59 protein-coding genes and 4 tRNA genes (2 of these 63 running past the window's edge) are annotated in these 54,802 nt (G+C 72.0%); 43 read left to right on the top strand and 20 right to left on the bottom strand.

The window, feature by feature from the left end; genetic code table 11:
- Nucleotide 1, bottom strand: partial view of a TetR/AcrR family transcriptional regulator gene (locus DEI99_RS12205; RefSeq protein WP_111041077.1) — a 1-nt sliver only. It extends 548 nt beyond the left edge of the window; just 1 of its 549 coding nucleotides falls inside the window; its start codon straddles the left edge of the window (only 1 of its three bases is visible, at nt 1); its stop codon lies off the left edge, out of view.
- Nucleotides 2-202: 201 nt separating this feature from the next.
- On the opposite strand from DEI99_RS12205, the gene DEI99_RS12200 reads away from it, so the two are divergent.
- From DEI99_RS12200 to DEI99_RS12180, 5 genes are all read left to right on the top strand, one after another.
- Nucleotides 203-2,260, top strand: coding sequence for an aldo/keto reductase (locus DEI99_RS12200; protein ID WP_111041062.1), 2,058 nt, complete (start codon nt 203-205; stop codon nt 2,258-2,260).
- Entirely contained in the window at nt 2,239-3,258 is a 1,020-nt protein-coding gene (locus DEI99_RS12195) for a LacI family DNA-binding transcriptional regulator (protein WP_111041061.1), read from the top strand. The genes DEI99_RS12200 and DEI99_RS12195 overlap by 22 nt, the downstream gene beginning before the upstream one ends.
- Nucleotides 3,259-3,508: 250 nt before the next feature.
- The gene (locus DEI99_RS12190; RefSeq protein ID WP_284180804.1) at nt 3,509-5,032 is read left to right on the top strand and encodes an MFS transporter; all 1,524 of its coding nucleotides are present in this window, start codon (nt 3,509-3,511) and stop codon (nt 5,030-5,032) included.
- Between the two features lie 317 nt (nt 5,033-5,349).
- Entirely contained in the window at nt 5,350-5,859 is a 510-nt protein-coding gene (locus DEI99_RS12185; protein ID WP_111041059.1) for a flavin reductase family protein, read from the top strand.
- A 44-nt stretch (nt 5,860-5,903) separates the two neighbouring features.
- A complete protein-coding gene (locus DEI99_RS12180; protein WP_071261102.1) occupies nt 5,904-6,518 on the top strand; it encodes a superoxide dismutase in 615 nt (204 codons plus the stop codon).
- A 141-nt stretch (nt 6,519-6,659) separates the two neighbouring features.
- On the opposite strand, the gene DEI99_RS12175 is transcribed toward DEI99_RS12180, so the two are convergent.
- The 6 genes from DEI99_RS12175 to upp form a co-directional block, all read right to left on the bottom strand.
- Nucleotides 6,660-7,235, bottom strand: coding sequence for a TetR/AcrR family transcriptional regulator (locus DEI99_RS12175; RefSeq protein ID WP_111041058.1), 576 nt, complete (start codon nt 7,233-7,235; stop codon nt 6,660-6,662).
- 115 nt (nt 7,236-7,350) lie between these two features.
- The gene (locus DEI99_RS12170; RefSeq protein ID WP_181434371.1) at nt 7,351-8,814 is read right to left on the bottom strand and encodes a serine hydrolase domain-containing protein; all 1,464 of its coding nucleotides are present in this window, start codon (nt 8,812-8,814) and stop codon (nt 7,351-7,353) included.
- On the bottom strand, nt 8,811-10,160 hold the full coding sequence (locus DEI99_RS12165; protein WP_111041056.1) for a cryptochrome/photolyase family protein: 1,350 nt from the start codon (nt 10,158-10,160) through the stop codon (nt 8,811-8,813). Before DEI99_RS12165 ends, DEI99_RS12170 begins: the two co-directional genes overlap by 4 nt.
- Entirely contained in the window at nt 10,157-10,666 is a 510-nt protein-coding gene (locus DEI99_RS12160) for a MarR family winged helix-turn-helix transcriptional regulator (RefSeq protein ID WP_181434370.1), read from the bottom strand. The genes DEI99_RS12165 and DEI99_RS12160 overlap by 4 nt, the downstream gene beginning before the upstream one ends.
- 485 nt (nt 10,667-11,151) lie before the next feature.
- Nucleotides 11,152-11,919 (bottom strand): winged helix-turn-helix domain-containing protein, encoded by a 768-nt coding sequence (locus tag DEI99_RS12155; protein WP_111041055.1) that lies wholly within the window; start codon nt 11,917-11,919, stop codon nt 11,152-11,154.
- Between the two features lie 493 nt (nt 11,920-12,412).
- A complete protein-coding gene (upp, locus tag DEI99_RS12150; protein WP_111041054.1) occupies nt 12,413-13,048 on the bottom strand; it encodes a uracil phosphoribosyltransferase in 636 nt (211 codons plus the stop codon).
- Between the two features lie 76 nt (nt 13,049-13,124).
- Between upp and DEI99_RS12145 the strand changes: the two genes are divergently transcribed.
- Nucleotides 13,125-13,556, top strand: coding sequence for a nucleoside deaminase (locus tag DEI99_RS12145; protein WP_111041053.1), 432 nt, complete (start codon nt 13,125-13,127; stop codon nt 13,554-13,556).
- Nucleotides 13,557-13,605: 49 nt separating this feature from the next.
- On the opposite strand, the gene DEI99_RS12140 is transcribed toward DEI99_RS12145, so the two are convergent.
- Nucleotides 13,606-14,562: a cation diffusion facilitator family transporter gene (locus tag DEI99_RS12140; protein WP_071261119.1), complete on the bottom strand. Its 957-nt coding sequence runs from the start codon at nt 14,560-14,562 to the stop codon at nt 13,606-13,608.
- 65 nt (nt 14,563-14,627) lie between these two features.
- Between DEI99_RS12140 and proC the strand changes: the two genes are divergently transcribed.
- Entirely contained in the window at nt 14,628-15,458 is an 831-nt protein-coding gene (proC, locus tag DEI99_RS12135; RefSeq protein ID WP_111041052.1) for a pyrroline-5-carboxylate reductase, read from the top strand.
- Between the two features lie 24 nt (nt 15,459-15,482).
- On the opposite strand, the gene DEI99_RS12130 is transcribed toward proC, so the two are convergent.
- Together DEI99_RS12130 and DEI99_RS12125 are read right to left on the bottom strand one after the other, a co-directional pair.
- Nucleotides 15,483-16,178, bottom strand: a complete 696-nt coding sequence (locus DEI99_RS12130; RefSeq protein WP_175472224.1) for a potassium channel family protein — start codon at nt 16,176-16,178, stop codon at nt 15,483-15,485.
- Nucleotides 16,171-17,604, bottom strand: coding sequence for a TrkH family potassium uptake protein (locus DEI99_RS12125; protein WP_071298035.1), 1,434 nt, complete (start codon nt 17,602-17,604; stop codon nt 16,171-16,173). Before DEI99_RS12125 ends, DEI99_RS12130 begins: the two co-directional genes overlap by 8 nt.
- A 74-nt stretch (nt 17,605-17,678) precedes the next feature.
- Here DEI99_RS12125 and DEI99_RS12120 point away from each other — a divergent pair, with 74 nt between their 5' ends.
- The 5 genes from DEI99_RS12120 (at nt 17,679) to DEI99_RS12100 (ending at nt 19,367) form a co-directional block, all read left to right on the top strand.
- Nucleotides 17,679-18,200: an ArsR/SmtB family transcription factor gene (locus tag DEI99_RS12120; RefSeq protein ID WP_111041051.1), complete on the top strand. Its 522-nt coding sequence runs from the start codon at nt 17,679-17,681 to the stop codon at nt 18,198-18,200.
- Nucleotides 18,201-18,312: 112 nt separating this feature from the next.
- Nucleotides 18,313-18,507: a helix-turn-helix domain-containing protein gene (locus DEI99_RS12115; RefSeq protein ID WP_071261129.1), complete on the top strand. Its 195-nt coding sequence runs from the start codon at nt 18,313-18,315 to the stop codon at nt 18,505-18,507.
- A 109-nt stretch (nt 18,508-18,616) separates the two neighbouring features.
- A complete protein-coding gene (locus DEI99_RS12110) occupies nt 18,617-18,715 on the top strand; it encodes a 30S ribosomal protein bS22 (protein WP_003792170.1) in 99 nt (32 codons plus the stop codon).
- 107 nt (nt 18,716-18,822) lie between these two features.
- A complete protein-coding gene (locus DEI99_RS12105; RefSeq protein WP_111041050.1) occupies nt 18,823-19,077 on the top strand; it encodes a glutaredoxin family protein in 255 nt (84 codons plus the stop codon).
- A complete protein-coding gene (locus DEI99_RS12100; protein ID WP_181434369.1) occupies nt 19,074-19,367 on the top strand; it encodes a Dabb family protein in 294 nt (97 codons plus the stop codon). The genes DEI99_RS12105 and DEI99_RS12100 overlap by 4 nt, the downstream gene beginning before the upstream one ends.
- Before the next feature lie 131 nt (nt 19,368-19,498).
- Here DEI99_RS12100 and aspS read toward each other — a convergent pair whose 3' ends face one another.
- Entirely contained in the window at nt 19,499-20,839 is a 1,341-nt protein-coding gene (aspS, locus tag DEI99_RS12095) for an aspartate--tRNA(Asn) ligase (RefSeq protein ID WP_111041049.1), read from the bottom strand.
- 170 nt (nt 20,840-21,009) lie between these two features.
- Between aspS and DEI99_RS12090 the strand changes: the two genes are divergently transcribed.
- Nucleotides 21,010-21,348 (top strand): hypothetical protein, encoded by a 339-nt coding sequence (locus DEI99_RS12090; protein WP_111041048.1) that lies wholly within the window; start codon nt 21,010-21,012, stop codon nt 21,346-21,348.
- Nucleotides 21,349-21,572: 224 nt separating this feature from the next.
- On the opposite strand, the gene DEI99_RS12085 is transcribed toward DEI99_RS12090, so the two are convergent.
- Nucleotides 21,573-21,974 (bottom strand): MerR family transcriptional regulator, encoded by a 402-nt coding sequence (locus tag DEI99_RS12085; RefSeq protein WP_111041047.1) that lies wholly within the window; start codon nt 21,972-21,974, stop codon nt 21,573-21,575.
- Nucleotides 21,975-22,014: 40 nt separating this feature from the next.
- On the opposite strand from DEI99_RS12085, the gene DEI99_RS12080 reads away from it, so the two are divergent.
- From DEI99_RS12080 to ccsB, 6 genes are all read left to right on the top strand, one after another.
- Nucleotides 22,015-23,505 (top strand): SulP family inorganic anion transporter, encoded by a 1,491-nt coding sequence (locus tag DEI99_RS12080; protein ID WP_111041046.1) that lies wholly within the window; start codon nt 22,015-22,017, stop codon nt 23,503-23,505.
- Nucleotides 23,506-23,572: 67 nt separating this feature from the next.
- Nucleotides 23,573-24,229 carry a histidine phosphatase family protein gene (locus DEI99_RS12075; protein ID WP_111041045.1) on the top strand — a complete coding sequence of 219 codons (657 nt, stop codon included), beginning with the start codon at nt 23,573-23,575 and terminating at the stop codon, nt 24,227-24,229.
- The gene (locus DEI99_RS12070; RefSeq protein ID WP_258369263.1) at nt 24,226-24,882 is read left to right on the top strand and encodes a TlpA family protein disulfide reductase; all 657 of its coding nucleotides are present in this window, start codon (nt 24,226-24,228) and stop codon (nt 24,880-24,882) included. Before DEI99_RS12075 ends, DEI99_RS12070 begins: the two co-directional genes overlap by 4 nt.
- 45 nt (nt 24,883-24,927) lie before the next feature.
- Nucleotides 24,928-25,626 (top strand): cytochrome c biogenesis CcdA family protein, encoded by a 699-nt coding sequence (locus DEI99_RS12065; protein ID WP_111041073.1) that lies wholly within the window; start codon nt 24,928-24,930, stop codon nt 25,624-25,626.
- Entirely contained in the window at nt 25,610-27,304 is a 1,695-nt protein-coding gene (gene resB, locus DEI99_RS12060; RefSeq protein ID WP_111041044.1) for a cytochrome c biogenesis protein ResB, read from the top strand. The genes DEI99_RS12065 and resB overlap by 17 nt, the downstream gene beginning before the upstream one ends.
- Nucleotides 27,301-28,332 carry a c-type cytochrome biogenesis protein CcsB gene (ccsB, locus tag DEI99_RS12055; RefSeq protein WP_258369262.1) on the top strand — a complete coding sequence of 344 codons (1,032 nt, stop codon included), beginning with the start codon at nt 27,301-27,303 and terminating at the stop codon, nt 28,330-28,332. Before resB ends, ccsB begins: the two co-directional genes overlap by 4 nt.
- Nucleotides 28,333-28,611: 279 nt before the next feature.
- Here ccsB and DEI99_RS12050 read toward each other — a convergent pair whose 3' ends face one another.
- Nucleotides 28,612-29,592 carry an o-succinylbenzoate synthase gene (locus DEI99_RS12050; RefSeq protein WP_258369261.1) on the bottom strand — a complete coding sequence of 327 codons (981 nt, stop codon included), beginning with the start codon at nt 29,590-29,592 and terminating at the stop codon, nt 28,612-28,614.
- 133 nt (nt 29,593-29,725) lie between these two features.
- Between DEI99_RS12050 and DEI99_RS12045 the strand changes: the two genes are divergently transcribed.
- From DEI99_RS12045 to DEI99_RS12030, 4 genes are read left to right on the top strand one after another with little or no spacing between them, the layout of a single operon-like run.
- Nucleotides 29,726-30,244 carry a hypothetical protein gene (locus DEI99_RS12045; RefSeq protein WP_146247069.1) on the top strand — a complete coding sequence of 173 codons (519 nt, stop codon included), beginning with the start codon at nt 29,726-29,728 and terminating at the stop codon, nt 30,242-30,244.
- A 49-nt stretch (nt 30,245-30,293) separates the two neighbouring features.
- Nucleotides 30,294-31,223 (top strand): 1,4-dihydroxy-2-naphthoyl-CoA synthase, encoded by a 930-nt coding sequence (locus DEI99_RS12040; protein ID WP_111041041.1) that lies wholly within the window; start codon nt 30,294-30,296, stop codon nt 31,221-31,223.
- The gene (locus DEI99_RS12035; protein ID WP_111041040.1) at nt 31,223-32,353 is read left to right on the top strand and encodes an AMP-binding protein; all 1,131 of its coding nucleotides are present in this window, start codon (nt 31,223-31,225) and stop codon (nt 32,351-32,353) included. The genes DEI99_RS12040 and DEI99_RS12035 overlap by 1 nt, the downstream gene beginning before the upstream one ends.
- 37 nt (nt 32,354-32,390) lie before the next feature.
- Nucleotides 32,391-33,392, top strand: coding sequence for a 1,4-dihydroxy-2-naphthoate polyprenyltransferase (locus DEI99_RS12030; protein ID WP_111041039.1), 1,002 nt, complete (start codon nt 32,391-32,393; stop codon nt 33,390-33,392).
- Nucleotides 33,393-33,419: 27 nt separating this feature from the next.
- On the opposite strand, the gene DEI99_RS12025 is transcribed toward DEI99_RS12030, so the two are convergent.
- Complete coding sequence (locus tag DEI99_RS12025; protein ID WP_111041038.1) at nt 33,420-33,749, bottom strand: DUF4229 domain-containing protein; 330 nt, start codon at nt 33,747-33,749, stop codon at nt 33,420-33,422.
- Between the two features lie 64 nt (nt 33,750-33,813).
- On the opposite strand from DEI99_RS12025, the gene DEI99_RS12020 reads away from it, so the two are divergent.
- Both DEI99_RS12020 and menD read left to right on the top strand, forming a co-directional pair.
- Nucleotides 33,814-34,173, top strand: a complete 360-nt coding sequence (locus tag DEI99_RS12020; protein ID WP_181434368.1) for a PLDc N-terminal domain-containing protein — start codon at nt 33,814-33,816, stop codon at nt 34,171-34,173.
- Complete coding sequence (gene menD, locus DEI99_RS12015) at nt 34,166-35,974, top strand: 2-succinyl-5-enolpyruvyl-6-hydroxy-3-cyclohexene-1-carboxylic-acid synthase (protein ID WP_111041071.1); 1,809 nt, start codon at nt 34,166-34,168, stop codon at nt 35,972-35,974. The genes DEI99_RS12020 and menD overlap by 8 nt, the downstream gene beginning before the upstream one ends.
- 310 nt (nt 35,975-36,284) lie before the next feature.
- On the opposite strand, the gene DEI99_RS12010 is transcribed toward menD, so the two are convergent.
- On the bottom strand, nt 36,285-37,544 hold the full coding sequence (locus tag DEI99_RS12010) for an isochorismate synthase (protein WP_111041036.1): 1,260 nt from the start codon (nt 37,542-37,544) through the stop codon (nt 36,285-36,287).
- Between the two features lie 251 nt (nt 37,545-37,795).
- Between DEI99_RS12010 and DEI99_RS12005 the strand changes: the two genes are divergently transcribed.
- The 4 genes from DEI99_RS12005 (at nt 37,796) to DEI99_RS11990 (ending at nt 42,263) form a co-directional block, all read left to right on the top strand.
- Nucleotides 37,796-38,584 (top strand): demethylmenaquinone methyltransferase, encoded by a 789-nt coding sequence (locus DEI99_RS12005; protein ID WP_071261161.1) that lies wholly within the window; start codon nt 37,796-37,798, stop codon nt 38,582-38,584.
- Nucleotides 38,585-38,615: 31 nt separating this feature from the next.
- The gene (locus tag DEI99_RS12000; RefSeq protein ID WP_111041034.1) at nt 38,616-39,692 is read left to right on the top strand and encodes a polyprenyl synthetase family protein; all 1,077 of its coding nucleotides are present in this window, start codon (nt 38,616-38,618) and stop codon (nt 39,690-39,692) included.
- 79 nt (nt 39,693-39,771) lie between these two features.
- Nucleotides 39,772-41,142, top strand: coding sequence for an FAD-dependent oxidoreductase (locus DEI99_RS11995; RefSeq protein WP_111041033.1), 1,371 nt, complete (start codon nt 39,772-39,774; stop codon nt 41,140-41,142).
- A gap of 5 nt (nt 41,143-41,147) precedes the next feature.
- A complete protein-coding gene (locus tag DEI99_RS11990) occupies nt 41,148-42,263 on the top strand; it encodes a heparan-alpha-glucosaminide N-acetyltransferase domain-containing protein (RefSeq protein WP_111041032.1) in 1,116 nt (371 codons plus the stop codon).
- Nucleotides 42,264-42,520: 257 nt separating this feature from the next.
- Here the strand turns inward: DEI99_RS11990 and cls are convergent, their stop codons facing one another.
- Together cls and DEI99_RS11980 are read right to left on the bottom strand one after the other, a co-directional pair.
- Nucleotides 42,521-43,981: a cardiolipin synthase gene (gene cls / locus DEI99_RS11985; protein WP_071261169.1), complete on the bottom strand. Its 1,461-nt coding sequence runs from the start codon at nt 43,979-43,981 to the stop codon at nt 42,521-42,523.
- Between the two features lie 37 nt (nt 43,982-44,018).
- Nucleotides 44,019-44,507, bottom strand: a complete 489-nt coding sequence (locus DEI99_RS11980; RefSeq protein WP_071261171.1) for a YajQ family cyclic di-GMP-binding protein — start codon at nt 44,505-44,507, stop codon at nt 44,019-44,021.
- 136 nt (nt 44,508-44,643) lie between these two features.
- Here DEI99_RS11980 and DEI99_RS11975 point away from each other — a divergent pair.
- The 5 genes from DEI99_RS11975 (at nt 44,644) to DEI99_RS11955 (ending at nt 47,173) form a co-directional block, all read left to right on the top strand.
- Nucleotides 44,644-44,728: transfer RNA gene (locus tag DEI99_RS11975), tRNA-Tyr, on the top strand.
- A 57-nt stretch (nt 44,729-44,785) separates the two neighbouring features.
- Nucleotides 44,786-45,607, top strand: a complete 822-nt coding sequence (locus DEI99_RS11970; protein ID WP_111041031.1) for an inositol monophosphatase family protein — start codon at nt 44,786-44,788, stop codon at nt 45,605-45,607.
- 143 nt (nt 45,608-45,750) lie between these two features.
- Nucleotides 45,751-46,902 carry a M23 family metallopeptidase gene (locus DEI99_RS11965; RefSeq protein WP_111041030.1) on the top strand — a complete coding sequence of 384 codons (1,152 nt, stop codon included), beginning with the start codon at nt 45,751-45,753 and terminating at the stop codon, nt 46,900-46,902.
- Nucleotides 46,903-46,995: 93 nt separating this feature from the next.
- Nucleotides 46,996-47,067 (top strand) — tRNA-Thr (locus DEI99_RS11960).
- A 32-nt stretch (nt 47,068-47,099) separates the two neighbouring features.
- Nucleotides 47,100-47,173 (top strand) — tRNA-Met (locus tag DEI99_RS11955).
- Nucleotides 47,174-47,299: 126 nt separating this feature from the next.
- Here the strand turns inward: DEI99_RS11955 and DEI99_RS11950 are convergent.
- A complete protein-coding gene (locus DEI99_RS11950) occupies nt 47,300-47,686 on the bottom strand; it encodes a hypothetical protein (protein WP_111041029.1) in 387 nt (128 codons plus the stop codon).
- Between the two features lie 110 nt (nt 47,687-47,796).
- Here DEI99_RS11950 and DEI99_RS11945 point away from each other — a divergent pair, with 110 nt between their 5' ends.
- The 3 genes from DEI99_RS11945 to DEI99_RS11935 are packed head-to-tail and all read left to right on the top strand — an operon-like array spanning nt 47,797 to nt 49,699.
- Nucleotides 47,797-48,246: a MaoC family dehydratase N-terminal domain-containing protein gene (locus DEI99_RS11945; protein WP_083404835.1), complete on the top strand. Its 450-nt coding sequence runs from the start codon at nt 47,797-47,799 to the stop codon at nt 48,244-48,246.
- Nucleotides 48,243-48,668 carry a MaoC/PaaZ C-terminal domain-containing protein gene (locus DEI99_RS11940; protein WP_071262101.1) on the top strand — a complete coding sequence of 142 codons (426 nt, stop codon included), beginning with the start codon at nt 48,243-48,245 and terminating at the stop codon, nt 48,666-48,668. The genes DEI99_RS11945 and DEI99_RS11940 overlap by 4 nt, the downstream gene beginning before the upstream one ends.
- 2 nt (nt 48,669-48,670) lie before the next feature.
- Complete coding sequence (locus DEI99_RS11935) at nt 48,671-49,699, top strand: UDP-N-acetylmuramate dehydrogenase (protein WP_111041028.1); 1,029 nt, start codon at nt 48,671-48,673, stop codon at nt 49,697-49,699.
- Nucleotides 49,700-49,801: 102 nt separating this feature from the next.
- Here DEI99_RS11935 and DEI99_RS11930 read toward each other — a convergent pair whose 3' ends face one another.
- The gene (locus tag DEI99_RS11930; protein WP_181434367.1) at nt 49,802-51,052 is read right to left on the bottom strand and encodes a pyridoxal phosphate-dependent aminotransferase; all 1,251 of its coding nucleotides are present in this window, start codon (nt 51,050-51,052) and stop codon (nt 49,802-49,804) included.
- Nucleotides 51,053-51,166: 114 nt separating this feature from the next.
- Between DEI99_RS11930 and DEI99_RS11925 the strand changes: the two genes are divergently transcribed.
- The 6 genes from DEI99_RS11925 to DEI99_RS11900 all read left to right on the top strand — a co-directional run bounded on the left by DEI99_RS11925 (nt 51,167) and on the right by DEI99_RS11900 (nt 54,763).
- Nucleotides 51,167-51,239 (top strand) — tRNA-Trp (locus DEI99_RS11925).
- 36 nt (nt 51,240-51,275) lie between these two features.
- Nucleotides 51,276-51,539: a preprotein translocase subunit SecE gene (secE, locus tag DEI99_RS11920; protein ID WP_502867028.1), complete on the top strand. Its 264-nt coding sequence runs from the start codon at nt 51,276-51,278 to the stop codon at nt 51,537-51,539.
- A 119-nt stretch (nt 51,540-51,658) separates the two neighbouring features.
- Nucleotides 51,659-52,732: a transcription termination/antitermination protein NusG gene (nusG, locus tag DEI99_RS11915; protein ID WP_111041025.1), complete on the top strand. Its 1,074-nt coding sequence runs from the start codon at nt 51,659-51,661 to the stop codon at nt 52,730-52,732.
- Between the two features lie 124 nt (nt 52,733-52,856).
- Entirely contained in the window at nt 52,857-53,288 is a 432-nt protein-coding gene (gene rplK / locus DEI99_RS11910) for a 50S ribosomal protein L11 (RefSeq protein ID WP_017888638.1), read from the top strand.
- Between the two features lie 90 nt (nt 53,289-53,378).
- Complete coding sequence (gene rplA, locus DEI99_RS11905; protein WP_071261187.1) at nt 53,379-54,068, top strand: 50S ribosomal protein L1; 690 nt, start codon at nt 53,379-53,381, stop codon at nt 54,066-54,068.
- 86 nt (nt 54,069-54,154) lie between these two features.
- Nucleotides 54,155-54,763: a Pr6Pr family membrane protein gene (locus DEI99_RS11900; RefSeq protein ID WP_146247067.1), complete on the top strand. Its 609-nt coding sequence runs from the start codon at nt 54,155-54,157 to the stop codon at nt 54,761-54,763.
- Nucleotides 54,764-54,776: 13 nt separating this feature from the next.
- Here the strand turns inward: DEI99_RS11900 and DEI99_RS11895 are convergent, their stop codons facing one another.
- Nucleotides 54,777-54,802: the end of a YqaJ viral recombinase family protein gene (locus DEI99_RS11895; RefSeq protein WP_111041070.1), read on the bottom strand. Its footprint extends 661 nt past the window's final position; the window shows 26 of its 687 coding nt (coding positions 662-687); its start codon lies off the right edge, out of view; it ends in the stop codon at nt 54,777-54,779.

Genomic DNA, 54,802 nt, shown 5'->3' with positions numbered 1-54,802 from the left:
TGCCGAGAGTCTGCCATGCGGGAGCGGCCCCCAGCGCGCGTCCGTCCACGGCTTCGGGTACCGGTTCTCGTGAACGTTCACGAAACCGTGACCGCACACCAGCTGGTGACACGCCGTCGGTGGTCGTGCACCGTTGATCCGACGCGCTCCGGGCGCTACGGTCGACGCGACCGTGAAGGTTCACGACACGACAAGGATCCGCATGTCAGCGCAGACCGCGACCACCTCCAGCACCAGCCCGACCGGCGAGCAGGCCCCCGGGTGGGCCGTCCTCGGCCCCGGCCAGATCGCACGCCGCTTCCTGTCCCAGCTGCCGGCCAGCGACTCCGGTGCCGTGCTCGCAGCCGCCGGCAGCACGTCGGCCGAGCGGGCACGGGCCTTCGCCGACGAGGCCGTCGGGCACGGCTTCGCCGACGTCGCGGCCGGGACCCACACCGACGCCCTCGCCGATCCCCGCGTCGACGCCGTCTACGTCTCGACCGTGCACACGGGCCACGCCGCACTCGTGCTCGCCGCGCTCGAGGCGGGCAAGGCCGTGCTCTGCGAGAAGCCGCTCGCGCCGAACCACGGCACCGCGATGGCGCTGGCGGACGCCGCACGGCAGGCCGGACTGCCCCTCGTCGAGGCCTACATGTACCGGTTCCACCCGCAGACCGCCGCGCTGCTCGACCTCGTGCGCGAGGGCGCGGTCGGCGAGGTCACGCACGTCGACGCGGCGTTCGCCTTCCGGGCGGGCGAGCGCACCGGTCGGCTGTTCGACGTCGACACCGCCGGCGGCGGCATCCTCGACGTCGGCGGGTACCCGGTGACGATGGCGGCGGCGGTCGTGCAGGCCGCCACCGGCGTCGCCGTCGCCGAGCCCACCGAGCTCAGCGCGCACGGCACCCTCGGCCCGACCGGGGTCGACGAGTGGACCGTCGCGCAGCTGACCTACCGGGGCGGCATCACCGCGTCCGTCCGCACCGGTGTCCGCGTGCAGGACGACAACGCCGTCACCGTGCACGGCAGCCGGGGGCGCATCGTGCTCACCGACCCGTGGACCCTCGGCGACGCCCCCACGATCCAGGTCCACACCGTCGACGAGGACCCCCGCACCCTGACCTTCCCCGGGGCGCACCCCTACGCGCTCGAGGCCGACGCCACCACCGACGCCCTGCGCACGGGGTCGGTCGACGCGGCGCAGATGACGCTCGACGAGTCCCTGGCGACGGCCCGCACGCTCGACCGGTGGCGTGCCGCGATCGGTCTCCGCTACCCGTTCGAGGCCGAGACCGCGGACATCCCGACCGTGTCCGGCCGACCGCTCACGGTCGCCGCGCACGAGCCGGACCGCGCCGGCAACCCGATGCGCTACGGCGAGGTCCCGGGCGTCGGCAAGCAGATGTCCCGCCTGGTGATGGGCGTCGACAACCAGCCCGACCTGGCGCACGCCAGCGCGATCTTCGACCTGTTCGTCGAGCAGGGCGGCAACGTCTTCGACACCGGCTACGTCTACGGCGGCGGCGTGCTCGAGGGACGGCTCGGCCGGTGGATCCAGAACCGCGGGGTCCGCGAGGACGTCGTCGTCATCACGAAGGGCGCGCACACGCCCTTCTGCGACCCGGAGTCGCTGACGAGGCAGCTGCTCGAGAGCCTGGACCGCCAGGGCACCGACTACGCGGACGTCTACATGATGCACCGGGACAACCCCGACATCCCGGTCGGGGAGTTCGTCGACGTCCTCGACGAGCACCGCCGCGCCGGCCGCATCCGGGTCTACGGCGGCTCGAACTGGACGACCGCGCGCTTCGACGAGGCGAACGCGTGGGCGCGCGCGAACGGCAAGCACGGGTTCGAGGTGCTCAGCAACCACTTCGGGCTGGCCGAGGCGTACGACGTGCCGTGGGACGGCTGCGTGCACGCGACCGACGCCGCGTCGAAGGCCTGGCTCGAGGAGCGCCAGGTCCCACTGCTGCCCTGGTCGTCGCAGGCGCGCGGGTTCTTCACCGGGCGGGCGACGCCGGAGGACACCAGCGACGCCGAGCTCGTGCGCTGCTACTACAGCGACGCGAACTTCGAGCGGCTCCGCCGCGCGACCGAGCTCGGCGAGCGGTTCAGCGTGCCGGCCACCGCGATCGCCCTGGCGTACGTGCTCCACCAGCCGTTCCCGACGTTCCCGCTCTTCGGTCCGCGTACGATCGCGGAGGCCCGGTCCTCGATGACCGGCCTCTCCGTCGACCTCACCCCGGAACAGGTGGCATGGCTGGACCTCCGCGACTGACCGAAGGCGCCGCACCCGGCGGCCGCGCGACGATCCTCGACGTCGCCGCGGCCGCAGGGGTGTCGCGGCAGACGGTCACGCGCGCGGTGAACGGCCTGAGCGGCATCAGTGCCGCGACGAAGGAGCGCGTGCTCGCGGCGGCCGAGCGGCTCGACTACCGCCCGTCGCGGTTCGGCCGGGGCCTCGTCACCGGCGGCGACCACCAGCTCGGTCTCGTCGTCAACGACCTGCGGAACCCCTACACGCCGCAGCTCGCGTCGGCGGTCTTCCGCCTCGCCGCCGAGCAGGGCTGGAACGTCATGCTCGCCGACGTCGACCTGGCGAGCGACGCCGACCGGATGGTGCAGGCGCTCGGTGCCCAGACCGACGTCGTCATCGGGTACCTCGGCACCCGCCGGGAGCGCTGGAACGCGTTGCTCGGCACCGTCCCGATGGTGGAGCTCGACCCGCACACCGAACCGTCGACGGCAGCGGTGCGGCTCGACCCCGCCGATGCCGTCGAGGCCCTCGCCGACCACCTGGTCGCCGCCGGCGTGCGGCACCCGGTGGTGCTCGACCACTCCGAGGCCGGCCGGCCGAGCGTCCGCGGTGCGCTCGTGACCGACGCCCTGCGCCGCCGCGGGTACCTGCCGGAGCTCGTGCACGCCGCCCAGGCGACGGCGGAGTGCGGTGCGGCCGAGGCGACACGGGCACTCGCGCGGTTCCGTCGGCTCGACGCGTTCGTGGCGTTCAACGACGTCACGGCGCTCGGCGTCCTGCAGGCCTGCCGACGTGCGGGGGTGGACGTGCCGGGTGCGGTGCGGGTGGTCGGTGTGGACGGCCTGTCGCTCGGGGAGCTCGTGGCGCCGACGCTCACGACGCTCGCGGTCGACCTCGACGAGGTCGCGCGCGTAGCCGTCGACCTCGCGCTCGGCATGCTCGCGGGGGAGCTGCCGCGTTCCGGTCCGGAGGTCCAGCGGACGGTCCGGCACCGGCTGCTCCTGCGGGAGTCGGCCTAGCGCGACGCCCGCCGCAGCGCGCGCTGCGGACGGCGGCGCACTGGTACCGGGCACCTGACGGACTGGAGGCGCGGGGCGGCCTGGTGACGGGCCTCCCGACCGGCGCTTTGTTGCGGTTGCAACCAAAACCGTCCAGACGGTACACTATCGGAGTCCTGACGGGGCGCGTGTCCATCCCGCGTCCCGTCTCGTCTGCCCCACGTACCACCCGCCGTCGACCTGGTCCGGCTCGAAGTCCCAGGAGTCCGCCGTGTCCGCACTGCTCACCAGCCCCGTCGCCACCCGTGTCCGGGGGAGCCGCGCCCGACGCTTCCTCGCGCTCGCCGTCCTCATGCTGCCGGTGCTGCTCATCTCGGTGGACAACACCGTGCTGAGCTTCGCGCTGCCGTCCATCAGCCGGGCGGTCGAGCCCGACGCCGCCACCCAGCTCTGGATCGTCGACTCCTACCCGCTCGTGCTCGCGGGCCTGCTCGTGGTGATGGGCAGCATCGGCGACCGCATCGGCCGGCGCCGCATCCTGGTGATCGGGGCCACCGGCTTCGCCCTGTTCTCGGTCGCCGCGGCGTTCGCCACCGACGCCTGGATGCTCGTCGCCGCCCGGGTCGCGATGGGGGTCTTCGGCGCGATGCTCATGCCGGCGACGCTCTCCATCATCCGGAACGTCTTCGTCGACGCGGGGGAGCGGCGGATGGCGCTCGCCGTGTGGTCGACGATGTTCGCCGCCGGCAACGCGCTCGGTCCGCTCGTCGGCGGGACCCTGCTCGCACACTTCCACTGGGGCAGCGTCTTCATGGTCGCGGTGCCGATCCTCGTGCTCATGCTCGTCGGCGTGCCGTTCTGCGTGCCGGAGTCGCGGGACCCGCTGCCCGGCCCCGTCGACGTGCCGAGCATGGTGCTGTCGCTCGGTGCCCTCGCGCCGACCGTGTGGGCGATCAAGTCCGTCGTGCACCCGGAGGAGCGCGGGCTCGCCGTCGCCCTGCTCGCCGTCGGCGTGGTCTGCGGCATCGCGTTCGTCCGGCGGCAGCTGCGCTCCCGGACGCCCATGCTCGACCTCCGGCTCTTCCGCAGCACCGCCTTCACCGGCAGCGTCCTCATGAACCTCGCGGCGATGTTCTCGCTGACCGGGTTCCTGTTCTTCATCGCGCAGCACCTGCAGCTCGTCGCCGGCCTCGACCCGTTTGCCTCCGGACTCGTGCTCATCCCGGGGTCCGTGCTCACGATCATCGCCGGGCTCGCGGTGGTGCCGGTCGTCGCCCGGGTCGCGCCGCGCTGGGTCGTGTCGGTCTCGCTGCTGTTCTCGGCGGCGGCCTACGCGCTCGTCGCCGTGCTCGGGCACCACGCGTCGATCGCCGCGCTGGCGTTCGCGTTCGTCCTGCTCGGCATCGGCATCGGGGCGTCGGAGACGGTGACGAACGACCTCATCATCTCGACCGCGCCGGCGGACAAGGCCGGGGCCGCCTCGGCGATGTCCGAGACGGCGTACGAGATCGGCGCGGTCCTCGGCACGGCGGTGCTCGGCACGATCCTGGCGACGACCTACCGCGCCAACGTCCTGGTGCCCGACGGGCTGTCCGCCGGGGCGCACGTCGCCGCGCAGGAGACCCTCGGCGGCGCGGTGTCGGCGGCCTCGACGCTCGGCGGCTCCGCGGGGCAGGCGCTCCTGGAGTCGGCACGTGCGGCCTTCGACTCCGGCGTGACGATCACCGCCGGCGTCGCCGCCGTGCTCATGGTGGTCGCCGCCGCCGGCGCGGTCGTCATGCTCAAGCGCCGCTGAGGCCGGACCGTGCGCGCTCGCGCTGGGGCCGTGCGCGCTCGGGCGGGGGCCGGGCCGTGCGCGCTCGGGCGTTGCCGGGCCGTGCGCGCTCGGTGAGCAGAAGAGGTCGGGTCGCCGCGAGCGACCCGACCGTTCCTGCTCACGAAGTCCCTCCGCGGAGTCCGGCGACGCGCTGCGGGGGCGCTGCGAGGGCGGGGCGGCACGCCCGGGAGCGGCCGAACCTGTGAATCGTTGACCTCAACCATGGTTCAGGTCATACGTTGGGACCTGGCCACCGCGTGGTGACCACCCCCACCGGAGGAACGACCACGAACACCATGCCCGACGAAGCCCCCGCGACGATCGCCGACGCGTACAAGTCCGCCTTCCGCGGCCACCCGGCCGGAGTCGCCGTCATCACGGCAGAGGGCCCCGACGGCCCCACCGGACTGACCGCCTCGAGCGTCGCGAGCGTCGCCGTCGACCCGCCGGTCCTGGTGTTCTCGCTCTCGACGAACTCCGGCTCCGCCGGCGTCGTGCTCGGAGCCCCCGTGTTCGTCGTGCACCTCGTCGACTCCCGCGGCGTCGACCTCGCCCGTCGCTTCGCCTCGACCGGCAGCCCGGCCGCCGACGACCCGATCTGGGGGACGCTGCCCTCCGGCGACCGCTACCTGCCGGACACGGCGAGTGCACTGCGCTGCCGTCCGCTGTCCACGACCCCCATCGGCAGCTCGACCGTCGTCGTCGCCGAGGTCCTGGACATCATCGTCGGGCTCGACCGCGGCGAGCCGCTGGTCTACCACAACCGGGAATTCCACTCCCTCACCGATCGTTCCCGGCTCTCGTGAGCCGCGGGATCCCATCCGCAACCCACTGATCGAAAGGAACTCACATGGCTGAGTACACCCTGCCGGAGCTGCCGTACGACTACGCCGCACTCGAGCCGCACATCAGCGGCAAGATCATGCAGCTGCACCACGACAAGCACCACCAGGCCTACGTCACCGGCGCGAACACCGCCCTGCAGCAGCTCGGCGAAGCTCGCGAGTCGGGCAACTTCGGGGCGATCAACAAGCTCGAGAAGGACCTGGCGTTCCACCTCGGTGGCCACGTCAACCACTCGATCTTCTGGACCAACCTCGGCCCGGACACCAAGGTCCCGGAGGGCGAGCTCGCCGCGGCGATCGACGAGTTCTTCGGTTCGTTCGAGAAGTTCCAGGCGCAGTTCGCCGCCGTCGCGAACGGCATCCAGGGCTCCGGTTGGGCCGTCCTGGCCTGGGACACCGTCGGCCAGAAGCTGACCACCTTCCAGCTGTTCGACCAGCAGGCCAACGTGCCGTTCGGTCTGGTGCCGATCTTCCTGCTCGACATGTGGGAGCACGCCTTCTACCTCGACTACCTCAACGTCAAGGCCGACTACGTGAAGGCCGTCTGGAACATCGTCGACTGGGAGAACGTCGCGGCGCGCTTCGCCAACGCGAAGTCGCAGTCCTTCGTCACGGTCTGAGACACGTGCGACGGGTCACACGCTGACCCGACCCTGACGACGGGGCACGGTGCCGACGGCACCGTGCCCCGTCGTCGTCCCGGCGGCGGGTGGTCGTGGTCGGACCGCTCCGTCGTCGTCCCGGCATCGCGGCGGTCGTCGTCAGGCCCGGACGGCTCCGGTGCTCGCGGCCAGGTCGTCCGCGACCGCCCGCAGGGCCGCGTCGACGTCGGTGTGCTCGGGATCGACGAGGAACCCCCACTGTGCGCCGCGTGCGGCGAGGACGGCGTCCTGCGCGAGGAGCTCGGCGTCGTCCGGTGGAGTGCCGTGGGCGACGACCCACGCGGTGATCGTCTCGACCCGGCCCCGGTGTGCCGCGTGCTGGTGGCGGTGGCCGTCGAGCGCCTCGACCGAGCCGAGCTCGAAGGTGAGCCGGGCGGCGAGTGCGCGCTCCGGGTGGTCGAGACCGCCGAACGTCGTGACGAGCCAGTCGGCCAGTGCTGCGTGGTCCGACGCCGGGTCGAGGTCGGCGGCGGTGACGGTCTCGGCGAGGTGGTCGACGACCGCCTGGATCAGGGCCTCTCGTGTGCCGAAGTGGTACACGATCGGGTAGGCGCTCGTACCGAGGACCCGGCCGAGGCTCCGGACGGAGACGTCCTCGAGCTTGGTGTCGAGCAGGTGCTCGGTGACCTTCTCGAGGATCGCCGGCTTGAGCGTGGGGTCGGGCTTCCGGGGCATCGCTTCTCCGTCGGTGGGCGGCGGTCGCTCGACCGGTCACATGTTGACGGCAAGTATATCAGTGGGCCGGAAGGCGCGCTAGGGCTGCGGACCCACCTCCGGGCGACGACGGCGGTCAGCGCTCGGCGGACTCGGCGACGACGGTCAGGGTCTGGACCCGCCCGGCGGCGAGGGGCGCGAGGCGGATCTCGATCCGCAGTCGGCCGCAGCTGCCCGGCAGCCACCAGCGCAGGTGCGACGGCGCGTATGACTGCTCCTGCACCGGCGCGGCGGTCAGGTCCGCCCCGACCTCGGCGATCGCGGCCGCGACGGCACGCCGTCGTCGGTCGTACGGCACGTCCATCGCCACGTTGGGCGTGCAGATCGCGTCCGCCACGTCGTCGCGCCAGTCGGCCAGGAGGCCCGTCACGGCGACCTGCGCCGCCCGCGTCGCACGGGCGGTCGCCTGCACCCCGGCGGCTGCGGTGGTCGCACCGCCGCCAGCGTGCACCTCGTCGCCGGTCGCAGCCGCCGCCAGGACGAGGTCGTGCGCCTGCTGTGCGGCGACGGACACCTTGGCCTGCGTGGCGTTCTCGAACGCGACGACGCCGAGGCCGTCGCGCACGGACCACCGCATGTGTGCCGAGAACCCGGGGTAGCCGCCGGAGTGCGACACGAGTTCACCGAAGCGGTCGTCCTGTTCGACGAACAGCCCGAAGCCGTACGCGGTCGAACGGGTCGAGGTCGGTACGACCGACGGGGGGACCACCCGCATCGCCTGCTGCATGAGGCGACGGTCGGCCGGCGACACCGGTCCGGGTTCCGGGGCGTCCGAGAACGCGGAGGCCAGGTGCGTACCCCACCGGGCGAGGTCGGCGACGGTGGAGAAGAGCCCGCCGATCGACGAGAACGCGCCGGGTCCCGTGAACGGCAGGGGCTCCCACGACCCCTCGTGCGGACGGAAGCCGGTGACGACGTGCCCGGTGGCCTGCTCGACCGCGAACACCGTCCGGTCGAGTCCGAGCGGCCGGAGCACCGTGTCGGCCGCGACCTCGGGGAACGGGCGGCCGGTGACGGCGGACACGACCCGGCCGAGCAGGGCGTAGCCGGTGTTCGAGTAGGCGAAGCGGGTGCCGGGCACCGAGTCGAACAGCAGTCCGTCGCGCAGGACGTCGTCCAGCTCGCCGTCGCGCATCGATTCCTGCCGGTCGGCCCACGGGTCGTCCGTGGGGAACCCGCCGGACATCGTCAGGAGCATCCGCACGGTGGGCACCGGGGCGTCCGGACCGGGCAGGGCGACCGCGGCGAAGGCCGGCACGAACGCCGTGACCGGGGCGTCGAGGTCGAGCCGCCCGTCGGCGACGAGGGTCAGGAGCGTGGCGGCGGTGACGCTCTTCGTGCAGGACGCGATGCGGTAGACGGTGTCGGCGTCCGGCTGCTGTCCGTCGCCCCGGTCGCCGTGCCCGCCCGACGCCACGAGGCCCGTGCGGTCGAACACGCCCCAGACGCTGCTCGGCGCCGTGCCGCGCTCGACACGGTCGCGGAAGACCGCGTCGACCTGGTCGAGGACGGCGGGTTCGACGGAGCGCTGCACGGTCACGAGCGGCGCATCTGGTCGTAGGCGTCGAGCGCTCGCTGCCGGGTGGCCTTCAGGTCGACCATCGGCTCGGGGCGGTCCTCGTCGGCGGGCACCCACCGGCGGACGTACTCGCGGTGCGGGTCGAACCGCTCGAGCTGCCGATCGGGGTTGAACACGCGGAAGTAGGGCGCGGCGTCGAACCCGGATCCGGCGACCCACTGCCAGTTCGCGGCGTTGTTGGCAGAGTCGGCGTCGACCAGCGTGTCCCAGAACCACTGCTCGCCCACCCGCCAGTCGACGAGCATGTTCTTCACCAGGAAGCTCGCGGTCGCCAGCCGGACGCGGTTGTGCATCGCGCCGGAGTGCCAGAGCTCGCGCATGCCGGCGTCGACGAGGTCGATCCCGGTCGTCCCCTGCCGCCAGCGGTCGACCTCGGCCTCGGACGGGTCGCGCCACGGGAACGCGTCGAACTCACGACGCACGTTGACGGTCGTGATGTCCTCGCAGTGGAAGTACTCGTTCCAGTTGAACTCGCGCCACGCGAGCTGGCGCAGGAACGCCGAGGCGTTCTGGCGCTGTTCCGGCTCGAGCCGACCGTGCAGGCGGTGCCACACCTGGTACGGGCTGACCTCGCCCCAACGCAGGTGCGGGGACAGGTCGCTCGTGGCGGCCATGGCGGGTTCGTCGCGCTGGTCGTAGTCCTCGAGCGCGTTCTCGACGAAGTGCTCGAGTCGACGGTGGGCGCCGAGCTCGCCCGGCTCCCACGCGTCGCGCAGCCCTCCCGCCCAGTCGGGCGTCGTCGGGAGCAGGTCCCAGTCGGCGAGGGTGTCGCTCGCGACCCCGGTCGGGTCGGGCAGGTCGCGGGGCTCCGGCAGCGGGTGCCGCGGCTCGGGCATCGCCTGTGCCGCGCGCCAGAACGGCGTGAACACCTTGTACGGCTCGCCCTGCCCGGTGAGCACGGTCCACGGTTCCCAGAGCAGGTTCGCGGCGAAGCTGTGGGCCTCGACCCCGCGGTCGTGCAGGGCGCTCTTGATGCCCGCGTCGAGGTCGCGCTCGGCGGAGCCGTACCGTCGGTTCCAGTACACGGCGTCGGCGTCGGCGTCGGTGACGAGCTGGTCGACGACCTCGGCCGCGGGTCCACGGCGCAGGACGAGTCGCGAGCCACGTTCCTGCAGCTCGGCGTCGAGGGCGGTCAGCGAGTGGTGGAGCCACCAGCGGCTCGCGGCGCCGAGGGGACGGATGCCGTCCGACTCGTCGTCGAGGACGTAGACCACCGTGAGGGGTCCGCCGTGGTCGATGCCGGCGCGCAGGGCCGGGTTGTCGGCCAGGCGCAGGTCGTCCCGCAGCCAGACGACGGCGCCGGTCACGCCGTCACCGTGTCGGCGTCGGCCAGTGCCCGTGCTGGTCGCCGGGCCGGGGTCGAGCCGACCGCGACGCGGAGCTTCGTGCAGAGCTCGGTGAGGGTGCGCAGCTCGGTGTCCGAGAGCCCGGCGCCGACCTGCTGGGCGATGCTCGCGGCGTGCTGCACGGCCACCTGCCGGTAGACGTCGAAGCCGTGCGGCGTCAGGGCGACGATGACGCCGCGGGCGTCCGTCGGGTCCGGCTGCTTCTCGACGATGCCGCGGGCGAGCAGGCGGTCGACCAGGCGGCTGACGCTCGGCTGCGTGAGCAGCAGGTGGCCGGTGAGGTCGCGCATGCGGCAGCGGCGACCCGGCTGCGTCGACAGGTTGAAGCAGACGTCGTACTCGTTGAAGGAGATCTCACCGCCGGGGAAGTCCGCGTTGAGGCTCCGCATCACGGTCACCTGCGCCCGGAACAGTGCTTCCCAGGCGGCGACGGCGGTCGCCTTCTCCGTGCGGCGTGATTCGCTCACGGTCGCGCTCCTTCCGGTCGTACGGTCCGTCCACAGTACCGACGGGCGCTGACACGGGTCCGGTGGCGGGCGCGCCGCACGTGGCCGGGCGGGAGGCCGCCACGGCCGTGGTGTCGTCCGTCCTGTGCCGCGGGTCCGGAGTGACCCGGTCGCCCGACGTGCCGCTCGCGCCCGCCGGGGTCGCACGACGTGTCGGCCGAGCGCCGGCCGGACGACAGGACGTGCGACCTCGCGTCAGCCGGCGACCCGGCAGGACGTGCGACCTCGCGTCCGTCAGCGTCCGGACCCGGACGTGCGCGAGGGCCGGCCGTCCTCGCGGACGACCGGCCCTCTCCCTTGCACCAAGAGTTTCCTGCAATCACATTCCACAGCCGGTGCCACAGCAAACACCGACTGCACGACCGACTGTATAACGAAGCGGTAACGGCGCGCCAGCCCGACGAGCGGTCGTCCCCTGGGAGTTCACCAAGAGCTCCCGATGCGCCTCAGAAGAGGTCGGGCGACGGCGTCGACGCGTAGCGCACGGCGACGTCGGCGTGCCGGTCGAACCGGTAGCCGACACCACGGACCGTCCGCACGATCTCCTCGAACGCACCGAGCTTCGAGCGGAGTCGCCGGACGTGCACGTCGATCGTGCGCTCGTTCGGGGTCTCGTCCTCGCCGTCGGACCACAGGCCCTCGATGATGGCTGCACGCTCGACCGTCTGGCCCTCGCGCAGGACGAGGAACTGCAGGAGCTCGAACTCCTTGTAGGTCAGGGGAGCGACCTCGCCGTCGAGCGCGACCCGCTTGCGCGAGATGTCGATGACGACCCCGGTCTCCTCGGGCTCGGGCTTGTCGGCCTGCTTGCGTGCGGCGACGGCGGAGCGGTCCTGCAGCGCGAGCCGGACGACGTCGACGTCCCGGCCACCGGAGTGCTCGGCCGCGACCGCCACCGCGGCGTACGTCTCGGCGCCGGGCACGAGCTGCGCGGTGAGCGCCTTGAGCTGTTCGACCACCGCGGCGAGCGTGGTTCCGGCCGCGGCGGCCTTCGCTTCGTCGAGGCCGACGTACAGCGCGAAGCCGCGGGCCTCGGTGCCCTCCGGCAGCGACCGGTTCCGCTGCGGGGCGACGACGGGACTGGTCGGGACGGCGGCCGCGACCGCTGCCGGTGACGCCGGGCGCGGGCGGATCGGCGTGACGGTGCCGAGGTCGGTCGAGGCGGGCGCCGCGGAGCGGAGCGAGGGGCGGGGCTGGGCGATGGTGAGCGACATGGGGATCTTCCGTGCGGTGTGGCCGGTTCGCGGGTGGCGCGGCGGCCGGTGTCGAATGCGTCGACCCGGGTACGGCTGACGCCGTCGAGCCCTGCGGTCCTGCTGCGGACCGGGGCGGACCCGGGGGGAGGGGTGACGGACCTCGTCGCGACGTGCTCGTCGTCGACCGATGTGGTCACCCGGGGATCACGCGCTCGCGACGGGGATGGTGTCGCGGGGGATCCGGCTGGAACGGGTACCGATCAGGCACACATTCGACAACGCATGACGGCGACCGGCATCATCATGCCGGCAGTCCCCTGGGCCTCGGTGAGGACGCGGGTGGACACGGTTGCAGTCATGCGACGAGTATCGGCGGTATACCAAGGCGGTGTCAACCGTCCGGATGGACGGTCCGCTGTGCGCGCAGGTGGCGGACCGGCCTGACGGACGACGGGAGGCCCGTGGCGGTGTCGCCACGGGCCTCCCGTCGATCGTCGGTACGGTCGACCGCCTACTCGGCCAGACCGTAGAGGCGGTCGCCGGCGTCGCCGAGACCGGGCACGATGTAGCCGTTCTCGTCGAGCTTCTCGTCGAGCGCGCCGAGCACGATCGAGACGTTGCGGTCACCGACCGCCTCTTCGACCATCGCGAGGCCCTCCGGGGCGCCGAGGATGCACACGCAGGTGACCTCTTCCGCGCCGCGGGCGAACAGGAAGTCGATGGCCGCGGCGAGCGTGCCACCGGTGGCGAGCATCGGGTCGAGCACGAAGCACTGACGACCGGACAGGTCGTCCGGCAGGCGCTCGGCGTAGGTCTGCGGCTCGAGGGTCTCCTCGTTGCGCGCCATGCCGAGGAAGCCGACCTCGGCCGTCGGGACCAGCTTGACCATGCCCTCGAGCATGCCGAGGCCGGCGCGCAGGATCGGCACGACGAGCGGGCGCGGCTTCGCGATCGCGACGCCCATCGTGTGGGCGACCGGGGTGTCGATCGGCGTCGCGGTGACCCGGACGTTGCGCGTGGCCTCGTACGCCAGGAGCGTGACGAGTTCCTCGGTGAGGGCGCGGAACGTGGGGGAGGGTGTGGTCCGGTCGCGGAGCACCGAGAGCTTGTGGGTGATGAGCGGGTGGTCGGCGACGTGGACTCGCATAGGGTCGAGCCTACCGTGCCGCCGACCGCCAGGAGAGACCGTGGAAGCCCCAGCAGCCCGCCCGTTCGTCCCCGCCATGCAGCGGGCGCTCGACGAGGCCAGGGCGTGCCTGGCGACCGGTGACGTCCCCGTCGGCGCGGTCGTCCTCGACCGGGACGGCGCGGTCGTGGCGACCGGGCGGAACGAGCGCGAGGCACTGCAGGACCCGACCGCGCACGCCGAGGTGCTGGCACTCCGGGCCGCGGCACGGGCGACCGGCGACTGGCACCTGTCCGACCACACGCTCGTCGTCACCCTCGAGCCGTGCGTCATGTGCGCCGGCGCGGTCCTGGCGGCGCGGGTGCCCCGCGTCGTGTTCGGCGCGTGGGACCCGAAGGCCGGGGCGAGCGGCAGCGTCTACGACGTCGCGCGGGACCGCCGGCTGCCGCACCGGTCCGAGGTCGTCGGGGGTGTTCTCGAGGGGGAGTGCGCCGGACTGCTCGACGCGTTCTTCGCCGAGCGACGCTGAGGGGTCCTGCATCCGCGGTGACACCGACGACGAACGGGCGGGGTCGGCCTCAGTCGGCGGCGCGGATGACGATCGACTCGGTCGGCGGCTGCGGACCGGTCCGGAGCACGTCCGGCTCGACGTAGATCACGCGTGCGATCGGCACGGCGGCACGGACGCGCTGCTCGACGGCGTCGATGCCGGCCGCGACGTCGCCGAGGCGGCGGTCGCCGTCGACCGCGACCTTCACGCCGACCATGAGCTCGTCGGGGCCGAGGTACAGGGTCTTGATGTGGATGATCGAGTCGACCTCGGGGCCGTCGAGCACGGCGTGGCGGATGCGCTCGGCGTCGGCCGCCGTCGCGCCCTCGCCGACGAGCAGGCTCTTCGTCTCGATGCCGAGGACGACGGCGACCGCGATGAGCAGCACCGCGATCGCGATCGTGCCGAGGGCGTCGTAGAGCCCGTCCCCGGTGAGTGCGGTGAGGCCGACGCCGAACAGGGCGAAGACCAGGCCGAGCAGGGCCGCGGTGTCCTCGAGCATGACGACCGGCAGTTCCGGGGCCTTCGCCCGACGCACGAACTGCACCCAGCTCTGCGTGCCCTTGTGCGGGCGGGCCTCGCGCAGGGCGGTGCGCAGCGAGAAGCCCTCGAGCCCGATCGCGATGACGAGGACCACGAGCGGCAGCCACCAGTTGTCGAGCGGGTGCGGGTGCCGGAGCTTCTCGATGCCCTCGTAGAGCGAGAACACCCCGCCGACCGAGAACAGGATGATCGACACGACGAAGGCGTACACGTACCGCTCGCGCCCGTAGCCGAACGGGTGCTCCTGGTCGGCGGCGCGACGGGCGCGACGACCGCCGAGCAGCAGCAGGAGCTGGTTCGCGGAGTCGGCGAGCGAGTGCACGCCCTCGGCGAGCATCGAGGCCGAGCCGCTGATCGCCGCGGCGACGAACTTCACGATCGCGATGCCGACGTTCGCACCGAGCGCGGCGAAGATCGCCCTCGTGCCTCCAGAAGCGCTCACGGCCGTCCCCTTCTCCCGGTTCTGGATGACGATCCTAGGGGAGCGCGGTCGGTAGGGTCGGCAGCATGACCATCGACCTGCCCCGCACCGCCATGCTCGGCGTCGGCTCCATGTCCGGGGCCGTCCTCGACGGCCTGCTCGCCGCCGGGCTCGACCCGGCGACCGTGACGCTGACCACCCGGTCCGAGGCGTCGGCCGCCGCGCACCGCGAGCGCGGGCTCCACGCCGTCGCGACGGACACCGACCCGGACGCGAACCGCGCCGCTGTCCGTGGCGCGGCCCTCGTCGTGCTCGGCGTGAAGCCGTACGGCATCGCCGACCTGCTCGCCGAGGTCGCGCCCGACCTCGCCCCTGACGCGGTCGTCGTGAGCGTCGCCGTCGGCACGACCACGGCGAGCATGGAGGCGCTCGTCCCCGCCGGCGTGCGCGTCGTCCGGGCGCTGCCGAACACCCCCGTCGGCGTCGGTCTCGGCGTCACCGGCATCAGCGCGGGGGCCTCTGCCGACGACGCGGCCGTCGCGCTCGCGTCGTCGGTCTTCACCGCGTCCGGCGAGGTCGTCGCCGTGCCGGAGTCGCAGCTCGACGCCCTGTCCGCGGTGTCCGGGTCGGGGCCCGCCTACGTCTTCCTGGTCGTCGAGCAGTGGCAGCAGGCCGCCGAGGCCCTCGGCTTCACGCCGGAGCAGGCCGCGACCATGGTGCGCGGCACGATGCGCGGCGCCGTCGAACTGCTCGGACGGTCCGGGCGGGAACCCGCCGACCTGCGCCGTGCCGTGACGAGCCCGAAGGGCACGACCGAGCGCGCCGTCGCCGTCCTGCAGGACGCCGACCTGTCCGACACGTTCCTGCGCGCCTCCCGCGCCGCGATCGCGCGGGCCGAGGAGATCGCCGCGTCGTAGCGGTTCCCCGCTGAGCGGGCAGCGCTACTCGAACCCCGCGAAGCGCTCGAGGTCCGTCTCGGACCCGGAGACGATGATGACGTCGTCCTCGCCGATGACGCTCTCCGGCGTCGCCGGCACGAAGGGGCTGCCCGGCGGCTTGATGCCGAGCACGGTGAGGCCGAAGCGGGTGCGGATGACCGTCGTCGCGAGGTCCTTGCCGCGCACCGCCTTGGGCGGGTGCATCTTGACCACGGCGAAGTCGTCGTCGAACTCGATGAAGTCGAGCATCCGCCCGGACACCAGGTGCGCGGTGCGCTCGCCGGCCTCGCGCTCCGGGTAGACGACGTGGTTCGCACCGATGCGGGACAGGATCGTGCCGTGCGAGCGGCTGATCGCCTTCGCCCAGATCTGCGGGATGCCGAGGTCGACCAGGTTCGCGGTGATGAGGACGCTCGACTCGAGGTCGCTGCCGGTGCCGACGACCGCGATCGCGAAGTCCTGCGCGCCGATCTGACGCAGGGCGTCGATGTCCGTCGCGTCCGCCTGCACCGCGTGCGTCACGCGGTCGGACCACTTCTGCACGAGGCCGGCGTCGGTGTCGACGACCAGGACCTCGCGGTCCTGGCGTTCGAGCTGCCCGGCGGTGGCGGCGCCGAAGCGGCCCAGGCCGATGACCAGGACGGGGGCGTCGTGACTGATCGCACCGGTCGGGTGCGATCGACGTGTTCGGTCAGCCAACGATCGGCCTCTCCTCGGGACGGCGGAACAGCTGCCGGCTCTGGCTGGCGGCCAGGGCAGCGGCGATCGTCACTGTACCGACCCGGCCGAGGAACATGGTGGCGGCGAGGACGTACTTGCCGGACTCCGGCAGCTCGGCCGAGACCCCGGAGGACAACCCGCACGTCGCGAACGCCGAGATCACCTCGAACAGCACCCGGTCGAGCGACTCGTGCGTGATCTGCAGGAGCACGACGGTGGCGACGGCGACGATCGTGGCGCCCCAGAGCACGACCGCGACGGCCACGCGGAGCACGTCGCTCGGGATCCGGCGGCCGAACGCCTCCATGCTCTGGCGGCCGCGGGCCTCGGCGACCGCGGCGAGGAACAGCACGGCGAGCGTCGTCACCTTGATGCCGCCGGCGGTCGACGCCGAGCCGCCGCCGATGAACATGAGCATGTCCGTGACGAGCAGGCTCGAGCCGTTCAGCTGGTCGAAGTCGACGAGCGAGAACCCGCCGGACCGCGTCATCGTCGACAGGAAGAGCGCCTGGAACGCCGTGCGGCCGGCGCCCTCGTCGCCGAAGGTGGTCGGGTTCGAGGCCTCGAGCGCGATGTAGACGATCGCACCGCCGACGAGCAGCACCGCGCTGGTGGCGAGCGTCAGCTTGACGTGGATCGGCCACCGTCGGGGCGTGCGGAGCTGCTTCGTCAGGGCCCGGATCACCGGGAAGCCGATCGACCCGGCCACGACGCCGACCATGAGGAGCGAGAGGAACCAGTAGTCGTGCGCGAACGGCGTCAGCCCCTCGGCGTTCGGCGCGAACCCCGTGTTCGTGAACGCCATCGCCGCGTAGTAGAAGGAGTCACCGACGGCCGTCCAGAACGGGATGCCGGCGAGCAGGACCGACGGCAGGAGCAGCAGGCCGAGCACGATCTCGATGGACAGCGTGCTCACCGCGACGGTCGCGAGCAGCGTGCCGACCTCGCCGAGCCGGACGGCCTGGCCCTCCGGGACCGCCCCGTGGTGGGTGCGGAGCGGGTTCGAGTCGCCGGCGGCCATGAGCTTGGCGCGGAGCCCGAGCTTGCGGGTGACGAACAGCCCGAGGATCGACGCGAAGGTCAGGACCCCGACCGCGCCGATCTGGGTGCCGATCACCACGAGGGTCTTGCCGAACACCGACCAGTGCGTCGCCATGTCGACCGTGGCGAGCCCGGTCACGCACACCACCGAGGCCGCGGTGAACAGGGCGTCGGAGAAGTGTGTCCCGGTGCCGTCCGCCGAGGCCCACGGGGTCATGAACAGCACGGTGAACAGGAAGACGAGCGCGACGAACACGAGGATCGCCAGTCGCGAGGGTGAGGAGCGGAGCACCGTGGCGATGCGTCCGACCTGCCGACGGGGCACGCTCACCTGCTGCGTGAGCGGCTCGGTGCGGTCGAGCATCGTATGCCTCCGAGGACATGGGCCGGGTCGGTTCGTCATGGTACATCCGTGACGCCCCGGCTAGCCTTGCCCCCATGGCCGACATCTTCTCCGTCGTGGCGGACCCGACGAGGCGCGAGCTGCTCGGGGCGCTCCTCACCGCCTACGGATCGGACGCCACAGCCGGCGAACTCAGCGTCGGGCAACTGGTCGAGCGGCTCGGCGTGAGCCAGCCGACCGTGTCGAAGCACCTCCGCGTCCTGCGCGACATCGGCCTCGTCACGAGCCGGGAAGAGGGACAGCACCGGTTCTACCGGCTCGACCCGGAACCCCTCGTCCGCCTCGAGGACTGGGTGCTCCCGTTCACCGGGGCCGTCGACGCAGACGGCACCCCGGCGACCACCGCCTGGACGCCGGACGGGCAACCGGTCTCCGTCCGTCGGAGCGGCGCCGCGGGCAAGGCCACGGTCGAGGTCGGCACCGAGCTCGGGCGGGTCATGGCGGAGGCCTCGCACCGGGCGAACGCCGCGATCTCCGGTGCCCAGCACGGGTGGGAGCGCGTCGTCGACCGCAGCCGCAAGCGGTTCGCCCGCCGCGGCGACGAGGACGGCGAGTGAGCCTGGACACCGGGTCCCACGCGCCTCTACAGTGACCAGTGACCACACAGGTCACATCGATCCCACACGCCGCGTCGACATGGCCGGCGGGCGGGCCACCCGGAGGCGGACCATGACCGGCAGTTTCGACGACGTGCGCTTCCTCACCGTCGCTGAGGTCGCCGAGATGATGCGCGTCTCGAAGATGACCGTCTACCGCATGGTGCACGCTGGGGAACTCCCCGCGATCCGCTTCGGACGGTCCTTCCGCGTGCCGGAGTCCGCCGTCGCCGCGGTCCTGCGCGGTGGCGTCGCCGACGTCGGCTGACCGCCCGTTCGACATCACAGCGGCCACCCGGTAGACTCCACCAGGTTGATTTTCCGCGGTCTCTTCGGCCCGGTGTCCGTACATCAGCATCAGTCCGAGCGAGGTCCACATGGGTTCTGTCATCAAGAAGCGTCGCAAGCGCATGGCGAAGAAGAAGCACCGCAAGCTCCTTCGCAAGACGCGTCACCAGCGTCGCAACAAGAAGTAGGTCGAAGGACCAACAGCTGAAGCCCCGGTTCGCCGGGGCTTTCGCATTTCCCGGGGGCGTGCTCCGCCCCCGCCGGGCCGCGGTCCGGTGCGGGTTACGCTGGGGGCATGCCCACCGTGACGCTCTTGACGAAGCCCGGCTGCCACCTCTGCGACGAGGCACGACCCGTCGTGGAACGGGTCGTGGCCGAGCACCCCGGCACGACGCTGCAGGAGCAGTCGATCCTCGACGACGAAGCACTGCGCCAGGAGTACGCCGAGGACATCCCGGTCGTGCTCGTCGACGGCCGGGTGCACAGCAACTGGCGCGTCGACGCCGACCGACTCGCCCGCGCACTCGAGCAGGCGGGGGCCCGCGCGTGATCTCCCACGTCGTCTCCTGGACCCTGCGCGAGGACCTCGACCGCGCCGGGTCGATCGCACGCATCCGCGAGCTCCTGACCGGGCTCGTCGGCACGGTCGACTCGATCCGCTCGCTCGAGGTCGTCGAGAACGTCGCGTACCCGGACAAGAACCACGACGTCGCCGTCGTGGCGACCTTCGACGACCTCGCCGGGCTCGACGCGTACCAGGTGCACCCGGAGCACCAGGCCGCGGCAGCCGAGATCCGCGGACTGGTCACGGGGCGGGCCGCCATCGACTGGCAGAGCTGAGCCGGGCCTCCCGTCCGACCCGTCGCGCCGTACGCTGCGGCGCTTCGTGAGCAGCAATGGTCGCCTCCCGCGTCGGGAGGCGACCATTGCTGCTCACCATGTGCGCGCGGCGTCGCCGCGCAGCGCGGGGTCTACGGGGTCAGGCGTGTCGGGCCGCGGAAGAGGTACGTGACCTCGCGGATCGACGGCTCGCCGAGCATGAGCATGAGCACGCGTGCCAGGCCCATGCCGAACCCGCCGTGCGGCGGGACGCCGTAGCGGAAGAAGTCGAGGTACCAGCCGAGCTCCTCGGGGTCGAGGCCCTTCTCGACGGCCTGCGCCTCGAGCACGTCGACGCGGTGCTCACGCTGGGCACCCGTGGAGATCTCGGCGCCGTTGAAGATGAGGTCGTAGCTGTTGGTGACCGACGGGTCGCCCGGCTTGCGCATGTGGTAGTACGGCCGGATCGAGGCGTCGTACTCCGTGACGAACACGAACTCGGAGCCGTGGTGCTCCTTCGCCCAGGCGGCGACGCGGCGCTCGCCCTCGGGGTCCAGGTCGCCGTCGGCGCGCACGACGTCGTAGCCGCTGTCCGCGACGATCTTCCGGGCCTCGGCCAGGGTCACCCGGGGGAACGGCGTCGCGGGGACCTGCAGCTCGAAGCCGAAGACCTCCTCGATGTCCTTGCCGTACTTCTCCTTGACGGCGGTGATGCCGGCGACCAGGACCTCTTCGTGCATCGCCATGACGTCCTCGTGGGACTCGATCCACGAGAACTCCGCGTCGACGCTGGTGAACTCGGTGGCGTGCCGACTCGTGAACGAGGGGTCGGCGCGGAAGGCGTCGGCGATCTCGAACACGGCGCCGAAGCCGGCCGGCTGCGCCATCTGCTTGAAGTTCTGCGGCGACTGCGCCAGGTAGGCGGTCGTCTCGAAGTACTCGAGCTGGAACAGCTCGGCGCGCGACTCGGACGCCGACGCCATGAGCTTCGGGGTGTGGATCTCGATGTAGTCGCGGTCGACCCAGTACGTGCGGAACGCGTGCTCCAGCGTCGTCTGGATGCGGAAGATGAGGTTCTGCTTGCGGTTGCGCAGGTCGAGGAAGCGCCAGTCGAGCCGCTTGTCGAGCGAGGAGTCGTCGGCGATCGGGGTCTCCGGGATCGCGGCGCTCACCACCTCGAGCGCACCGATCTTGACCTCGAGCCCACCGAGCTTCACGCGCTCGTCGTGCTTCAGCGTGCCGGTGGCGTGCACGAAGGTGCCGTGCGCCAGGCCGGAGATCTCGTTCGTCGTCGCGAGGGCGGCCTGGGCGGCGTCGTCGCCGTCCTCGGCCTCGCGCGTCGCCGGGTTCACGAGCTGGACGGCGCCGGACTCGTCGCGCAGCACGACGAACTGCACCTTCTTCTGGTCTCGGACGGTCTCGACCCATCCGGCCACGGAGACGGGGCCGTCGGGGAGGGCTGCCAGGTCGGCGATGCGGGTGCGTTCGATCACGGTGGTCGAGTCTAACCGTCTGCGTCTGCCGCGTGGGTCGCCCCGTTGTTCCTCCACAGGGCGGCACGCGTCCGTCGTCGTCCACAGAGCGGCCGGGAGGCCCACCGCGGCCCGAGCGGGATCCGTAGCGTCCTCGACGTGGCCGGGTCGCGGGCCGGAAGAGGGGACCGATGGGGACGGGAACGGGGGTGCTCGCGGCCTGGCCGCCTGCGGCGGTGGCGCTGGTCGTCGCCGCGTTGTGCACGGCGACCCTGACGATGCTCGTGGCCGTCGTCGGCGGAGTGTGGGCGGTCGTCAGGTGGCGGCGGGACGTCGCGCGCGAGCAGCGGGACCGTTACTGGTCACGGCTGACGGTGGTGTTCGACCTCGTCACCGCGACCGAGGTCGGCCGCCGTGAGATCGGCCGCAACCTGGCGCAGGCGATGTACGACATGCAGAAGGTGCCCGCTGGAGAAGAACCCGCTGCGAGGGTGTTGGCGGAACTCCTCATCGAGCGAAGGAGACAGTGATGACGAGCCGACTGCGACGCGCATGGCGAGAACTGGTCCGGAGGGAGCCCGCGGCGTCCGCGGATCCACGTGCGCCCATCGGTCCGGCACCGGGCGAGAGCATGTGGGACTGGGCGCAACGCGGAGCGATCGAGTGGCAGCTCCACGTGGAGGAAGGCGAGCTCAAGCTCGAGCTGGCGCGGGAGCGAATGCGGGCCCAGGTGCTCGCGGAGCACGATGCCGGGTCAGGGGAGCGACGCGCGGAGTGACCCCAGCGTGCCGAGGAACTCCTCGGCCATGCCCGCCCGCTCGACGAGCTTCGCGTGCCGGGCGCGCGCGTCCTCGAGGAACTCGTCCAGACGTGCTGCGAGCACGGGCTCGTCGTCGACGGCGCGGGTGCGCAGGGCGTCGACGACCCGGAGCAGCTCGGCCATCTCGTCCAGGGTGAAGCCGAGGGGCTTCATCCGGCGGATCACGAGCAGCCGCTCGAGGTCCTGCTCGGTGTACACGCGGAAGCCCCCGGTGGTCCGACCGCTCGGCACGAGCAGCCCGACCTCGTCGTAGTGCCGGATCGTCCGCAGGGACATGCCGGCACGGTCGGCGAGCTCGCCGATGTGCATCGTGTCGGGGGCGTCGTCGGGGTGCATGGTCCAACCCTACCCTCACGTGAGGGTAGGGTTGACGGCGATGTCAGTGATCTCCTCCGCCCCGGCCGCCACGAGCGTCCTCACCGCGCTCCGTTCGCCGCGCCTGCTCACCCGCGAGGTCCTCGCCGGTGTCGTGACCGCGCTCGCCCTCATCCCCGAGGCGATCTCGTTCTCCGTCGTCGCCGGGGTCGACCCGGCCGTCGGGCTGTTCTCGAGCGTCGTCATCGCGATCGTCATCGCGATCGTCGGCGGACGTCCGGCGATGGTCTCCGCCGCCGCGGGTTCGGTGGCGCTCGTCATCGCGCCGCTGGTCCGCGAGCACGGCATCGCCTACCTCGTGCCGGCGATCGTCCTCGGGGGCGTCCTGCAGCTCGTCCTCGGGTTCCTCGGGGTGGCACGGCTCATGCGCTTCATCCCACGCAGCGTCAACGTGGCGTTCGTGAACGCCCTGGCGATCCTCATCTTCACCGCGCAGCTGCCGAACCTGCTCGGCGACGACGTCCCGTTCGTCGTGTGGCCGCTCACCGCGCTCGGCATCGCGCTCATCGTCGGCTTCCCGTTCCTGACGAAGGCGATCCCGGCACCGCTCGTCGCCGTCGTCGTGATCACCGCCATCACGATGCTGTTCAGCGTCGCCGTGCCGACGGTGGGGGACGAGGGCGAGCTGCCGACCGCACTGCCCGGGTTCGGGGGCATCACGACGCCGTTCACCCTCGAGACGCTGCAGATCGTCGCGCCCTACGCGGTCGGTGTCGCGATCGTCGGCCTCATCGAGACCCTGCTCACCGCCCAGCTCATCGACTCGATCACCGAGACCGGTTCGAGCAAGTGGCGCGAGTCGTGGGGGCAGGGCGTCGCGAACATCGCGTCGGCGTTCTTCGGCGGGACCGGCGGCTGCGCGATGATCGGGCAGACCGTCATCAACGTGAAGACGGCCGGCGCGCGGACCCGCATCTCGACCTTCGCCGCCGGCGCCTCGGTGCTCGTCCTGACGATCGTGCTGCACGACCTCGTCGCGCAGATCCCGATGGCGGCGCTCACCGCGGTCATGCTCATGGTCTGCGTCGCGACGTTCGACTGGCACAGCATCCGACCGCGCACCCTGCGCCGGATGCCGCTCGGCGAGACGGCCGTCATGGTGATCACGGTCGTGGTCGTCGTCGCGACCGACAACCTGGCGACGGGGGTGCTCGTCGGCGTCGTCGTCGCGGCCCTCGTGTTCACGCGCCGCGTCGCCCACGTCGTCACCGTCGTCCGCGAGCCCGTGGACGACCGGACCGTCCGGTACCGGGTCCGCGGGGCGCTCTTCTTCGCGTCGTCGAACGACCTGGTCACCCGGTTCTCGTACGCGCAGGACCCGGAGCGCGTCGTCATCGACATGTCGGACGCGCACGTCTTCGACGCGAGCACGGTGGCCGCACTCGACGGCGTCGAGCAGCGCTTCGCGAAGCACGGCAGCACGGTCGAGGTGGTCAACCTGAACACGGCGTCGGTCGCGCTGCACGGGCGGCTCTCCGGCGAGCTCGGCTGAGCGCTTCCGCATCCGTGAATCGCCTGGGGGGCCGGTGGGAACGCGAGGGCGACCTAGACTGGAACCCATGCCCGCCACCCGAATCCACCTCGTCCGGCACGGTGAGGTGCACAACCCGGACCGCGTCCTCTACGGCCGGCTCCCCGGCTTCGGTCTGAGCGATCTCGGCGGGCAGATGGCCCTGGCATCGGCGACGGCGTGGCACGACGCGGGCGTCGACGTCCGGCGCATCGTCGCCTCGCCGCTCCAGCGCACGCAGGAGTCCGCGGCGCCGTGGGCCGCGGCCTACGGCCTCGAGGTCACGCTCGACGAGCGCCTCATCGAGCCGACGAACCGCTACGAGGGGCAGCCCCCGGGGTTCACGAAGCGGTCGCTCGGCCGCCCGGCGGAGTGGCCCTGGATAGCCAACCCGCTGCGGCCGAGCTGGGGCGAGGCCTACGAGTCGATCGCGAACCGCATGCTCGCCGCCGTGGACACGGCCTGGCGGAGCGTCGACGAGGGCGACGTCGTGCTCGTCAGCCACCAGCTGCCCATCTGGATGGTCCACCGGAAGCTCGCGGGGGAGTCGCTCTGGCACGACCCGCGCAAGCGCCGCTGCGACCTGTCGAGCATCACCACCGTCGAACGTGTGCCCGCCACGTCGACCGGTCGGTTCACCGAGGTCGGGTACGCGGACCCCGCGCAGGACCTCCGCGCGCGGGCCATCGACGAGGGAGCAGTGTGACCGGCACCACCAGCGAGAACGGCAGCAGCGTGCGGCGGACCCGTGGGCGCCTCGCGACGATCGCGGGGGTGGCCGCCGTGGCCGCGGCCCTCGTCCTGACCGGGTGCTCGTCGGGCAACGACTCCCTGTCGAAGCAGTACGGCAGCGGCACCACCCAGAACTACATCTCCGGCAACGGCGCGGTCACCGAGGTCGCTGCGGACGAGCGCGCGGCCCCGGTCGAGTTCTCGGCGGAGGACACCGACGGTGACGCCGTCTCGGCGGCGGACCTGCGCGGCAAGGTCGTCGTGCTGAACTTCTGGTACGCCGGCTGCCCGCCGTGCCGTGCCGAGGCGAAGTACCTCAACGAGGTCCACGACGACTACGCCGACTCGGACGACGTCGCCTTCATCGGCGTCAACGTCCGCGACGAAGCGGGCACCGCCGCCGCGTTCGAGCGGACCTTCGGCGTGGAGTACCCGACCGTCCTCGACGCACGGACCGGAACCGTGCAGCTCGCGATGTCCGGTCAGGTCGCCCCGAACGCGGTCCCCGCCACCATCGTCCTCGACACGAAGGGCCGGGTCGCGGCGCGGGTGCTCGGCGCCGTCGACGGCACGAGCATCCTGAAGACCCTGGTCAGCGACGAGCTCGACGCGGGTAAGGCCTCCTGACCCGTGGCCTCCAACCCCTTCGCCGACGCGATCCTGAGCGGCCAGATGGCCGTGGCGCTGCCCGTGGCAGCGCTCGCCGGTCTCGTGTCGTTCCTGTCGCCGTGCGTGCTCCCGCTCGTGCCGGGCTACCTCGGGTACGTCGGGGGCGTCGCCGAGGGCGGGCAGCGGCGGGGGCGGGTCGTGCTCGGCGTGCTGCTCTTCATCCTGGGCTTCACGGCGGTCTTCGTCGCCTACACGACCGTGTTCGGCGCGCTCGGCTTCTGGCTCGTCCGCTGGCGCGACCTCATCACGCAGGTCCTCGGCGTCGTGGTGATCGCGATGGGGCTCGTCTTCGTCGGTCGCTTCACCTTCATGCAGCGCACGCTCAAGCCCGGCTGGACGCCCGCCACGGGCCTGGTCGGAGCCCCGCTGCTCGGCATCGTCTTCGGCCTCGGCTGGACCCCGTGCCTCGGCCCGACACTGGCGGCCATCAACCTGCTCAGCGTGCAGTCCGGCAGCGCCTGGCAGGGCATGTGGCTCGGCGTCGCCTACTGCCTGGGGCTCGGCGTCCCCTTCCTGCTCGTCGCCCTCGGCGCGGGGTGGGCCACCGGCGCCGTGCGTGCCGTGAAGCGCCACATGCGCACCGTCAACATCATCGGAGGAGCGATCCTGATCGTCATCGGTCTGCTCATGGTCACCGGCATCTGGTCGGCCATCATGTCGAGCGTCGGGGCGGTGATCCAGAGCTATGTCCCCGCGATCTGACGACGGCACCGACCTCGCGGCCGACCCGCAGCGGCCGTCCGACCACGTCGACGGCTCCGGGCCGGGCGACTCCGAGATCGTCCAGCCGAAGCTCGGCCTGGTCGGGTCCCTCCGGTTCGCCTGGCGCCAGCTCACGAGCATGCGCACCGCGCTCTTCCTGCTCATGCTGCTCGCGCTCGCGGCGATCCCGGGCTCGCTCGTGCCGCAGCGCACCGCCGACCCGAACGGCGTCGTGCAGTACAAGACCGAGCACCCGACGCTCTACCCGATCCTCGACAAGCTGCAGGTCTTCGACACCTACACGTCGGTGTGGTTCTCCGCGATCTACCTGCTGCTCTTCGTCTCGCTCATCGGCTGCATCCTGCCCCGGACGAAGCACCACTGGCAGGCGCTCCGGACGCGGCCGCCCCGCACACCCGCGCGCCTGACGCGCCTGGCTGGCTTCCGGTCCGTGGCGGTGGGACCGGACACCGTGGCGGACGACGCCAGCACGACGGACGCGGCCACGGGCCTCCCGTCCGTCGACCACGCCGTGACGCGCGCGATGGCCATCCTCAAGCGGTCCGGCTACCGGGTGGAGCGCTTCGGCGACTCGGTCAGCGCAGAGCGCGGCTACCTGCGCGAGACCGGCAACCTCGTGTTCCACGCGGCGCTCGTCGGCGTCCTGCTCGCCGTCGGTGTCGGCGGCGGGTTCGGCTACACGGGGCAGCGGCTGCTCGTCGAGGGGCAGACCTTCTCGAACGTCCTCGGCTCGTACGACTCGTTCAACCCGGGGCGGTGGTTCCGGCAGTCCGACCTGCAGGGCTACAACCTGACGCTCGACAAGTTCACGACGACGTACGAGGAGAAGAACCTCGACGCCCTCGGACAGGCGCTCGACTACTCCGCCACCGTCACCACCCGCGAGCAGGGCGGCGAGGCCGCGACCAGCCGGCTCGGCGTGAACAGCCCGCTGCACGTCGGCGGGACGAACGTCTACCTGCTCGGCAACGGGTACGCTATGTCCGTCACGGTGCGCGACGGCAAGGGCGACGTCGCCTTCCAGGACGTCGTCCCGTTCCTGCCGGAGGACTCGAACTACACCTCGCTCGGCGTCATCAAGGTGCCGGACTCGGTGCCCGACCAGCTCGGTATCCAGGGGTTCTTCTACCCGACGGCGACGAAGAAGGCGTCGGGGGCGTACACGAGCGCCTACCCGGACGCCCAGAACCCGCTGCTGAGCCTGCAGGTCTACACGGGCGACCTCGGCCTCGACAGCGGTGTGCCGCAGAGCGTCTACACGCTCGACACCGGTGGCCTGCAGCAGATCGCCGGCCGCCAGGCGGACGCGCCCTCGATCATGCTGAAGCCCGGGCAGACGAAGCAGCTGCCCGACGGCGCCGGGTCGATCACCTTCGACGGCGTGAAGCGGTACGTCTCGCTCGACGTGCACCACGACCCGTCCTCGGTGTGGGTCGCCGGGTTCGCCCTGCTCTCCACGCTCGGCCTGCTCACGTCGCTGTTCGTGCCGCGCCGCCGCGTGTGGGTGAAGGCGGTGCCCCGGACGGGCGCCGAGCACGGTGAGTACGACCTCGAGTACGCCGGCCTGGCCCGCGGCGAGGACCCGAACCTCGAGCGTGCCGTCGCGGACCTCGCACACCGCCACCTGTCGGACCTCGGCGTTAGGATGCCCCAGTGAGCGACTTGACCACGAACCTGGCGACCTACTCGGTCGTGCTGACGTACTCCGCGATGTCGGTCTACGTCATCGCGTTCATCTCGTTCGCGCTGGACATGGCGAAACGATCGGGCGAGGTCGCGGCCGCTGCGAAGGCGGCCGGTACCGACGGCGCCGACGACACGGCGACCACCACGGCCGCCCGGTCCGGCAAGACCGTCGCCACCGTCCGCGGCGGCACGGTCGTCCTCGAGCAGATCGCAGCTCCGCCCGCGAACGGCAGCGGTGCGTCCGGCCGCGGCACCACGTTCGAGCGGGTCGGGATGGCGATGACCGTCCTCGCGCTCGTGCTGCACGTCGGAGCGGTGGTGCTGCGCGGGATCGCGGCCGACCGTGTGCCGTGGGGCAACATGTTCGAGTTCTCGCTGACCGGCACGGCGCTCATCACGCTGATCTTCCTGCTCGTGCAGTTCTGGCAGAACCTGAAGTTCCTCGGCGTCTTCATCAGCGGGCTGACGATCATCCTGCTCGGCATCGCGACGGTGAACTACTACGTCCCCGTCCGACCGCTCGTGCCGGCGCTGACGTCCTACTGGCTCGTCATCCACGTGTTCGTCGCCATCGCCGGCACCGGGTTCTTCGCCCTCGGCGCGGGCCTCGCGATCGCACAGCTCGTGCAGACCTACCGGCAGGGCCGCTCGGCCGAACAGAAGCTCCGCTTCATGGCGACGCTGCCGAATGCCGACCGGCTCGAGGTCCTGACCTACCGCGTCCTGCTCGTCGGCTTCGTGCTCTGGACCTTCACGCTCATCGCCGGTGCGATCTGGGCGCAGAGCGCCTGGGGCCGGTACTGGGGCTGGGACACGAAGGAGGTCTGGACCTTCATCATCTGGGTCATCTACGCCGGCTACATCCACGCCCGCGCGACTCGCGGCTGGCGGGGCGCCCGGTCCTCGTGGCTCGCGCTGATCGGCTTCGCCGCGGTCATGTTCAACTTCTCCGTGGTCAACGTCTTCTTCAAGGGGCTGCACAGCTACTCCGGGCTGTGAGTCCCCGGGTCCGCTGAAAGGACCGGGTCGCCACCACGGCCGGACGGGAGGCACGGTGCCAGCTGGCACCGTGCCTCCCGTCCGTCGTCCGGTCCGGTGACGCGCGGTCGCTCGGCGGGGCGCCGAGGTCGCACGATCTGCCGCTCCGGGCGTCGCCGAGCGGCCGGATGTGCGACCTCGGCGGACGCGAGCGGCGCGTCGTGCGACCACGGCCGAGCACGACCGGCCCGACCACCGGCCCGCGCGGCCGCCCGCCCGCCCGGCCGCGGGATGCCGCGCCTACGCGCCGGCGAGCACCGCGTGCACGCGCTCGAGCCGTGCCCGCCACCACGCCGTGCGCTCGGGCGAGGCCGCGTTCCGCTCGAGCAGGTCACGGGACACCGCGGTGCGGCGCACCGGCACCCGGCCGTCCACGGGCAGCAGGGGCTCGGTCGTGACGTCGGTACCGAACATCGCAGCCGTGCCGAGCCCGGCGGCGTAGCCCGGCGACATCGCGGCGGCGGCGAGGAAGGCCCCCATGCCGAGCCCGACGGAGGTGTCGAGCGCGCTGGACACCACGCAGGGCAGGCCGGCCTCGGCGACCAGGGAGCGGGCAGCGGTGATGCCGCCGAGCGGCTGCGCCTTGACCACGAGCACGTCCGCGGCACCGGCCCGGGCGACCGCGAGCGGGTCGGAGGCACGGCGGACGCTCTCGTCGGCGGCGATCCGGACGCCGAGCCCGGCGGTGCGGGAGCGGAGATCCGCGAGCTCCGGCACGGTGGCGCACGGCTGCTCGGCGTACTGCAGGTCGTAGGGGGCGAGCCGTTCCAGGGCGGCGGTGGCTCGGTCGACGCTCCAGAATCCGTTGGCGTCGACCCGCACCGCCGCCGAGGGGCCCATCACCCGCCGGACCTCGGCGACGCGTGCGACGTCGTCGTCGAGCGTGGTGCCGGGTTCGGCGACCTTGACCTTCGCGGTCGTGCAGCCCGGGTAGCGCCCGAGCAGGTCGGCGACGGCGTCGGGGGCGATCGCCGGGACGGTCGCGTTCACCGGCACTGAGTCGGCGGCAGCGTCGTGGTCGGTCCACCCGAAGTCGATCGCGGCCCGGAGCCAGGCCGCGGCCTCGGTGTCGTCGTACTCGACGAAGGGCGAGAACTCGGTCCAGCCGGCCGGTCCGCGGAGCACCAGTGCCTCGCGGGTGGTGATGCCGCGGAACCGGACGCGCATCGGCAGGGCGACGACGTGCGCGTCGGCGAGGAGGTCGGCGAGGTCGGGGAGCACGTCGCCATCATCCCAGTCCGGGTGGCGTCCAGCCCACCCGCCGGTTCCTCGGAGCCGTCCGCCAGGGCAGGGCACTAGCATGCGACGGTCGGCCGAGGTCGACGGTGGAACGAACCGGAACGAGGGAGGCTCGGTGGCGCCGGATCCGCAGCAGCGTGCGTCGACACCGCGCTCGTCGAACCCGCGCTCGTCGAACCCGGGCTCGTCGAACCCGCGACCGATCGCTCCGTCGGTCGCCCGCAACCCCGGCGCCCGCGGTGCCGTCGCGAAGGCCCCGGGCCGCGACCCCGACGAGTTCTCGCGCCTGCTCCAGCAGAACACCGTCGACGTCCGGCACACCGCCGACCGCCGTCGCCGCAACCCGGTCGTCGGCAAGATCGCCCTCGGCCTCGCGGTGGTGTCGGCAGCGGTCGACGCCAGCGCCTTCGCGGTGTTCATGGGCGGCGACACGAACTTCGCGTTCGGCATCTGCTTCGTCGTCGTGTTCCTCACCCTCATCGCGGCGGTGCTCGGCTTCGTCGCCGCCGTCGGGTCCTTCGGCCGGTGGTACGGAGCGGTTGGGGTCGTCGTGGCGTTCTTCGCGAACCCCGTGATCCTCATCGTGATCCTGGTGTTCGTGGCCCCCGAGGTCCTCACCGACATGGGCGGCTGACCCGGCCGAGCGGCGACGCCCGCCCGTACGGCGGCGGTACGTTGGGAGCATGGCTGCCCCCGTCTCCGACCTGTTCGATCCCGCCGTCTGGGCCGAGGCCCCGATCGCCGAGCACTTCACGGACATCACGTACCACAAGCACGTCTCGAAGGGCATCGTCCGCGTCGCGTTCGACCGCCCCGAGGTGCGCAACGCGTTCCGCCCGCGCACGGTCGACGAGCTGTACCGGGCACTCGACGACGCCCGCCAGGATCCCCGCGTCGGCGTCGTCCTGCTCACCGGCAACGGCCCGAGCCCGAAGGACGGTGGCTGGGCGTTCTGCTCCGGCGGCGACCAGCGCATCCGTGGGCGGAGCGGGTACCAGTACGTCGGCGACGAGGGCGCGCCGCCGGAGGGCGTCGACCCCGCCGCGGCACAGGCGTCGATGGGCCGGCTGCACATCCTCGAGGTGCAGCGCCTCATCCGGATGATGCCGAAGGTCGTCATCGCCGTCGTCCCCGGCTGGGCCGCCGGCGGCGGGCACTCGCTGCACGCGATCTGCGACCTGACCATCGCCAGCGCCGAGCACGGCAGGTTCAAGCAGACCGACGCCGACGTCGGCTCGTTCGACGGTGGGTACGGCAGCGCGTACTACGCGAAGCAGATCGGGCAGAAGCTCGCGCGCGAGGTCTTCTTCCTCGCCGAGGAGTACTCGGCGCAGCGCGCGTACGAGATGGGCGCGGTGAACAAGGTCGTGCCGCACGAGGACCTCGAGCGCGAGGCCGTCCGCTGGGGCGAGACCATCCTCGGCAAGTCGCCGACGGCGATCCGGATGCTCAAGTACGCCTTCAACGCGGTCGACGACGGCATGGTCGGCCAGCAGGTCTTCGCCGGCGAGGCGACCCGCCTGGCCTACGGCACCGACGAGGCCGTCGAGGGACGCGACTCCTTCCTCGAGAAGCGCGCGCCCGAGTGGACCGCCTTCCCCTGGCACTACTGATGCCCCGTCCGCTGGTCGCGCTCGGCACGTCGGATCCGTTGGTCGTGCTCCGCGGCCTGGAGGCTGCCCTCGCCGGCGGCCCCGCACTGCTCCCCGTCGCCCCGGACGCGCCGGCGCTGCCGACCCGGCCACCGGCCGACGTCCGACAGGGGGTCGCCCTGGTCGTCGAGACGAGCGGGTCCACCGGCACCGGCAAGCGCGTGGCGCTCTCGTCCGAGGCCCTGCTCGCCGGTGCGGCGGCAGCGGACGCCGAACTGGGCGGCCCCGGCGGCTGGGTGCTCGCGCTGCCGACCCACTACATCGCCGGTCTCAACGTGCTGACCCGGTCGATCACCGCCGGGACCGAACCGGCGGTCGTCCCGCCGGGACACTTCGACGCGGCGGCGTTCGCGGACGCCGCCGACCGGCTCGTCACCGGGCCGGCGGCTCCGCGCCGGTACACCTCGCTGGTGCCGGTCCAGCTCGCGCGGGTGCTCGACGACGAGCGTGCGACGGCGGCCCTCGCCGGCTTCGACGCGGTGCTCGTGGGTGGGCAGGCCACGCCGGCGGCGCTCCGGGAACGGGCGCTCGGGGCCGGGGTCCGCGTCGTCACCACGTACGGGGCGAGCGAGACGAGCGGGGGCTGCGTGTACGACGGCACGCCGCTCGGCACCGTGCGGACCGCACTCGACGACGGCGAGCTGCTGCTGTCCGGTCCGATGCTGGCCGAGGGGTACCTCGACGACGACCGCCGGACGGCCGCGGCCTTCGTCGAACGCGACAACGCCCGCTGGTACCGGACGGGCGACGCCGCGACGCTCGACGACGGCCGGGTCCGGGTCCTCGGTCGGCTCGACGACGTCGTCGTCTCCGGCGGCGAGAAGGTCCAGCTCGGGGCGGTGGAACGGCTCGTGCGGGACCTGCCCGGGCAGGACGCCGCGGTCGTCACGCGGCGGGCGTCGGGGGAGTGGGGCGAGGTCCCGGTCGTCGTGACGGAGCGGCCGCTCGACCTCGACACCGTGCGCGAGCACGTCGGCTCCGTCCTCGGCCGCGCTGCGCGACCGACCGCCGTCGTCCTGGTGGAGCGGATGCCGATGCTCCCGACCGGCAAGCCCGACCGCCGCGCGGTCCAGGCCCTCGCGTCCGGCTGACGGCGGCCCCGGCGCTGCCGGGTCGCGGATAGGATCGATGGTCGTGGCACGAACGAAGAACGCGACCCAGAAGAAGGGCCGGTCCGGCAACCCGGCGAAGGCCGCTGCCCCCCAGCGCGCGAAGCGCGGTGCGACGGCCCGCGACTGGATCGGCGGCGCCCGTCTCCGCACGCTGACGCTCGGCGTGGTGCCGGTGGTGCTCGGCACCGCGGTCGCGTTCGTCGACAGCACGACCCCCGGCGACTTCGGCTCGTGGATCGGGCAGGACGGGCACCTCACCATCGCCCTGCTCGCCCTGGCGGTCGCACTGTTCCTGCAGGTCGGCGTGAACTACAGCAACGACTACTCGGACGGCGTCCGGGGCACCGACGAGTTCCGCGTCGGACCGGCACGCCTGACCGGTGCCGGCATGGCGAAGCCGCGGACGGTCCTCACCGTCGCCCTGACCTTCTTCGGACTCGCGGCCGTCGCCGGGCTGGTCATCGTCGTCCTCACCCAGCTGTGGTGGCTGCTGCTCGTCGGTGCCGCCGCCATCGTCGCGGCGTGGTTCTACACCGGCGGCAAGAAGCCGTACGGGTACAACGCCCTCGGCGAGGTCTTCGTGTTCGTCTTCTTCGGACTCGTCGCCGTCCTCGGCACGCAGTTCGTCCTCATCGAGCAGGTGACGGTCAGCGGGTGGGCGGCCGCGATCGCCGCCGGGTTCTTCGCCTGCGCCGTGCTCATGGTGAACAACATCCGCGACATCGACGAGGACACCGCGGCCGGCAAGCGCACGCTCGCGGTCGTGGTCGGCCGACCGGTCGCCTGCGTGCTCTACGGCCTGTTCCTGATGCTGCCGTACGTGGTGCTGCTCTGGTTCGTCCTGCTCTACTTCCGCAGCGGGTTCACGTACTTCTCGCTGCTGCTGGCCCTGCCGGCACTCGTGATCGGGGTGACCTCGCGCAAGCCCCGGGAACTCATCACGGCGCTGCAGCTGTCTTCGTTCGCGTCGCTCGTCTTCGGTGTCGTGCTCGGCATCACCCTGGCCGTCCAGCCCTGACCGGAGCGGCCGGCCGCCACTGACGGGTCAGCGGGCGCCGTCGTCCTTCCGGGCCGCGTGGCGGTCGGCGTCGGACACCGGACGCACCTCGGTCGCGTACCGCTGGTCCGAGGCGTCGACGACGCCGTCCTCGAAGTCGGAGTCCGCGTCGGCGGCCGGCGCGGTGCGGCGGTTCGCCAGGCTCGTCGCGACCTGCGTGCGGAGCCGCGCCAGCGCGATGTAGGAGACGAGCAGCCCGACGAGCGCGGCGACGATCGTCGCCCAGTACCACTTCATCGGGGTCAGCACGAGGAGCAGCACCAGGGCTGCCGCGAAGATGCCGAGCCGGGCGAGGGTGTACAGGAGCCACGCTTTCACGCGGCAAGTCTACGGACGGTCGGCGGGCAGGACGATCACAGGGTCGGCTCCTAGACTCCACGGCATGGTCCGACTGTGGTTGATCGTCGCCGTGGCAGCCGTCGCGTTCACGGTGTACGCAGCCATCGACTGCGCCACCATGCCCCGTGAGCGCATCCGCTCCCTGCGGCGCGGCATCTGGATCCTCCTCGTGATCGTCCTCCCCGTGCTCGGCGGGCTGCTCTGGTTCCTGCTCGGCCGCGCACCAGCGACCGAACCCGGCACCGGACGCCGGTACCGTGGACCGGAAGACGACCCGGACTTCCTCGGCGGCACGCCCGCGCCGGGTTCCACCCTCACGGACAAGGACCAGGACGACGCCACCCTCCGAGACCTCGAAGACCAGTTCCACGACCGGGACGACGACGGCCGCGCCGATCGCTGACGGCCCGGTCGCGTCGGGCAGCCCGGCGACCGACGCCGCCCTGGCGCTGCTGCAGGAACTCGCCCGCGCCGGCGTGACCGACGTCGTCGTCAGTCCGGGTTCGCGGTCCCAGGCACTCGCGCTGGCCGCCGTCGCCCTCGAGCGTGCCGGCGGCATCTCCGTGCACGTGCGCCTCGACGAGCGCACCGCGGGGTTCTTCGCCCTCGGCCTCGCGGTCGAGAGCAACCGGCCGGCCGCGGTCGTCACGACGTCTGGCACCGCCGTCGCGAACCTGCACCCCGCCGTGCTCGAGGCGCACCACTCCGGCGTCCCGATGATCGTGCTCAGTGCCGACCGGCCCGACGAGCTGCGGGGGATCGGCAGCAACCAGACCACCGTCCAGCCGGGGATGTTCGGGCCGGCTGTGCCGTTCGTCCGCGACGTCGAGGCCCCGTCGACCCACGGTGTCGACGAGTCCGTGCGCACCGCGCTGCGCACCCTCGCGCGTCAGGCCGTGGCGGCCGCCGCCGGACACACCGGACAGCCGGGTCCGGCGCAGCTCAACGTGGCCTTCCGCGAACCGCTCTCGGCCGGGCTCCCGGACGAGGGCGTCGACGGTGTCCCCGACGACGAGGTGGACCTGGCCTACGCCACCCGACGCGCGCACACCGGCCTGCCGGTCGCGGACCTCACGCCCGATGACGAGCCGGGCACCGTGGTGATCGCCGGGCACGACGCCGGCGAGGACGCCGAGCGCATCGCGTGGGAGCTCGGTGCGCCGCTGCTCGCCGAGGTGTCCAGCGGTGCGCGCTTCGGCCGGAACCTCGTCGTCACCTACCGCGAACTGTTGCGCGATGCGGCGTTCGGCGGCGCGGTGCGCCGCGCCGTGGTGCTCGGGCACCCGACGCTCAGCCGCGAGGTCCCGGCGCTCCTGCAGCGCGACGACGTGGAGACGATCGTGGTCCGCGGACACACGGCCGACCCGTTCGACCCGGCCCGTGCCTCTCCCCACCGGCACGGCCCGGACGCCGCTGACGCGTCGCCCGGGGACCCGCGGCGTGGGCCCAGTCCGGACGCCGCGACCACCTTCGTGTCCGACGTCCGCGTGACGGGCCGCACCCGGCCGGAGCACCGTGCGTGGGTCGGCCGGTGGGTCGGCGCGAGCCGACAGGTGCTCGGCGACGGCGACGCCGGCCCGGACCTCGACGCGAAGCGCTCGGCCGACCGCGCCGAGAGGAACAAGTTCCTCCGTGACGAGGTCGCACTCCGTCGCCGACCGGTCGACCGGGTGATGCTCGCCGAGGCAGTCTGGGGGGTGACGTGGCCGCACGACCGGCTCGTCCTCGGCGCCTCGCAGCTCATCCGCGAGGCCGACGCCCGTGTGCTCGGCAAGAAGATCCGGGTGCACGCGAACCGCGGCCTCGCCGGCATCGACGGGACCGTGTCGACCGCGCTCGGCATCGCGGCGGCGCTCGAGCGGTCCTCGGCGTCGGTCGGCACCACGCGCGTGCTGCTCGGCGACCTGACGCTGCTGCACGACCTCGGCGCGTTCGTCACCGGCACCGAGGAACCGACGCACCGGGTGCAGGTCGTCGTCGGCAACGACCACGGTGGGGCGATCTTCCGCGGGCTCGAGGTCGCGAAGACCACGCCGGACGCCGACATGCGACGGATGATGTCGACGCCGCAGCACGTCGACGTCGAACGGGTCGTCACCGGACTCGGGTGGGAGTACCGCCGGGCAGCGACCTGGGGCGACCTGGAGCGCGTGCTCACCGACCCCGCCGAACGCGTGGTGATCGAGGTCCCGCTGGTCGACTGACCGGGGGAGCGTCGCACCGTCAGCGCCCCCTGGTGCGGCCGTCCCGCCGCAGTGCGTTCCACGCTCGACATGTCCGTGCGGGCCGCAGCGAATCGCTGCACGGTCACTTCGCGCCCCGGTGCGGCCGTCGCGCCCCGGTGAGTCGGGGCGCGACGACCGCGCGGGGGCGCGGACCGCACGGAGCCGGTGCCCGACCGGCGGTCCACGCCGGCCGTGGCGTCTCGCTCGACGCGCACCGCGTCTCGCCCGGCCCACACCGCGTCGGGCCGCGGCCGACGTGACGGGCGTGCGCCGCGCCTCCCGGCCGTCGTCAGGCCAGGGCGTCGGCGATCGGACGGAACTTCAGGGCGGTCTCGGCGACCTCGCGAGCCGGGTCGGACCCGGCGACGATCCCGGCGCCGGCCCACGCGCGCACCGTGCCGTCGTCGTCGATGCGGGCGCTCCGCAGGGCGAGCATCCACTCGCCGTCACCGGTCGCGCTCATCCAGCCGACCGGCCCGGCGTACCGCCCGCGGTCGACGCCCTCGAGCTCGGCGACCAGGCGCACGGCGACGTCGGTCGGCGTGCCGGCGACCGCGGCCGTCGGGTGCAGGGCGTCCGCGACGTCGAGCGAGGTCGTGTCCGGCGGCAGCGTCGCCTGCACGTCGGTCGCCAGGTGCCACAGGTTCGGCAGCTGCAACCGGAACGGCTCGGCGTCGGCCCGCAGGTCGGTCGCGAGCGGCCGGAGCGCGGCGAGCAGGCTGTCGATCGCGAAGGCGTGCTCCTCGACGTCCTTCGCGCTCGACGCGAGGGCCTCGGCCGCGGCGCGGTCGGAGACCTCGTCGTCGCCGCGCGCCGCGCTGCCGGCGAGCACGCGGGCCGTGAGTCGGGTGCCGTCCGTCCGCGCGAGGGTCTCCGGCGTCGCCCCGACGAGCCCGTCGACGGCGAACACGACGCACTGCGGGTAGGACGCCGCGAGGTCGAGGAGCACCGCACGCCGGTCGGCGCCGTCGGGCAGGGTGCCGACCAGGTCGCGGGCGAGCACGACCTTCTGCGCCTCGCCGGCGACGATCCGGTGGACGGCCTCGTCGACGGCGGCGGCGTACGCGGCCTCGTCGGTGTGTCCGGCCCGCAGCGCGACGGACACGTGCGGTCCGACGAGGGGGACGGGCACCGAGGTGCGTGAGAACGCGAGCGGTTCGGCGCCGGCGGTCGTGTCGATCGCGGTGAGCCAGGCCTTGCCCCGGCGACGGCCGATGACGACGCGCGGCACGATGAGCACGCTCTCCTCTGCGGAGTCGTCGGCGAAGGCGAACGACCCGAACGCCACCAGGCCCGAGCCGCGCAGCTGCACCGGGTCGTCCACGGTCGCGGACGCGACGACGGCGCGCCAGGCGGCCGCCGCGTCGCGCATCCGGTCCGGGCCGGTGAAGGTGAACCGGAGCGCCTCGCCGATGCCGACGATGCCATCGCCGTTCCGGACGAAGGCGAGCGGACGGTCGCGGAGGGTGTGTCGGAGGACGGCGCCCGGGTCGTCGAGGATCCGGGTCGAGACCGTCAGCGGGGGTGCCGCCGTGGTGGTTCGGGTCACGGGTCCGATGCTACGCGCGGACGGCGACAGGCCCGTGCGTGGTCGGTGACGGGCCGGTGCGCGGTCGGCGACCGGCCCGAGCGCGGTCGGTGACTGCGCGGTGTGCGGTCAGTGACGGGGCGGTGTGCCGCCGGTGACGGGGCTGTGCGCGGTCGGTGTCACGGCTCCGCGGACGCCCGGCGTCCCGCGCGCACCGCCCGGGTCGCTGCGAGTCCGGTGAACGTCCGGCCGGGACCTCTAGGATCGGTGGTGTGAGCAGAGCGGACCTGAACAAGCGGCCGGACGAGGTGGCGGCGATGTTCGACGACGTCGCGGCCAAGTACGACCTCACGAACGACATCCTGTCGGCGGGCAACGCTCCGCTGTGGCGTGTCGCGACGGTCCGGGCGATCGACCCGCAACCCGGCGAGAAGGTCCTGGACATCGCGGCCGGTACCGGCACGAGCGCCGCTGCCTTCGCGAAGAAGGGTGCCGAGGTCACCGCCCTCGACCTGTCGGCCGGCATGATCGCCGTCGGTCGTGAGCGCCACCCCGAGATCACCTTCGTCGAGGGCGACGCCGAGCGCCTGCCGTTCGACGACGACACCTTCGACGCCGTCACGATCTCGTTCGGCCTGCGCAACGTCAACGACCCGAAGCAGGCGCTCGCCGAGATGCTCCGGGTCCTCAAGCCCGGTGGCCGCGTCGTCATCTGCGAGTTCTCGACGCCGCCGCGTGCGCTGCTGCGCGTCGGCTACGGCACCTACCTCAAGCGGGTGCTCCCCGGCATCGCCCGGCTGTCGAGCAGCAACCCGGCCGCCTACCGCTACCTCGCCGAGTCCATCGACGCGTGGCCGGACCAGCAGGTGCTGACCCAGTGGCTGCGCGGCGTCGGGTTCTCGGTGGTCGCCTACCGCAACCTCACCGCCGGCATCGTCGCACTGCACCGTGGGCGCAAGCCCGTGGCCGACACGGTCCGCGAGTCGGCAGCGCGACGCGCGAAGGCCCGCCGCGACCACCAGGCCACCGGCGAGCAGCCGCGCGTCGACCCCGCCGACTGACCGGTCCGACCACCCGAAGACGGAGCAGCACTTGAACCCGAGCGTCCCGGTCGCACGTCGTGCACCGAGCCTGCGCGCCTCGCTGGGCATCGGCGAGCGGTTGTTCGCCACGCCCGCCGACCGCCGCTTCATCGCGGCCGTCGACGACGGACTCGAACTCGTCGAACAGGGCCTCGAGGACGCCATGCGCTCCACCGACACCCTGGCCGACACCACCAGCCGTTACCTGTTGTCGGCCGGCGGCAAGCGCATCCGTCCGACGCTGACGCTCCTCATCGCGCAGCTCGGCGACGGCGTGACCGACGCCGTGGTGAAGGCCGCCGTCAGCATCGAGACGACCCACCTCGCGTCGCTCTACCACGACGACGTCATGGACGAAGCACCCGTCCGCCGCGGTGTGCCCGCCGCACAGATCACCTACGGCAACAACGTGGCGATCCTGACGGGCGACCTGCTCTTCGCCCGCGCCAGCCTCATCACGGCCGACCTCGGCACCGAGGGCATCCGGATGCAGGCCGAGACCTTCCAGCGCCTCTGCATGGGCCAGCTGCACGAGACCACGGGGCCGCAGCCCGACGACGACCCGGTGCAGCACTACATCCGGGTGCTCAGCGACAAGACCGGTTCGCTCATCGCCACCGCGGCGCGCGCCGGTGTGATGTTCTCCGGCGCGGACCGCTCGTACCTCGACGCGGTCGGCACCTTCGGCGAGAAGGTCGGCGTCGCCTTCCAGCTCGTCGACGACGTCATCGACCTCGCACCCGCCACCGACAAGACCGGCAAGATCGCGGGCAACGACCTGCGTGCCGGCGTCGACACGCTGCCGCTGCTGCAGCTCCGCCGGCTCGCCGCCACGGACGCGTCGGCGCACGACCTGGTCGAGCGCATCGACCGCGACGTCAACGGCGCCCCGGACGACGCCGTCGGCTCGGAGCCGTACCAGTCCGCCGTCGCCGCGCTCCGCGAGCACGAGGCCACCGCGGCGACGCGCGCGGTCGCCGTCGCCTGGGCGCACGAAGCCGTCGACGCACTCGCACCGCTGCCGGACGGCACGGTGAAGAAGGCGCTGACCCGCTTCGCCGAGTCCGTCGTCGACCGCAGCCGCTGAACACCGTCCGCTTCGGCACCGCACGGTGGCCGAGCGGACGCACCCGGGAACCCCCACCCGAACGAACTGGAGACGAACAGTGCCCACCCTCCGACTCGCCATCGTCGGCGCCGGCCCCGCCGGCATCTACGCCGCGGACATCCTGCTGCGCGAAGCCCGCGGCCACGACGTGTCGATCGACCTGTTCGAGCAGCTCCCCGCCCCCTACGGCCTGGTCCGGTACGGCGTCGCCCCGGACCACCCGCGCATCAAGGGCATCATCAACGCCCTCCGCGACGTGCTCGACAGCGGCGTCGTCCGGCTGTTCGGCAACGTCCGGTACGGCGAGGACATCACCCTCGACGACCTCAAGAAGCACTACAACGCGGTCGTGTTCTCGACGGGTGCGATCAAGGACGCCGACCTCGACATCCCCGGGGTCGACCTCGAGGGCTCGTACGGCGCAGCCGACTTCGTCAGCTGGTTCGACGGCCACCCCGACGTCCCGCGCACCTGGCCCCTGACAGCCGAGAGCGTCGCGGTGATCGGCGTGGGCAACGTGGCACTCGACGTCTCCCGCATGCTCGCGAAGCACGCCGACGACCTGCTGCCCACCGAGATCCCGGACAACGTCTACCAGGGCCTCAAGGCGAGCCCGGTCACCGACGTGCACGTCTTCGGCCGTCGGGGTCCGGCGCAGGTCAAGTTCACGCCGCTCGAGCTCCGCGAACTCGGCGAGGTCCGCGACGTCGACATGATCGTCTACGACGAGGACTTCGACCACGACGAGGCGTCGAAGACCGCGATCGCGACGAACAAGCAGGTCATGGTGATCAACCGCGTGCTCGAGCAGTGGCGCACGCGCGAGACCGGGCAGGCGAGCCGGCGGCTGCACCTGCACTTCTGGGCGAAGCCCGTCGAGTTCGTCGGCGAGGACGGCGCGCTCACGGCCATCCGGTACGAGCGCACGCGGCCGAACGGCGAGGGCGGCGTCGAGGGCACCGGCGAGATCCGCGAGATCCCGATCCAGGCCGCGTACCGCGCCGTCGGGTACTTCGGGTCGCCGCTGCCCGACGTGCCGTTCGACGAGCGTCACGGCGTCATCCCGAACCACGAGGGCCAGGTCCTCGACGACGACAACCAGCAGATCCCCGGCGTCTACGCGACCGGGTGGATCAAGCGCGGTCCGGTCGGCCTCATCGGGCACACGAAGTCCGACGCGATGGAGACCGTGCAGCACATCGTCACGGACCAGGCGAGCTGGTGGACGCCGGAGGACCCGTCCGACGAGGCGATCCCGGCCCTGCTGCGCTCGCGCGGCGTCGAGTACACCGACCTCGACGGCTGGCACAACCTCGACACGCACGAGCAGGCGCTCGGCGCTGCCGAGGGTCGCGAGCGGATCAAGGTCGTGCCGCGCGACGAGATGATCGACGTCTCGCTCGGTCGCGTCGACGTGCCGAGCAACTGACCACGATGACCGACACGCGCCCCGTCCCGCTCCGAGCGGTGCGGGGCGCGTCCGTCTCCGCCGTGCGGCTGCAGGGCGTCGACGTCGCCCGGGCGATCGCCCTGCTCGGCATGATGGCCGCGCACATCGGCGGCATCGCCGACGAGCTCGACTGGACGGCCCCGGGCACGTGGTCCGCGGTGGCGCACGGCCGGCCCTCCACCCTGTTCGCGGTCCTCGCCGGGGTGTCGATCGGACTGACGAGCGGCCGGACCGAACCGCCGGAGCCCCCGACCATCGGGCGGGTCCGCGCCCGGCTCGCGATCCGAGCGGTCGTGGTCGTCCTCATCGGCTTCGCACTCATGGCGCTCGACACCCCGGTCTACGTGATCCTGCCGACCTACGGTGCGCTGTTCCTGCTGGTGGTGCCGGTGCTCCGCCTCCGTCCGGCGGCACTGCTCGCCATCGCCGCCGTGTGCGCGCTGCTGTCACCCCTCGTCGCGCTGACGATCGCCCCCGCCTACTCGGGCGCCGACATGATCGGCGTCCAACTCGGTCTGGTCTACCCCGTGGTCACCTTCCTGACGTACGTGCTGGTCGGTCTCGCGGTCGCGCGGTCCGGTCTGGAGGCGCGGGGCCGGCAGGTCGCGCTCCTCGCGTCCGGCAGCGTGGCCGCGGTCACCGCCTACGTCGCCGGTGCGCTCCTGGCGCCGACCCCTCCCGATGCTGCGTGGGCGTTCCCCGGTGTGCCGTACGCGGGAGAGGGCTCCACGCCCGCCGAGGCCCTCGCGCAATTCTTCCTGTCGCCGCGCGACCACTCGTCGTCGATCGTCGACGTCGTCGGGACGACCGGTGTCGCGGTCGCGGTCATCGCCCTCTGCACCCTGGTGTTCGACGGGCACGGCCGTACCGCCGAGCGCATCGCGTTCCCGCTCGCCGCGGTCGGGTCGATGCCGCTGACGATCTACTCGGGGCACCTCGTCGTCATCGCGCTGCTGCCCGAGTACCCGGAGTCCGGCGCGGCGTGGGGCTGGTTCGCCCTCGGTTCCGTGGTGTTCGCGATGCTCTGGCGTCGGTTCCTCGGGCGCGGTCCGCTCGAGCGTGTGGTGGGAGCCCTGGCCGGCCTGGTCCCGGTGCGCTGACGCTCTCGGTGCGCTGACCCACCCGGTGGGCGCGGCAGCCCGCGGTGGACGTGAGCGCCTGCCGGGCTGGTGGTGGCCCGCCGGTCGGGTGCCGCGCCTCCCGGCTGTCCGCACGTTGCGTCCCATTGCGCGCGACGTAGGAAGAAGAATCGCGCGTAGGGGGACGGAACTCCCGCCCTCCGACGCGCGGAAGACCTGACCACGCGCGGAACTGCCACCCACGCGCGGAACTGCAACCACCGCGCGCCCCCGCGCCGTTACTGCAGCGCCGCCGTGAGCCGCGCGACGTTGTCGAGCACCTGCGAGCGGCGCGGGCGGTCGAGCCAGGCGTCGAGCGTCAGCTCGAAGCTGTGCTCCTTGTAGGCCTGCTGCACCTCGCGCAGCGCGTCGACGAAGCGGTGGCCGCGGACCATCACGGAGACCTCGAGGTTCAGGCTGAAGGACCGCATGTCCATGTTGCTCGAGCCGATGACCGAGACCTCGTCGTCGATCGTGAAGTGCTTCGCGTGCAGGATCGTCGGAGCGCGGTACAGCCAGATGCGGACGCCGGCGCGCAGGAGCGCCTCGTAGTAGGACCGCTGCGCGTGCCAGGTCATCGCGTGGTCGCCGAGCTCGCCGACGAAGAGCTCGACCTCGACGCCGCGCTGCGCGGTCGTGGTGATCGCGTAGAGCATCGAGTCGTCGGGCACGAAGTACGGCGAGGTGATCGACACCTTCTCCTGCGCCGAGTAGAGCAGCGCGTTGAACAGGCGCAGGTTGTTCTCGCCGTCGAAGCCGGGGCCGGACGGCACGACCTGGCAGTCGAGCGCGTCACCGCGGTCGGCGCGCTGGACGGGATCGCTCTCGCGCAGCAGCAGCTCGTCGGTCTCGCTGTACCAGTCGGTGACGAACAGGGCGTTGAGGCCAGCGACGACCGGGCCCTCGAACCGGGCGAACAGGTCCTTGTAGACCATGCCCTTCTCGATGTGCGACTTCAGGTCGTACGAGGCGTCGATCAGGTTCTGCGACCCGGTGAACGCCACCGATCCGTCGATGACCATGATCTTCCGGTGGTTGCGCAGGTCGGGGCGCTGGAACTTCCCCTGCAGCGGCAGCAGCGGGAGCATGAGGTGCCACGCGATGCCGGCCTGGTCGAGGAACGCGAGCGTGTCCTTGTAGCCGGGGTAGCCGCGGCTGGCCCAGTGGTCGAGCAGGAACCGGACGGTGACACCGCGGGCCTGCGCCCGTGCGAGGGCGTCGAAGAACGGGCGCGTGGTGTCGTCGAGGGTGGCGATGTAGAACTCGACGTGCACGAACCGTCGGGACTGGTCGATCGCCCGGGTCATCTCGGCGATGGACTCCACTGAGTCCGGGTAGAGCTCCGCGGAGTTGCCACCGACGAGCGGCATGGCACCGAGCTCCCGGTTCAGGCGGGTGACCCCTTCGAGCCAGCCCGGCCACGGGTGGTCACGACGGACCCGCTCGATGCCCTCGGTCTGCTCGAGGATGTACGCGTTGATCTCGGTCTGCTTCTCGCGGCGGGCGCGGGGCAGCTTCGTCGACCCGATGACGAGGAAGACGATGAAGCCGATGTAGGGGATGAGGAAGATCGCGAGCAGCCAGGCGGTCGCGGTCTGCGGCTTGCGGTTGATCGGGACGTAGATGATCGAGAAGACGCGGATCGCCAGGTCCAGCAGGACGAGCAGGACGGTGATCGCGACGGTGAGCCAGTGCTCCACGGGGTGCCGGTGTCGGTCGTCGTTCGGGCGCTGCGCGTCAGCGGAAGTTGATGTACTGCAGCGGCACGTCGAACTCTTCGCCCTTGAGGAGCTGGATCGTGTTCTGCAGGTCGTCGCGGCTCTTCGAGGAGACCCGGAGCTCGTCGCCCTGGATCTGGCTCTTCACCGTCTTCGGGGCGTTCGCCCGCAGGAACGCGCCGATCTTCTTCGCGACGTCCTGCTCGATGCCGTTCTTGAACTTCACCTCGATGCGGTACTCCTTGCCCGAGGGGTAGGGGTCGCCGGCGTCGAGGCTCTTCAGGCTGATGTTCCGCTTGATCGCCTTGCTCTGCAGGACGTCGAGGACGGCCTTCGCACGCTCTTCCGAGTTCGCCTTGATGAGGACGTCCTCGCCGCTGAACGCGATCGACGCGTCGGCACCCTTGAAGTCGTACCGCTGTTCGATCTCCTTGGCGGCCTGGTTGAGGGCGTTCTCCGCCTCCATCTTGTCGACCTTGCTGACCACGTCGAAGGAACTGTCTGCCATGCCGGACAGCCTATCTGCGGACAGGAGGCCCGGTTCCAGCCCGTCGGATCGGCCCACGTGGTCACGACCACCGTCTCGGATCGGCTATGCTCTTGTGCGCGCCTTCGGTTGGTGATCACACCGGCTGGGTGCGCATGGCAAGTTACCCAAGCGGCCAAAGGGATCTGACTGTAAATCAGCCGGCGTAGCCTTCGGGGGTTCGAATCCCTCACTTGCCACCATAGGAACGGCCCCGTCCACTGCGGACGGGGCCGTTCGTGTTCCGGGAGGATGGGGGCATGTCCTCCGATCCCACACCGTCCTGGTTCGCCGACCTCGCCGAGTCGATCGCCGTCGAGGCGGCGACCCTCGCTGCCCGACGACGCGCCGAGGGGGTGGAGGTCGCCGACCGGAAGTCGAGCATCGTCGACGTCGTCACCGCCGCCGACCGCGAGGTCGAGGCCCTCATCCGAGAGCGGATCGCCGCCGAGCGTCCGGACGACGCCTTCCACGGTGAGGAGTCCGGCTCCGCCACCGGGTCCTCGGGGTACACGTGGGTGGTCGACCCGATCGACGGCACCGTCAACTACCTCTACGGCAGCGCCGACCACGGCGTGAGCATCGGGGTGGTGCGCGGCGACCCGGACCCCACGACGTGGGAGCCGGTGGCCGGCGTCGTCGTCATGCCCGCGACCGGGACCGTGTTCCGTGCGGCCGTCGGCAGCGGCGCGACCCGCGACGGGGAGCGGCTGACCGTCGCCTCGCCCGCGTCCCTGGCCGAGACCCTCGTCGCGACGGGGTTCGGGTACACGGCCGACCGCCGCCGCGAGCAGGTCCGGGTCCTGGCCGGCCTCATCGGCGAGGTCCGGGACATCCGGCGCGGGGGAGCGGCGTCGCTCGACTGCTGTGCGGTCGGCGAGGGGCGGGTGGACGCCTACTACGAGCGCGGCATCAACCCGTGGGACATGGCGGGCGGGTCCGTCGTCGCGGCCGAGGCCGGCGCCGTGGTCCGGATCTGGGAGGCCGGCGACACGCGGTCCTTCCTCTTCGCGAGTCCCGCCGTGGCCGACGACCTCGAGGCCCTCCTCCGCCGTCTGGAGGCCGACGCCCTGGCGGACTGAGCCCGGGTCCCCAGGTCTGGGGGGCCGTCCTGGTCGTCCGGGTGATTGGCGGCGTGCGACGTCCTTTGCTAGCGTGCTCAGGTCCCGTTATCTGCTCGTTACCTCCGAGCGCATCTGCCCCGATCAGGATCGCCACCGCACACATGCCGCACTCCCCGCTCTCGCCCGCCGTCACCCCCGGTCCCGTCGACGCCACCACCCCGGTCGTCCACCTGACCCGACGAGCCCGGATCGAGGCGGAGCGGGCAGCCGCGAAGGGAACGGTGGCGACCGCCGCGGACACGACGGCGCGGTCCTCGCGGGCGGCGTCCGACCGGCCCGCGGCACAGCGCGCCGTGGTACCGACCACGCCGGCGGCCCCGGTGTCGCCGGTCGACCTGGCTCCGACCTCCCCGGCCGCGCCCACCCGTCCGGCGTCCCGGATCGCGACGCCGCCGGCTCCGTCGTCGCCCGTCGTGGCCCCGGTGTCGTCGCCGTCGCGCCGTGGTACGGCCCCGACGGCCCGGGGTGCCGGACGCCGCGGGACCCGCCCCGTGCAGGTGGACCGTGCCACCCGGCACATCGCAGCGACCGCACCGTCGAGCCGACCGACGGCGACGACCGGCTCGTCCTTCCGCCGGACCGCCTCGCGCGTGACCGCGGTCGGCGCCCTGCTCTTCGCCGCCGGGCTCGTCGTCTCGACCTCGCTGCCGGCGCAGGCGCTGTGGGTGCCGGAGAGCGGTTCGACCGCGGCCCGGGCCAGCGCCGGTGCGACCCAGTCGCTCAGCGTGGGCGACACCGCGGCCGGTTCCACGTCGCGCGACCAGTACACGGTGTCCGACGTCACGCAGTACCAGCACGTCGACGCGTCGAGCTTCACGAACGACCCGGCCGGCTCCATCCAGTGGCCCTTCCTGACCGGCGTGCCGATCACCTCGGGCTTCGGCGGACGCCAGGTCGCGGGCTGCTCGTTCTGCTCGACGAACCACATGGGCGTCGACTTCGCGCCGGGCGAGGGCACCCCGATCCGGGTGATCGCCTCCGGCACGGTCATCAAGGTGCAGGCGAACGACGGCGGCTTCGGCAACGACGTCTGGGTGCAGCACGACGTCGACGGCAAGCAGTTCGTCAGCGTCTACGGCCACATGGAGGACAACTCCTTCCAGGTGGTCACCGGTCAGCAGGTCACCGTCGGTGACGTCCTCGGTCTCGTCGGCAGCACCGGCAACTCGACGGGCCCCCACCTGCACCTCGAGGTGCACGTCGACGGGGTCCCGGTGGACCCGCTGGCGTGGCTCGAGGCCAACGCGGACTAGGGGTCCTCGGCGCGGCACGCCCGGGCGTCACGCCCGGTTCCGGACCAGCGTCGGAGGTCTGCTATCCTCGTGTGGTGCCGTTCGCGGCACATCGCCCCGATAGCTCAGTGGTAGAGCACTTCCATGGTAAGGAAGGGGTCGTCAGTTCAATCCTGACTCGGGGCTCCGACCCGGTGCGCGTGTCGCTCCGGATCTCTGGCGGGGTAGCTCAGTTGGTTAGAGCACACGACTCATAATCGTGGGGTCGCGGGTTCAAGTCCCGCCCTCGCTACCGCAAGCCCGGCGATCTGCTCGCCGGGCTTTCGTCGTTCCCGGGCTTTCGTCGTTTCCGGGCACGAGTGCCGTCGGCACCAGGACCCGGCCGGCCCGTCCGGCTCGGCTCCGGGTCACGCCGGAGTCAGTGGCGGCGGTCCGTCCGGCCGAGCAGGATGCCGGCGGCCCGCAGCGCGCGCTCGAGCCCGGTGGCCACCTCGTGCCACGCGGCCTGGCGTCGGCTCGCCCCGATGCTCCCGCCCGAGACGGCGGTCCCGTGCGCGGCACGGCGCAGCGTGATCGTCGTGGCGGTGCCCGTCACCGTGGTCGACACCTCGTAGCGACGGAACTCGCGGGACGGGTGCACGAAGACGCCGAGCAGGATCGTCAGCAGACGGTTCCCGGTCGTCGCGGTGATCGTCCCGCCGGAGCGTTCGACCTGGTGGCCGGACCGCCGCAGCACGGCTCCGGCGACCTCCATCGCGGTGCTCCGGTCGCCCGTGTGCACGGCGAACTCGGTGACGGCGTCCATCGTCCCTCCCCATCCCCGGAAGATCGGTGCCGGTTCCCCCCGAACCGACTCACCCCACAGTAACCGATCGCACCGGGGACCCGTCGGCGGCGCTCGGTAGACTGCCCTGCGTGTCAGTGAACCCCGAGCTCGTCGGCAGGACGTTCCCGCCGGCCCAGCCCTACCTGGTCGGCCGCGAGAAGGTACGCGAGTTCTCGCGTGCGGTGTTCGCGACCAACCCCGTCCACCACGACCCCGAGGCCGCGCGTGCCGCCGGCTACGACGACGTCGTGGCCCCGCCGACCTTCGCCGTCGTCGTGCAGGAAGCCACCCTCGCGCAGCTCCTCGCCGAGCCCGACGCCGGCATCGACTTCTCCCGCGTCGTCCACGGTGAGCAGTCGTTCACCTACGACCGGCCGATCGTCGCCGGCGACGAACTCACCGCCACGCTCACCGTCACGAGCGTCAAGACCCTCGGCGGCAACGCGATGGTCACCGCCCGGAGCACCATGAACGACGCCGCGGGGGAGCACGTCGTCACGGCGACCTCCACCCTCGTGGTCCGAGGAGACGACGCATGACCGCCGCACCCGCCACCACGCTCGAGGTCGGCACGGTCGTCGCCGAGCGCGACGTGCACCTGACCCGCGACTCCCTGGTCCGCTACGCCGGCGCCTCCGGAGACTTCAACCCGATCCACTACCGCGACGACGTCGCGACCTCGGTCGGTCTGCCCGGTGTCCTCGCCCACGGCATGCTCACGATGGGCCTCGCCGTGCAGCCGGTGGCCGAGTGGCTCGGCGACAGCGGTTGGGTGTCGGGCTACGGCGTGCGGTTCACCCGTCCCGTCGTCGTCGACCCGGAGCAGGGCGCCACGGTCGGGATCGTCGCCAAGGTCGGCACCGTCGACGACGACGGCCGTCCCGCCCGCATCGACCTCACCGTGACCGCCGCCGGGCAGACCGTGCTCGGCAAGGCGCAGGTCACGGTGGTGTTCCGCTGACCGTGACCGAGCCGGCGCTGGCCGACCTCACGACGCTCCGCGTCGGAGGGGCGGCAGCACGGCTGCTCACGGCGACGACCACCGACGAACTCGTCGAGCACGCCCTCGACGCCTTCGACGACCACGAGTGGCTCGTCCTCGGCGGCGGCAGCAACCTGCTCGTCGCCGACGGTGGCTTCGACGGCACCGTCGTCCTCGTCCGCACCACGGGTGTGGACGCCGACCGCGACGCCGACGGCGTCACCGTCCGCGTCGCCGCCGGCGAGCCGTGGGACCCGTTCGTCGCCACGACCGTCGCGAACGGCTGGACCGGGCTCGAGGCGCTGAGCGGCATCCCGGGCACCGTCGGGGCGTCGCCCGTGCAGAACATCGGGGCCTACGGGGTCGAGCTCTCCGACGTGCTCACCCGCGTCGAGTTCCTCGACGCGGCCACGGGGGAGCGCGCCTGGGTGCCGGCGGCCGAACTGGCGCTCGGGTACCGCACGTCGACCCTCAAGCATGGTCGGCGCGGCGTCGTGCTGACCGTCGAGTTCCGACTCGGCCTCGCCGGGCAGGACGGTGTGCCCGTCCGGTACGCCCAGCTGGCCGGCTCGCTCGGGGTGGAGCTCGGCGCACCCGTGCCGCCCGCGACCGTCCGCGACGAGGTCCTGCGACTCCGCGCGTCGAAGGGCATGGTGCTCGACGGGGACGACCACGACACCTGGAGTGCCGGGTCCTTCTTCACGAACCCGATCGTGTCCCCGTCCTTCGCCGAGACGCTGCCCGCCGAGGCACCGCGGTGGGCCGCCGGCGACGACGTCAAGCTCAGCGCCGCCTGGCTCATCGAGCACGCCGGCGTGCACCGTGGCTACGCGGTCCCGGGGTCGCGTGCGGGGATCTCGTCGAAGCACACCCTCGCGCTGACGAACCGCGGCGGCGCCACCGCGGCGCAGGTCGCCGAGCTCGCGCGCTACGTCCAGGTGACGGTCCTCAACCGGTTCGGGGTCGCGCTCGCCCCGGAACCCGTCGTGGTCGGCGACCTGCTCGACTGACGCGCCCGCCGGACCGGACGGACGCGCACGACGCTCCACGGGCCTCCCGGGAAGACGGAACGGGCCACCTCGACGAGGTGGCCCGTTCCGGTGTGCGGGGGACTACGCGAAGAACCGCGCGAGGCGGGCGACGCCCTCGGCGATGTCCTCGTCGCCCAGGGCGTAGGAGAGCCGCAGGTAGCCCGAGGGCCCGAACGCCTCGCCGGGGACGACCGCGACCTCGGCGTGCTCGAGGATCAGGTCGGCGAGCTCGAGCGTCGTGGTCGGGGTGGAGCCGGCCCACTCGCGGTCGAGCAGAGCCGTGACGTCCGGGTAGACGTAGAAGGCGCCCTGCGGCGTCGGCGTGACGAACCCGGGGATCGCGTTCAGCCCGGCGACGATCGCCTGGCGGCGACGGTCGAAGGCGGCGCGCATGTCGGCCACGGGCTCCTGCGGGCCCGTCAGCGCGGCGATCGCGGCGCGCTGCGACACGTTCGAGACGTTCGACGACAGGTGCGACTGCAGGTTCGACGCCGCCTTGACCGCGTCGGCCGGACCGATGAACCAGCCCACGCGCCAGCCGGTCATCGCGTACGTCTTGGCGACGCCGTTCACCAGGATGGTGGTGTCGGCGAGGGCCGGGACCTCGGCGAGGACGCCGGAGAAGCGGACGCCGTCGTAGACGAGGTCCTGGTAGATCTCGTCGCTGATCACCCAGATGCCGTGCTCGAGCGCCCACTCGCCGATGGCACGGGTCTGCTCGGCGCTGTACACCGCGCCGGTCGGGTTCGAGGGCGAGCAGAACAGCAGCGCCTTCGTCTTCGGGGTGCGCGCCGCCTCGAGCTGCGCGACCGTGACCAGGTAGTCCTGGTCGCTCCCGGCGAAGACCTCGACCGGTTCGCCGCCCGCGAGCCGGATCGCCTCGGGGTAGGTGGTCCAGTACGGGGCGGGGAGCAGGACCTCGTCGCCGGCGTCCACGATGGTCTGGAACGCCTGGTAGACGGCCTGCTTGCCGCCGTTCGTCACGATCACCTGCGACGGGTCGACGGTCGTGCCGGACTCGCGGGCGGTCTTGTCGGCGATCGCCTGCTTGAGCTCGGGGAGGCCGGTCGCGGGCGTGTACCGGTGGTTCTTCGGGTCCTGCGCGGCCTGGACGGCGGCGTCGACGACGTGCTGGGGCGTCGCGAAGTCGGGCTCGCCGGCGGCGAAGGAGATGACCGGGCGGCCGGCCGCCTTGAGGGCCTTCGCCTTCGCATCGACCTTGAGCGTCGCGGACTCGGCGATCGCGGCGATGCGGGACGCGATGCGCGGCCGATCCGTCGGCGCGGCAGCGGAGGTGGTGGTGGACTCGGGGCCGGGGGCTGCGGTGCTCACGACGTCGAGCCTACCGGCGCGGCACGCCGTGGAGGCGGCCGAGTGGACACCGTGTGACGGACTCCCGTACACTCGACCACCGGAACGCGGATCGGTGACGAGCGTGCGTTCTGAAGGGCGGTGGCTCAATTGGTAGAGCAGCGGTCTCCAAAACCGCAGGTTGCAGGTTCGAGTCCTGTCCGCCCTGCACATCTGGAAGGGTAAGCACTTGGCGAGCAAAGACATGGAGACGACGGCGGACGACGTCGTCGCCAAGGCGAAGCAGGACCGGGCCGAGCGCCGCGGTCCGATCGCCGCCATCGTGCTCTTCATCCGTCAGGTCTTCGGCGAACTGCGCAAGGTCGTCACCCCGACCCGCAAGGAACTCTTCAGCTACACGGGCGTCGTCCTCGTCTTCGTCGTCGTGATGATGGTGCTGGTGTCGATCCTCGACTTCGTGTTCGGTCTCGGCGTCGGCTACGTCTTCGGCAACGGTCCGACGGCCTGACCCGGACGTCGGCCGCCGAGCGCGGCAGACCCGAGGAGTACGGTCGCCCGAGACGGGTCCGATCCTGATCCGGACCGCCCGCCACCCCGACCCGCACCACCGAACGGAAAGAATCGACTGTGTCTGACTACTCCCGCGACGACATCGACCTCGCGACGGCTGCCGAGCAGTCCTCCGAGGTCGAGGAGAACCAGGAAGGCGACGTCGAGACCGCCGAGGGGCGCTCTGTCGAGTCCGCTGAAGAGCGTGCGATCTCGATCGAGGACGAGGACGACGAGTCCCTCGGGTTCGGCTCCGAGCCCGACGACGGCACCGTCGACACCGGTCTCGACGAGGCGCTGACCGCGCTGCAGGAGTCCCGCGACCCCGCGGCGGACGCGGTCGTCGACGACGCACTCGAGGTGGACACCGCCGACGAGGCCGAGGCCGCTGTGGAGGCCGTCGAGGACGAGGAAGAGGTCGAACTCGAGGCCGAGGCCGCCGAGGCCGCGAACGAGACCCTCGCCGCCGACGAGGCCCTCGAGACCGAGGGTGCAGAGGGTGCCGCGAGCGACGAGGACGCCGACGCGCCCGAGGCCGACCCGTACGACGCCTTCAAGGCCGAGCTCCGGATGAAGCCGGGCAAGTGGTACGTCATCCACTCCTACGCGGGCTTCGAGCGCCGCGTGAAGTCGAACATCGAGAACCGCATGGTCTCGATGTCGATGGAGGACTCGATCTACCAGGTCGAGGTCCCGATGGAGGACGTCGTCGAGATCAAGAACGGCCAGCGCAAGCTGGTCACCCGCGTCCGCATCCCCTCGTACGTGCTCGTCCGCATGGACCTCAACGAGGACTCGTGGTCGGTCGTGCGCCACACCCCGGGCGTCACCGGCTTCGTGGGCAACGCCCACAACCCGACGCCGCTGCGCTTCGACGAGGCGTTCGGCATGCTCAAGTCCCTCGTTCAGGTCGCCGAGGCCGCCCCGACCAAGGGTGGCTCGAAGGGCAGCGGCTCGCTGCAGGCGCAGCCCGCCGCCGAGGTCGACTTCGAGATCGGCGAGACGATCACCATCAAGGAGGGCTCGTTCGCGGGCCTGCCGGGTTCGATCTCCGAGATCAAGCCGGAGAGCGGCAAGCTCACGGTCCTCGTCTCGCTGTTCGAGCGCGAGACCCCGGTCGAGCTCAGCTTCGACCAGGTCACCAAGCTCTAGTACACTTAACGGGTTTGGGCCCGCGCGCCTCGTGCGAGCGGGCCTTCACCGCTGTCCGGATCCGCCGGACCAGCGGGAGAGTGCACGGGTCCCCGTGCGTTCGATTCCAGGAGGAAGACAAGTCATGGCACCGAAGAAGAAGGTCACGGGCCTGATCAAGCTGCAGATCAACGCGGGAGCCGCCAACCCGGCCCCCCCGATCGGTCCGGCGCTCGGTCAGCACGGCGTCAACATCATGGAGTTCTGCAAGGCGTACAACGCGGCGACCGAGTCGCAGCGTGGCAACGTCGTGCCGGTCGAGATCACCGTCTACGAGGACCGTTCGTTCACGTTCGTCCTGAAGACCCCGCCGGCCGCCGAGCTCATCAAGAAGGCTGCTGGTGTGCAGAAGGGGTCGTCGACCCCGCACACGGTCAAGGTCGCGAAGATCTCGATGGACCAGGTCCGTCAGATCGCCGAGACCAAGCAGGCCGACCTCAACGCCAACGACATCGAGCAGGCCGCGAAGATCATCGCCGGCACCGCGCGCTCGATGGGCATCACGGTCGAGGCCTAAGCACCGATCGGGCTCCGGCCCACCACCAGACACCTTTCCGTGGGAGAGCCTCGCCGGCTCGCCAACCACGTATCTCGCAAGGAGACCACCATGGCGAAGAAGTCCAAGGCCTACCAGGCCGCGGCCGCGAAGATCGAGGCCGACAAGTTCTACACCCCGACCGAGGCCGTCGCCCTGGCCAAGGAGACCGGTTCCTCGAAGACCGACTCCACGGTCGAGGTCGCGCTGAAGCTCGGCGTCGACCCCCGCAAGGCCGACCAGATGGTCCGCGGCACGGTCATCCTGCCGCACGGCACGGGCAAGACCGCCCGCGTCATCGTGTTCGCGACGGGTGCGGCTGCTGAGGCCGCCATCGCCGCCGGTGCCGACGAGGTCGGTGGCGACGAGCTCATCGCGAAGGTCGCCGAGGGCTACACCGCCTTCGACTCCGCCGTCTCGACCCCGGAGCTCATGGGCAAGGTCGGTCGTCTCGGCAAGGTGCTCGGCCCGCGTGGCCTCATGCCGAACCCGAAGACCGGCACCGTGACCCCGAACGTCGCGCAGGCCGTCAACGACATCAAGGGCGGCAAGATCGAGTTCCGTGTCGACAAGCACGCCAACGTGCACTTCGTCGTCGGCAAGGCCTCGTTCACGCCGGAGCAGCTCGACGAGAACATCTCGACCGCGCTCGAGGAGATCAACCGCCTCAAGCCGTCGTCCTCGAAGGGCCGCTACGTCATGAAGGGCGCCGTCTCGACGACCTTCGGCCCCGGCATCCCGCTGGACGTCAACAGCATCTGATCCTCGATCAGCTCAAGGAGGACCCGCACCGGTTTCGGTGCGGGTCCTTCTGCGTCCGGCACCGGAGCGCCCGCTAGCGTGGAGTGGTGCGCACCCTCGTGAACTCGTTGCGGCTCATCGCCGTCATCGCAGCCATCGCCGCCGTCGTCGGACAGTGGCTCGCCAGCTCGGAGGTCGCCGGCTACAGCCCGTGGAACTTCTTCGGCTACTTCACCATCCAGTCGAACATCATCGTGGCGGTCGCCTTCGCGGTGACCCTCGTCGTGGCTGCGCAGCGGAAGCGCGCGCAACTCGGGGTCAGCCTGCTCCGTGGTGCGGCGACGGTCTACATCGCGACGACGGGGATCGTCTACAACACGCTCCTGTCGGACGTCGTGGCGGCCGACACCGTGCCGTGGTCGAACGAGCTGCTCCACCGGGTCATTCCCGCGTACGTGGTGCTCGACTGGCTGCTGTTCTCGGACCGGTCGCGGCTGCTGTTCCGGCACATCTGGTGGTTCGTGCTCTACCCGGTCGTGTGGTCCGTGGTGGTGCTGATCCGTGGCGCCACCGACGGGTGGGTGCCGTACCCGTTCCTCGACCCGGCGCAGGGCTACGGCATCGTGACGATCTACTGCATCGGCATCGCGGTGTCGATCGCGCTGCTCGGTGTGCTCGTCGTCGGGATGAGCCGGCTGCGGCTGGTGAAGCTCTGACGCGGGTGCAGGGCTAGGAGCGGAAGCCGCGCAGCTTGT

Source organism: Curtobacterium sp. MCLR17_036 (assembly GCF_003234445.2).
In the GTDB taxonomy this organism is placed as follows: Bacteria; Actinomycetota; Actinomycetes; order Actinomycetales; family Microbacteriaceae; genus Curtobacterium.
Note: the sequence above shows the minus strand (reverse complement) of the source record. Positions and strands in the feature narration are given on the sequence as shown.

Bases quoted from the DNA above. Each gene is read 5' to 3' on its own strand.
- DEI99_RS12200 (WP_111041062.1), top strand. From the start codon at position 203: ATGTCAGCGCAGACCGCGACCACCTCCAGCACCAGCCCGACCGGCGAG.
- DEI99_RS12195 (WP_111041061.1), top strand. From the start codon at position 2,239: ATGGCTGGACCTCCGCGACTGACCGAAGGCGCCGCACCCGGCGGCCGC.
- DEI99_RS12185 (WP_111041059.1), top strand. From the start codon at position 5,350: ATGCCCGACGAAGCCCCCGCGACGATCGCCGACGCGTACAAGTCCGCC.
- DEI99_RS12180 (WP_071261102.1), top strand. From the start codon at position 5,904: ATGGCTGAGTACACCCTGCCGGAGCTGCCGTACGACTACGCCGCACTC.
- DEI99_RS12175 (WP_111041058.1), bottom strand. From the start codon at position 7,235: ATGCCCCGGAAGCCCGACCCCACGCTCAAGCCGGCGATCCTCGAGAAG.
- DEI99_RS12155 (WP_111041055.1), bottom strand. From the start codon at position 11,919: ATGTCGCTCACCATCGCCCAGCCCCGCCCCTCGCTCCGCTCCGCGGCG.
- upp (WP_111041054.1), bottom strand. From the start codon at position 13,048: ATGCGAGTCCACGTCGCCGACCACCCGCTCATCACCCACAAGCTCTCG.
- DEI99_RS12145 (WP_111041053.1), top strand. From the start codon at position 13,125: ATGCAGCGGGCGCTCGACGAGGCCAGGGCGTGCCTGGCGACCGGTGAC.
- proC (WP_111041052.1), top strand. From the start codon at position 14,628: ATGACCATCGACCTGCCCCGCACCGCCATGCTCGGCGTCGGCTCCATG.
- DEI99_RS12125 (WP_071298035.1), bottom strand. From the start codon at position 17,604: ATGCTCGACCGCACCGAGCCGCTCACGCAGCAGGTGAGCGTGCCCCGT.
- DEI99_RS12120 (WP_111041051.1), top strand. From the start codon at position 17,679: ATGGCCGACATCTTCTCCGTCGTGGCGGACCCGACGAGGCGCGAGCTG.
- DEI99_RS12115 (WP_071261129.1), top strand. From the start codon at position 18,313: ATGACCGGCAGTTTCGACGACGTGCGCTTCCTCACCGTCGCTGAGGTC.
- DEI99_RS12110 (WP_003792170.1), top strand. From the start codon at position 18,617: ATGGGTTCTGTCATCAAGAAGCGTCGCAAGCGCATGGCGAAGAAGAAG.
- DEI99_RS12105 (WP_111041050.1), top strand. From the start codon at position 18,823: ATGCCCACCGTGACGCTCTTGACGAAGCCCGGCTGCCACCTCTGCGAC.
- DEI99_RS12090 (WP_111041048.1), top strand. From the start codon at position 21,010: ATGGGGACGGGAACGGGGGTGCTCGCGGCCTGGCCGCCTGCGGCGGTG.
- DEI99_RS12085 (WP_111041047.1), bottom strand. From the start codon at position 21,974: ATGCACCCCGACGACGCCCCCGACACGATGCACATCGGCGAGCTCGCC.
- DEI99_RS12080 (WP_111041046.1), top strand. From the start codon at position 22,015: ATGTCAGTGATCTCCTCCGCCCCGGCCGCCACGAGCGTCCTCACCGCG.
- DEI99_RS12075 (WP_111041045.1), top strand. From the start codon at position 23,573: ATGCCCGCCACCCGAATCCACCTCGTCCGGCACGGTGAGGTGCACAAC.
- DEI99_RS12065 (WP_111041073.1), top strand. From the start codon at position 24,928: ATGGCCGTGGCGCTGCCCGTGGCAGCGCTCGCCGGTCTCGTGTCGTTC.
- resB (WP_111041044.1), top strand. From the start codon at position 25,610: ATGTCCCCGCGATCTGACGACGGCACCGACCTCGCGGCCGACCCGCAG.
- DEI99_RS12040 (WP_111041041.1), top strand. From the start codon at position 30,294: ATGGCTGCCCCCGTCTCCGACCTGTTCGATCCCGCCGTCTGGGCCGAG.
- DEI99_RS12035 (WP_111041040.1), top strand. From the start codon at position 31,223: ATGCCCCGTCCGCTGGTCGCGCTCGGCACGTCGGATCCGTTGGTCGTG.
- DEI99_RS12030 (WP_111041039.1), top strand. From the start codon at position 32,391: ATGGTCGTGGCACGAACGAAGAACGCGACCCAGAAGAAGGGCCGGTCC.
- DEI99_RS12020 (WP_181434368.1), top strand. From the start codon at position 33,814: ATGGTCCGACTGTGGTTGATCGTCGCCGTGGCAGCCGTCGCGTTCACG.
- DEI99_RS11990 (WP_111041032.1), top strand. From the start codon at position 41,148: ATGACCGACACGCGCCCCGTCCCGCTCCGAGCGGTGCGGGGCGCGTCC.
- DEI99_RS11980 (WP_071261171.1), bottom strand. From the start codon at position 44,507: ATGGCAGACAGTTCCTTCGACGTGGTCAGCAAGGTCGACAAGATGGAG.
- DEI99_RS11970 (WP_111041031.1), top strand. From the start codon at position 44,786: ATGTCCTCCGATCCCACACCGTCCTGGTTCGCCGACCTCGCCGAGTCG.
- DEI99_RS11965 (WP_111041030.1), top strand. From the start codon at position 45,751: ATGCCGCACTCCCCGCTCTCGCCCGCCGTCACCCCCGGTCCCGTCGAC.
- DEI99_RS11950 (WP_111041029.1), bottom strand. From the start codon at position 47,686: ATGGACGCCGTCACCGAGTTCGCCGTGCACACGGGCGACCGGAGCACC.
- DEI99_RS11940 (WP_071262101.1), top strand. From the start codon at position 48,243: ATGACCGCCGCACCCGCCACCACGCTCGAGGTCGGCACGGTCGTCGCC.
- secE (WP_502867028.1), top strand. From the start codon at position 51,276: ATGGAGACGACGGCGGACGACGTCGTCGCCAAGGCGAAGCAGGACCGG.
- rplK (WP_017888638.1), top strand. From the start codon at position 52,857: ATGGCACCGAAGAAGAAGGTCACGGGCCTGATCAAGCTGCAGATCAAC.
- rplA (WP_071261187.1), top strand. From the start codon at position 53,379: ATGGCGAAGAAGTCCAAGGCCTACCAGGCCGCGGCCGCGAAGATCGAG.